57 protein-coding genes (2 of these 57 running past the window's edge) are annotated in these 55,692 nt (G+C 71.8%); 27 read left to right on the forward strand and 30 right to left on the reverse strand.

Annotated elements, in window-relative coordinates; genetic code table 11:
* The 3 genes in view from IE317_RS14795 to IE317_RS14805 are tightly spaced (at most 10 nt apart) and all read right to left on the reverse strand, a layout consistent with a single transcriptional unit that may run on beyond the window.
* Positions 1-25, reverse strand: the beginning of a protein-coding gene (locus IE317_RS14795; RefSeq protein WP_191310297.1) for a [protein-PII] uridylyltransferase. Its footprint begins 2,291 nt before the window's first position; 25 of the gene's 2,316 nt are visible here — the first part of the coding sequence; the start codon lies at positions 23-25; the stop codon falls past the left edge of the window.
* A gap of 10 nt (positions 26-35) precedes the next feature.
* On the reverse strand, positions 36-374 hold the full coding sequence (locus tag IE317_RS14800; protein ID WP_013223833.1) for a P-II family nitrogen regulator: 339 nt from the start codon (positions 372-374) through the stop codon (positions 36-38).
* On the reverse strand, positions 371-1,759 hold the full coding sequence (locus tag IE317_RS14805) for an ammonium transporter (protein WP_191310299.1): 1,389 nt from the start codon (positions 1,757-1,759) through the stop codon (positions 371-373). Before IE317_RS14805 ends, IE317_RS14800 begins: the two co-directional genes overlap by 4 nt.
* A 174-nt stretch (positions 1,760-1,933) precedes the next feature.
* Between IE317_RS14805 and IE317_RS14810 the strand changes: the two genes are divergently transcribed.
* Positions 1,934-2,785 carry a putative RNA methyltransferase gene (locus IE317_RS14810; protein ID WP_373309048.1) on the forward strand — a complete coding sequence of 284 codons (852 nt, stop codon included), beginning with the start codon at positions 1,934-1,936 and terminating at the stop codon, positions 2,783-2,785.
* Complete coding sequence (locus tag IE317_RS14815) at positions 2,782-3,408, forward strand: (2Fe-2S)-binding protein (protein ID WP_191310302.1); 627 nt, start codon at positions 2,782-2,784, stop codon at positions 3,406-3,408. Before IE317_RS14810 ends, IE317_RS14815 begins: the two co-directional genes overlap by 4 nt.
* Here IE317_RS14815 and IE317_RS14820 read toward each other — a convergent pair.
* Together IE317_RS14820 and IE317_RS14825 are read right to left on the reverse strand one after the other, a co-directional pair.
* Positions 3,405-4,259 (reverse strand): sigma-70 family RNA polymerase sigma factor, encoded by an 855-nt coding sequence (locus IE317_RS14820; RefSeq protein WP_191310304.1) that lies wholly within the window; start codon positions 4,257-4,259, stop codon positions 3,405-3,407. The two genes, IE317_RS14815 and IE317_RS14820, sit on opposite strands and share 4 nt — an antisense overlap.
* Before the next feature lie 82 nt (positions 4,260-4,341).
* Positions 4,342-5,250: a LysR family transcriptional regulator gene (locus tag IE317_RS14825; RefSeq protein ID WP_191310517.1), complete on the reverse strand. Its 909-nt coding sequence runs from the start codon at positions 5,248-5,250 to the stop codon at positions 4,342-4,344.
* A 71-nt stretch (positions 5,251-5,321) separates the two neighbouring features.
* Between IE317_RS14825 and IE317_RS14830 the strand changes: the two genes are divergently transcribed.
* Positions 5,322-6,140 (forward strand): SDR family NAD(P)-dependent oxidoreductase, encoded by an 819-nt coding sequence (locus IE317_RS14830; protein WP_191310306.1) that lies wholly within the window; start codon positions 5,322-5,324, stop codon positions 6,138-6,140.
* Between the two features lies 1 nt (position 6,141).
* Here the strand turns inward: IE317_RS14830 and IE317_RS14835 are convergent, their stop codons facing one another.
* A complete protein-coding gene (locus IE317_RS14835) occupies positions 6,142-6,579 on the reverse strand; it encodes a VOC family protein (protein ID WP_191310308.1) in 438 nt (145 codons plus the stop codon).
* A 75-nt stretch (positions 6,580-6,654) separates the two neighbouring features.
* Between IE317_RS14835 and IE317_RS14840 the strand changes: the two genes are divergently transcribed.
* From IE317_RS14840 to IE317_RS14860, 5 genes are all read left to right on the forward strand, one after another.
* Positions 6,655-7,941, forward strand: a complete 1,287-nt coding sequence (locus tag IE317_RS14840; protein WP_191310309.1) for an O-acetylhomoserine aminocarboxypropyltransferase/cysteine synthase family protein — start codon at positions 6,655-6,657, stop codon at positions 7,939-7,941.
* Positions 7,938-8,414 carry a CoA-binding protein gene (locus IE317_RS14845; protein WP_191310311.1) on the forward strand — a complete coding sequence of 159 codons (477 nt, stop codon included), beginning with the start codon at positions 7,938-7,940 and terminating at the stop codon, positions 8,412-8,414. The genes IE317_RS14840 and IE317_RS14845 overlap by 4 nt, the downstream gene beginning before the upstream one ends.
* Before the next feature lie 39 nt (positions 8,415-8,453).
* A complete protein-coding gene (locus IE317_RS14850; RefSeq protein WP_191310313.1) occupies positions 8,454-9,203 on the forward strand; it encodes an MBL fold metallo-hydrolase in 750 nt (249 codons plus the stop codon).
* Between the two features lie 112 nt (positions 9,204-9,315).
* On the forward strand, positions 9,316-9,489 hold the full coding sequence (locus IE317_RS14855) for a hypothetical protein (RefSeq protein ID WP_191310315.1): 174 nt from the start codon (positions 9,316-9,318) through the stop codon (positions 9,487-9,489).
* 9 nt (positions 9,490-9,498) lie between these two features.
* A complete protein-coding gene (locus IE317_RS14860; protein WP_191310317.1) occupies positions 9,499-10,515 on the forward strand; it encodes a restriction endonuclease in 1,017 nt (338 codons plus the stop codon).
* On the opposite strand, the gene alc is transcribed toward IE317_RS14860, so the two are convergent.
* Positions 10,512-11,513 carry an allantoicase gene (gene alc / locus IE317_RS14865; RefSeq protein ID WP_191310319.1) on the reverse strand — a complete coding sequence of 334 codons (1,002 nt, stop codon included), beginning with the start codon at positions 11,511-11,513 and terminating at the stop codon, positions 10,512-10,514. The two genes, IE317_RS14860 and alc, sit on opposite strands and share 4 nt — an antisense overlap.
* Positions 11,514-11,525: 12 nt before the next feature.
* Positions 11,526-12,854: an allantoinase AllB gene (allB, locus tag IE317_RS14870; protein ID WP_191310321.1), complete on the reverse strand. Its 1,329-nt coding sequence runs from the start codon at positions 12,852-12,854 to the stop codon at positions 11,526-11,528.
* 128 nt (positions 12,855-12,982) lie between these two features.
* Between allB and IE317_RS14875 the strand changes: the two genes are divergently transcribed.
* The 6 genes from IE317_RS14875 (at position 12,983) to IE317_RS14900 (ending at position 17,458) form a co-directional block, all read left to right on the forward strand.
* The gene (locus IE317_RS14875) at positions 12,983-13,459 is read left to right on the forward strand and encodes a helix-turn-helix domain-containing protein (protein ID WP_191310323.1); all 477 of its coding nucleotides are present in this window, start codon (positions 12,983-12,985) and stop codon (positions 13,457-13,459) included.
* Positions 13,460-13,514: 55 nt separating this feature from the next.
* Positions 13,515-13,964 carry a 2-oxo-4-hydroxy-4-carboxy-5-ureidoimidazoline decarboxylase gene (uraD, locus tag IE317_RS14880; protein WP_191310325.1) on the forward strand — a complete coding sequence of 150 codons (450 nt, stop codon included), beginning with the start codon at positions 13,515-13,517 and terminating at the stop codon, positions 13,962-13,964.
* A complete protein-coding gene (gene uraH, locus IE317_RS14885; protein ID WP_191310327.1) occupies positions 13,961-14,278 on the forward strand; it encodes a hydroxyisourate hydrolase in 318 nt (105 codons plus the stop codon). The genes uraD and uraH overlap by 4 nt, the downstream gene beginning before the upstream one ends.
* 2 nt (positions 14,279-14,280) lie before the next feature.
* On the forward strand, positions 14,281-15,162 hold the full coding sequence (gene pucL, locus IE317_RS14890; protein WP_191310329.1) for a factor-independent urate hydroxylase: 882 nt from the start codon (positions 14,281-14,283) through the stop codon (positions 15,160-15,162).
* A 27-nt stretch (positions 15,163-15,189) separates the two neighbouring features.
* The gene (locus IE317_RS14895) at positions 15,190-15,774 is read left to right on the forward strand and encodes a TetR/AcrR family transcriptional regulator (protein ID WP_444859541.1); all 585 of its coding nucleotides are present in this window, start codon (positions 15,190-15,192) and stop codon (positions 15,772-15,774) included.
* Positions 15,775-15,886: 112 nt separating this feature from the next.
* A complete protein-coding gene (locus IE317_RS14900; RefSeq protein WP_191310332.1) occupies positions 15,887-17,458 on the forward strand; it encodes a glycoside hydrolase family 27 protein in 1,572 nt (523 codons plus the stop codon).
* A gap of 1 nt (position 17,459) precedes the next feature.
* Here the strand turns inward: IE317_RS14900 and pucD are convergent, their stop codons facing one another.
* The 4 genes from pucD to IE317_RS14920 are packed head-to-tail and all read right to left on the reverse strand — an operon-like array spanning position 17,460 to position 22,379.
* Complete coding sequence (gene pucD / locus IE317_RS14905) at positions 17,460-19,721, reverse strand: xanthine dehydrogenase subunit D (protein ID WP_191310334.1); 2,262 nt, start codon at positions 19,719-19,721, stop codon at positions 17,460-17,462.
* The gene (locus IE317_RS14910; protein ID WP_191310335.1) at positions 19,718-21,058 is read right to left on the reverse strand and encodes an 8-oxoguanine deaminase; all 1,341 of its coding nucleotides are present in this window, start codon (positions 21,056-21,058) and stop codon (positions 19,718-19,720) included. The genes pucD and IE317_RS14910 overlap by 4 nt, the downstream gene beginning before the upstream one ends.
* A complete protein-coding gene (locus IE317_RS14915; protein ID WP_103350138.1) occupies positions 21,055-21,522 on the reverse strand; it encodes a (2Fe-2S)-binding protein in 468 nt (155 codons plus the stop codon). Before IE317_RS14915 ends, IE317_RS14910 begins: the two co-directional genes overlap by 4 nt.
* The gene (locus tag IE317_RS14920; protein WP_191310337.1) at positions 21,513-22,379 is read right to left on the reverse strand and encodes an FAD binding domain-containing protein; all 867 of its coding nucleotides are present in this window, start codon (positions 22,377-22,379) and stop codon (positions 21,513-21,515) included. Before IE317_RS14920 ends, IE317_RS14915 begins: the two co-directional genes overlap by 10 nt.
* Before the next feature lie 122 nt (positions 22,380-22,501).
* Between IE317_RS14920 and IE317_RS14925 the strand changes: the two genes are divergently transcribed.
* The 3 genes from IE317_RS14925 (at position 22,502) to IE317_RS14935 (ending at position 25,611) form a co-directional block, all read left to right on the forward strand.
* Positions 22,502-23,821 carry a helix-turn-helix domain-containing protein gene (locus tag IE317_RS14925; protein WP_191310339.1) on the forward strand — a complete coding sequence of 440 codons (1,320 nt, stop codon included), beginning with the start codon at positions 22,502-22,504 and terminating at the stop codon, positions 23,819-23,821.
* A gap of 88 nt (positions 23,822-23,909) precedes the next feature.
* Entirely contained in the window at positions 23,910-24,398 is a 489-nt protein-coding gene (locus IE317_RS14930) for a MarR family winged helix-turn-helix transcriptional regulator (protein ID WP_191310341.1), read from the forward strand.
* Positions 24,399-24,456: 58 nt separating this feature from the next.
* A complete protein-coding gene (locus IE317_RS14935; RefSeq protein WP_191310343.1) occupies positions 24,457-25,611 on the forward strand; it encodes a DUF2786 domain-containing protein in 1,155 nt (384 codons plus the stop codon).
* Between the two features lie 3 nt (positions 25,612-25,614).
* On the opposite strand, the gene IE317_RS14940 is transcribed toward IE317_RS14935, so the two are convergent.
* Both IE317_RS14940 and aceB read right to left on the reverse strand, forming a co-directional pair.
* Positions 25,615-26,802 carry a DUF6986 family protein gene (locus IE317_RS14940; RefSeq protein WP_191310345.1) on the reverse strand — a complete coding sequence of 396 codons (1,188 nt, stop codon included), beginning with the start codon at positions 26,800-26,802 and terminating at the stop codon, positions 25,615-25,617.
* On the reverse strand, positions 26,802-28,379 hold the full coding sequence (gene aceB, locus IE317_RS14945; protein ID WP_191310347.1) for a malate synthase A: 1,578 nt from the start codon (positions 28,377-28,379) through the stop codon (positions 26,802-26,804). Before aceB ends, IE317_RS14940 begins: the two co-directional genes overlap by 1 nt.
* A gap of 112 nt (positions 28,380-28,491) precedes the next feature.
* On the opposite strand from aceB, the gene IE317_RS14950 reads away from it, so the two are divergent.
* Positions 28,492-29,265, forward strand: a complete 774-nt coding sequence (locus IE317_RS14950; protein ID WP_191310349.1) for an IclR family transcriptional regulator — start codon at positions 28,492-28,494, stop codon at positions 29,263-29,265.
* Positions 29,266-29,269: 4 nt separating this feature from the next.
* Here IE317_RS14950 and IE317_RS14955 read toward each other — a convergent pair whose 3' ends face one another.
* Positions 29,270-29,770 carry a GNAT family N-acetyltransferase gene (locus IE317_RS14955; RefSeq protein WP_191310351.1) on the reverse strand — a complete coding sequence of 167 codons (501 nt, stop codon included), beginning with the start codon at positions 29,768-29,770 and terminating at the stop codon, positions 29,270-29,272.
* 135 nt (positions 29,771-29,905) lie between these two features.
* Here IE317_RS14955 and IE317_RS14960 point away from each other — a divergent pair, with 135 nt between their 5' ends.
* Positions 29,906-30,376 (forward strand): hypothetical protein, encoded by a 471-nt coding sequence (locus tag IE317_RS14960; RefSeq protein ID WP_191310353.1) that lies wholly within the window; start codon positions 29,906-29,908, stop codon positions 30,374-30,376.
* A gap of 400 nt (positions 30,377-30,776) precedes the next feature.
* On the opposite strand, the gene ftsY is transcribed toward IE317_RS14960, so the two are convergent.
* A complete protein-coding gene (gene ftsY, locus IE317_RS14965; protein ID WP_191310355.1) occupies positions 30,777-32,060 on the reverse strand; it encodes a signal recognition particle-docking protein FtsY in 1,284 nt (427 codons plus the stop codon).
* 139 nt (positions 32,061-32,199) lie between these two features.
* Between ftsY and IE317_RS14970 the strand changes: the two genes are divergently transcribed.
* From IE317_RS14970 to IE317_RS14985, 4 genes are all read left to right on the forward strand, one after another.
* A complete protein-coding gene (locus IE317_RS14970; RefSeq protein WP_191310357.1) occupies positions 32,200-33,405 on the forward strand; it encodes an anhydro-N-acetylmuramic acid kinase in 1,206 nt (401 codons plus the stop codon).
* A 15-nt stretch (positions 33,406-33,420) separates the two neighbouring features.
* A complete protein-coding gene (locus tag IE317_RS14975; RefSeq protein WP_191310359.1) occupies positions 33,421-34,986 on the forward strand; it encodes a sodium:solute symporter in 1,566 nt (521 codons plus the stop codon).
* 86 nt (positions 34,987-35,072) lie between these two features.
* Positions 35,073-35,573, forward strand: coding sequence for a DUF3455 domain-containing protein (locus IE317_RS14980; protein WP_191310361.1), 501 nt, complete (start codon positions 35,073-35,075; stop codon positions 35,571-35,573).
* 54 nt (positions 35,574-35,627) lie between these two features.
* A complete protein-coding gene (locus IE317_RS14985; RefSeq protein WP_191310363.1) occupies positions 35,628-35,855 on the forward strand; it encodes a hypothetical protein in 228 nt (75 codons plus the stop codon).
* On the opposite strand, the gene smc is transcribed toward IE317_RS14985, so the two are convergent.
* The 10 genes from smc to kdpF form a co-directional block, all read right to left on the reverse strand.
* The gene (gene smc, locus IE317_RS14990) at positions 35,848-39,450 is read right to left on the reverse strand and encodes a chromosome segregation protein SMC (protein WP_191310365.1); all 3,603 of its coding nucleotides are present in this window, start codon (positions 39,448-39,450) and stop codon (positions 35,848-35,850) included. The two genes, IE317_RS14985 and smc, sit on opposite strands and share 8 nt — an antisense overlap.
* A 156-nt stretch (positions 39,451-39,606) precedes the next feature.
* Positions 39,607-39,903: an acylphosphatase gene (locus tag IE317_RS14995; protein WP_191310521.1), complete on the reverse strand. Its 297-nt coding sequence runs from the start codon at positions 39,901-39,903 to the stop codon at positions 39,607-39,609.
* Between the two features lie 44 nt (positions 39,904-39,947).
* The gene (locus IE317_RS15000) at positions 39,948-40,682 is read right to left on the reverse strand and encodes a hypothetical protein (protein WP_191310367.1); all 735 of its coding nucleotides are present in this window, start codon (positions 40,680-40,682) and stop codon (positions 39,948-39,950) included.
* A gap of 155 nt (positions 40,683-40,837) precedes the next feature.
* Positions 40,838-40,996, reverse strand: coding sequence for a hypothetical protein (locus IE317_RS15005; RefSeq protein WP_191310369.1), 159 nt, complete (start codon positions 40,994-40,996; stop codon positions 40,838-40,840).
* Positions 40,997-41,021: 25 nt separating this feature from the next.
* The gene (locus IE317_RS15010; RefSeq protein ID WP_191310371.1) at positions 41,022-41,720 is read right to left on the reverse strand and encodes a response regulator; all 699 of its coding nucleotides are present in this window, start codon (positions 41,718-41,720) and stop codon (positions 41,022-41,024) included.
* A complete protein-coding gene (locus IE317_RS15015; protein WP_191310373.1) occupies positions 41,717-44,254 on the reverse strand; it encodes a sensor histidine kinase in 2,538 nt (845 codons plus the stop codon). Before IE317_RS15015 ends, IE317_RS15010 begins: the two co-directional genes overlap by 4 nt.
* A 4-nt stretch (positions 44,255-44,258) precedes the next feature.
* Positions 44,259-44,849: a potassium-transporting ATPase subunit C gene (locus tag IE317_RS15020; protein WP_191310375.1), complete on the reverse strand. Its 591-nt coding sequence runs from the start codon at positions 44,847-44,849 to the stop codon at positions 44,259-44,261.
* A 5-nt stretch (positions 44,850-44,854) separates the two neighbouring features.
* Complete coding sequence (gene kdpB, locus IE317_RS15025; RefSeq protein WP_191310377.1) at positions 44,855-46,855, reverse strand: potassium-transporting ATPase subunit KdpB; 2,001 nt, start codon at positions 46,853-46,855, stop codon at positions 44,855-44,857.
* The gene (gene kdpA / locus IE317_RS15030; RefSeq protein ID WP_191310379.1) at positions 46,852-48,513 is read right to left on the reverse strand and encodes a potassium-transporting ATPase subunit KdpA; all 1,662 of its coding nucleotides are present in this window, start codon (positions 48,511-48,513) and stop codon (positions 46,852-46,854) included. Before kdpA ends, kdpB begins: the two co-directional genes overlap by 4 nt.
* A gap of 36 nt (positions 48,514-48,549) precedes the next feature.
* Positions 48,550-48,651, reverse strand: a complete 102-nt coding sequence (gene kdpF / locus IE317_RS15035; protein ID WP_191310381.1) for a K(+)-transporting ATPase subunit F — start codon at positions 48,649-48,651, stop codon at positions 48,550-48,552.
* Positions 48,652-49,055: 404 nt separating this feature from the next.
* Here kdpF and asnB point away from each other — a divergent pair, with 404 nt between their 5' ends.
* Positions 49,056-50,897 (forward strand): asparagine synthase (glutamine-hydrolyzing), encoded by a 1,842-nt coding sequence (gene asnB / locus IE317_RS15040; protein ID WP_191310383.1) that lies wholly within the window; start codon positions 49,056-49,058, stop codon positions 50,895-50,897.
* 70 nt (positions 50,898-50,967) lie between these two features.
* Here asnB and IE317_RS15045 read toward each other — a convergent pair whose 3' ends face one another.
* The gene (locus tag IE317_RS15045) at positions 50,968-51,444 is read right to left on the reverse strand and encodes a GNAT family N-acetyltransferase (protein WP_229902711.1); all 477 of its coding nucleotides are present in this window, start codon (positions 51,442-51,444) and stop codon (positions 50,968-50,970) included.
* Positions 51,441-51,944 (reverse strand): SRPBCC family protein, encoded by a 504-nt coding sequence (locus tag IE317_RS15050; protein WP_191310385.1) that lies wholly within the window; start codon positions 51,942-51,944, stop codon positions 51,441-51,443. The genes IE317_RS15045 and IE317_RS15050 overlap by 4 nt, the downstream gene beginning before the upstream one ends.
* Positions 51,945-52,005: 61 nt before the next feature.
* Between IE317_RS15050 and IE317_RS15055 the strand changes: the two genes are divergently transcribed.
* Positions 52,006-52,587, forward strand: a complete 582-nt coding sequence (locus IE317_RS15055; RefSeq protein ID WP_191310388.1) for a TetR/AcrR family transcriptional regulator — start codon at positions 52,006-52,008, stop codon at positions 52,585-52,587.
* Positions 52,588-52,608: 21 nt separating this feature from the next.
* Here the strand turns inward: IE317_RS15055 and IE317_RS15060 are convergent, their stop codons facing one another.
* Both IE317_RS15060 and IE317_RS15065 read right to left on the reverse strand, forming a co-directional pair.
* Positions 52,609-53,607 (reverse strand): Gfo/Idh/MocA family protein, encoded by a 999-nt coding sequence (locus tag IE317_RS15060; protein ID WP_191310390.1) that lies wholly within the window; start codon positions 53,605-53,607, stop codon positions 52,609-52,611.
* Entirely contained in the window at positions 53,604-54,626 is a 1,023-nt protein-coding gene (locus IE317_RS15065; protein ID WP_229902712.1) for a LacI family DNA-binding transcriptional regulator, read from the reverse strand. The genes IE317_RS15060 and IE317_RS15065 overlap by 4 nt, the downstream gene beginning before the upstream one ends.
* Positions 54,627-54,738: 112 nt before the next feature.
* Between IE317_RS15065 and IE317_RS15070 the strand changes: the two genes are divergently transcribed.
* Both IE317_RS15070 and IE317_RS15075 read left to right on the forward strand, forming a co-directional pair.
* Complete coding sequence (locus tag IE317_RS15070) at positions 54,739-55,617, forward strand: TIM barrel protein (protein WP_191310392.1); 879 nt, start codon at positions 54,739-54,741, stop codon at positions 55,615-55,617.
* 22 nt (positions 55,618-55,639) lie between these two features.
* Positions 55,640-55,692 carry the start of a sugar ABC transporter substrate-binding protein gene (locus IE317_RS15075; RefSeq protein WP_191310394.1) on the forward strand. 946 nt of this gene lie beyond the right edge of the window, so only the first 53 of its 999 coding nucleotides appear in the window; the start codon lies at positions 55,640-55,642; its stop codon lies off the right edge, out of view.

Consider the following 55,692-nt stretch of genomic DNA (forward strand, 5'->3'; position numbering starts at 1 on the left):
TGACCAGTTCGCCCCCGTCGGCCATTCCCGTGGCCTTATAGGGCGTCCGTGCCGCGCTCGCCGGTCCGTACCCGGATCACGGTCTCCACCGGCGTCACCCACACCTTGCCGTCGCCGATCTTGCCGGTGTGCGCGGCCGTGGTGATGGCCTCGAGGACCTTCTCCACGTTCGTGTCGTCGGTGACGACCTCGACCTTCAGCTTGGCCACGAAGTCGACCGAGTACTCCGCGCCGCGGTAGACCTCGGTGTGGCCCTTCTGCCGGCCGTAGCCCTGGACCTCGCTGACCGTCATGCCCAGCACGCCCAGCTGCTCCAGCGCGGAGCGGACGTCGTCGAGCGTGAACGGCTTGACAATCGCCGTGATGAGCTTCATGCCTTGCTCTCCTCGAGTTTCGCGGCCGGGGTGGCGGACTTGACCGGGATGGTGTTCGGGTGGCCGAGGCCACCGCCCGTTCCGGTGAAGTCGTACGCGCTTTCCGCGTGCTGGGCTTCGTCGATGCCGCTGACCTCGTCCTCGGTGCTGACGCGGAAGCCGCCGGCCTTCTTGATCACGAAGCCGATGATGAAGGACAGCACGAAGGAGTACGCGAGCACCGCACCGGCGGCCGCGGCCTGACGGCCCAGCTGGGTGAACCCGCCGCCGTAAAACAGGCCGTCCGCGCCGAGCGCGTTGACGCTGGTGGTGCCGAAGAAGCCGATCAGCAGCGTGCCGACGATGCCGCCGACCAGGTGGACACCCACGACGTCCAGCGAGTCGTCGAAGCCGAACTTGAACTTGAGCGAGATGGCCAGCGCGCAGACCGCACCGGCGATGAGGCCGATCGCGATGGCCCCGATCGGGCTCACGAAACCACAGGCCGGGGTGATGGCGACCAGGCCGGCGACCGCGCCGGAGGCCGCGCCGAGGGTGGTCGGCTTGCCGAACTTGAGCTGCTCCACGACCAGCCAGCCGAGCACCGCGGCGGCGGTGGCGACGGTGGTGTTGGTGAACGCGACGGCGGCGAGGTCGTTGGCGGCCAGCGCCGAACCGGCGTTGAAGCCGTACCAGCCGAACCACAGCAGCGAAGCACCGAGCAGCACGAACGGCACGTTGTGCGGGCGGCCGGTGTCCTTCGGCCAGCCCTTGCGCTTGCCGAGCACGATCGCCAGCGCGAGACCCGCGGCACCGGCGTTGATGTGGACCGCGGTGCCACCGGCGAAGTCGAGTGCCTTGAGGTTGTTGGCGATCCAGCCGCCGACGGCGTTCTCGCCGATGAACCCGTTGAAGGAGAACACCCAGTGCGCGACCGGGAAGTACACGACCGTCACCCAGATGACGACGAACAGCGTCCAGCCCCAGAACTTCGCGCGGTCGGCGATGGCGCCGGAGATCAGCGCGGGCGTGATGATCGCGAACATCAGCTGGAACATCACGAACGCCAGGACGGGCAGCGCGTCCGAACCGGGCCAGGCGACCGCCGGCGAGGTGTCGGTGGCGGCGACCGCGAACCCGGCGAGCTTGCCGAAGGTGTTTTCGAGGCCGGCGAAGTGGAAGTTACCGAGGAGGCCGCCGAAGGCGTCGTCGCCGAACGACATCGAGAAGCCGTACAGGGCCCACAGCACCCCCACCACGGCCAGCGCGATGAAGTTCATCATCAGCATGTTCAGGACGCTCTTCGCGCGGACCATGCCGCCATAGAAGAACGCCAGTCCTGGGGTCATGAGCATGACCAGCGCGGCGCTGGCCAATACCCACGCGGTGTCTCCTGCGTTCAGCACAATCGTCCTCCCGTGCCCTGGGTTCGTGCGTTGGCAGTTTTGGCGCGCGGTGTTTCACCAGGCGGCTTGCGAGGTTTCGCCCGCGTGAACTGTCCGCGCCCGGTTGTTACGGCCAGGTTTCCCAGTACCCCTCCTGGAGTGTCCGGTTGCGAAACGTCGTGGTCGAATATCCCCATGACACCGGCCGACCACGGGAATGACCCACTGCCACCCCCGGTCGTCGCGGCCCTGCGGTGTTCGGTGTGCGGTGACCCGATCGGCGCAGCGGAACGCACCCTGCGTTGCGGGAACCGCCACTCTTTCGATCTAGCTCGCCAGGGTTACGTGAACCTGTTGCACGCGCGAATCCCGGCCGGGACGGCGGACACCGCGCCGATGGTCGCGGCCCGCGCGGACTTCCTCGCGTCGGGCGCCTACGAGCCACTGGCCGACGAGCTCGCCCGCGTCTGCGCGGGAGCCGGCGGCCTCGTCGTCGACGCCGGTGCGGGCACCGGGTACTACCTCGCCCGCGTGCTGGAGACGTCGGAGGCGTTCGGCCTCGCGCTGGACGTCTCGGCGGTCGCGCTGCGGCGGGCGGCGCGGGCCCACCCGCGGCTGGGCGCGGCGGTGTGGAACCTGTGGGAGCCGTGGCCGGTCGGCGACGGCGTCGCGTCGGTCGTGCTGAACGTCTTCGCGCCGCGCAACGGGCCGGAGTTCCACCGCGTGCTGCGGCCCGATGGCCTCCTGGTCGTCGCGGCGCCGGCCCCCGACCACCTCCGCGAGCTGGGCGACCTGGTGCTGGCCGTCGACGAGCGCAAGGACGAACGCCTGGACGCCACCCTCGGCGAGTACTTCACGCGCTCGGAGCGCACGGAGGTCCGCCGCGAGGTGGAGCTGACGCCGCGGCAGGTGCGCCAGGCCGTCGAGATGGGGCCGGCGGGGTTCCACCTGGACCGGGACGGCCGCCGGGAGCGCCTGGACGCGCTGAGCGAGTCCCAGGTCGTCACGGTGTCGTTCACGGTCTCCTCGTACCGGAGGAAGGAGTGAAGCCGGACTGGACCGTGTCCGCGTCCCGGCTCGCGGACGCCGACTGGGTGCGGGCCCGCATCGGCGGCGCCGCGAAGCTGTACGGCTGCGCGCGGCCGGAGGTGCTGGGCACGATCTGGTGGTACTCGCTGTCGTCGGTCCTCGTGGCCCCCGCGGTGGAGGGCCTGGTGGCCGGGACGCCGGTCGATCCGTCGCTGGAGGCGATGGAACTCGACCTCGTCGCCGACGGACGGTTCCTGGGCGCCCGGTCCACCCGGGCGCTCGAGGGCGGCCTCCCCGAACTGGGTGCCGCGCTCACCGGCGCCCTCGGCACCGCGATCAGCACCATCGCCGAGGTCAGCGGGGCCCGGGAGCGGGCACTCGGCGCGATCGCCACCGACTCCCTCGGCAACCGGCTGCTGTGGACGCCCGATCCGGAGCGCGCGATGACCCTCGCCGAGCCGCTGGTCGCCGCGATCGGCCTGGACCTGCCGAAGCCACGCTTCGTGCGCGTCGGCCGCACCCCCGCCGTACGGCGTGCTTCGTGCTGCCTGATCTACGAAGTCGGCAACCCGAAGTGCGTCAGCTGCCCGCGTCAGACGCCGTCAGAGCGCGAAGCCCGCCTTCGCGCGGCCCTGGGTTAGAGCACCGCCAGCTCCAGCTCGCGCAGCCGCTCCGGGTCGGCGATGACGTCGATGCCGGTGATGCGGTCGCCGTCGACCCGGAACGCCAGGACCACCGCCAACCGGCCCTCGCGCACCATGAGCAGGCCGGGGGCGCCGTCGACCAAAGCGAGTTCGCTCGCGCGGGCCCGCTCGGACGCCAGGATCGCGCCGCGGCGCACGCTCTCGACACCCCGCAGCTCGATCGGCGCCGGGCTCGGGCCGACGAACCGGTCGGCGTGCAGCACCACGTCCGGGTCGAGCAGCGCGAGCAACGCTTCGAAGTCGCCGCCGCGGGAGGCCGCCAGGAACGCTTCGACGACCTTGCGCCGCCGGGGCAGGTCCGCGTCCGCCGGGGTCCCGCCCCGCACCCGGCGGCGGGCCCGGCTCGCCAGCTGCCGGGTGGCGGCCGGGGTCTTGCCGATCACCGGCGCGATCTCGTCGAAGGGCACGGCGAACATGTCGTGCAGCACGAAAGCGACGCGCTCGGCCGGGCCCAGCGCGTCGAGGACCACCAGCAGCGCCAGCCCGACGGTGTCGGCCAGCTCCGCCTCCTGCCCGGGGTCGCGGCGGTCGTCGTCCGGCTCGGGCTGCCCGTCGAGGGGTTCTTCGCGGTGGTTGCGGCGCGTGCGCAGCAGGGACAGGCAGATCCGGGCGACCACGGTGGTCAGCCACGCGGGAATGTTGTCGATCTCGCCGGCGTCGGTCCGGTGGAACCGCAGCCAGGCCTCTTGGACGGCATCGTCGGCTTCGGCGGCCGAGCCCAGCATCCGGTAGGCGACCGCCCGCAGCCGCGGCCGCTCCTGCTCGAACCGCTCGGTCAGCGCGTCCACTGTGTCCTGATCCTTCCGCCGTGCCTCGTAGCAGTAGACCCCGCGGCGACGGCCGATGTGACCGGAATGGACGTGATCCGCGTCATCCGGCGGCGGTGCGGCGCAGGACCTCGGCCAGCAGGGCCGCCGGTTCGGCCGGCGGGCCCGGCAGGCGTGCCAGCACCACCCGCCGCCGCTCCGCCGGGCCGCCGCGCACCTCCAGCACCCGCACCCCCGGTGGCACGGCCCCGGCGAGCGAAGCGGGCACCGTCGTCAGGCCGCAGCCGGCGGCGACCAGGCTCAGCTTCGCCAGCCAGTCGCGGGCGGTGTGGGCGATCTCGGGCCGCTCGTCCAGCCCCGGCCACACGCCCATCAGCGTCTCCTCCCCCGCCGACGGCCCGGCGATCCAGCGCTGCCCGCGCAGGTCCGCGACGTCGACCGGGCCCGCGCCGGCCAGGGGGTGGCCCGCGGGCACCGCGAGGCGGAGGGTGCGCTCGGCGAGCGTCTCCAGGCGCAGCGCCGGCGTCTCGGCGTCCGGCGGCCGGAACGGCGGGACCGAGCCGAGGACGGCCAGGTCGAGCGTGCCCGCGCGCAGCGCCCGGACGAGCACCGGCGTGGTGCCCTCCCGCGTGATCACGGTGACGCCCGGGTGCGTCCGCCGCAGTTCGGCGACCGCGCGCGGGACCAGCACCGCGCCCGCGCTGGGGAACCACCCGAGGCGGACCGCGCCGGCCTCGGCGGGCAGCCCGGCCAGCTCGCGCCCGGCGGCGTCGATCTCGCCGAGCACCGCGATCGCCCGGCGCAGCACGATGGTCCCCGCGGCGGTGAGCCGGACGCCGTCGGGCCGACGCTCGAGCACCGGGGTCCCGGCCACCCGTTCGAGGGAGGCGATCTGCCGCGACACCGCCGACTGCGTGTAGCCGAGTGCCGCCGCGGCCGCGGTCAGGGTGCCGCGTTCGGCGACCTCGCGGAACACGCGCAAGGCCACCAGGGAGACGTCACCGAAGTCCATGACGTTCACGCATACCAGGGTTGCTCGATTCTCGCTTTTCGCATGGCCGTGACGGACCTAGCGTGGCCGGTATGACACGCATCGCCGTGGTGACCGGGGCCAACCAGGGCCTCGGCTTCGCCCTCGTCCGCGGCCTCGCCGCCCGCCTCGCTCCCGAAGACCTCGTCCTGCTCACCGGCCGCGACGCCGGCCGGGTGGCCTCGGCGGCCGCCGCCGTCGCCGCCGACCCGGCGACGCGCAGCCGGGTGGAAGGCCGCGTCCTCGACGTTTCCGACGCGGCCGCGGTGGCCCGCTTCGCCGAGCCGGCCGACATCGTGATCTCGAACGCCATCGGCCCGCTCGACCCCGGCCGCTCACAGGCCGAGCAGGCCGACGTGTTCCTGGACGTCGCGAACGGTGGCACCCACGCGGTGCTGCGCTCGTTCGGGCCGGTCCTGCGGCCGGGCGGGCGGCTGCTGGTCGTCGCCAGCTCGCTGGGCACCCTGGGCCACCTGCCCGAGCCGCTGCGGCCGCGGTTCGACGGCGTCTCGCTGGACGACGTCGAGAAGGCGGTCGAAGACTGGCGCACGGCGATCCACGACGGCACGGCCGGCGCGGCGGGCTGGCCGGAGTGGATCAACGTGCCGTCCAAGGTGGCGCAGGTCGCCGCGGTCCGCGCGGTGGCGGCCGAACGCCGAGAGGCCGACCTTGCCGCCGGCACGCTGGTGGCGGCGGTCTGCCCGGGCCTGGTCGACACCCGGGCGTCGCGGCCGTGGTTCAGCGACTTCAGCCAGGCCCAGACCCCGGACGAAGCCGCGCGGGCCGTGCTGGACCTGGTGTTCACCGAAGTCGACCCGGCGACCTACGGCGAACTGGTCCGGTTCGGCCGGGTGCTGCCCTGGCGGAGCTGATTCACAGCACGCAGAACTCGTTGCCCTCCGGATCCGCCATCACGAAGTGATCGGGGCGGCCGTCCAGCTCGTCCTCCCGCACGACGGTCGCCCCCGCGGCGGTCAGCCGGGCGACCGCCTCCACGACCCGCTCCCAGCGCGTCTCCCACGGCACCTCGCGCCCGCCGCCGGCCTGGACGTCCAGGTGGAGCCGGTTCTTCGCGACCTTCGCCTCGGGGACCTTGAGGAAGCTCAGACTCGGCAGGACGCCTTCCGGATCGGTCAGGTAGGCGCCGTCGTCCCACTCGTCCTCGGGAACGCCGTGCTGGATGAACCACGCTTCCCAGCTCGCGAACCCCGGCGGGGGCGGGCGCTCGATGTAGCCGAGGGCCACCGCCCAGAACCTGGCCAGCGCGCGGGGGTCCGCGCAGTCGATCGTCACGCTCCAGCGCACCGTCACGGGGTGGAGCGTAGCCGCGCCCACGCCCTGGGAGCGCGTGTCATCCGGGGGATGCTGCGGTTACCGTGGGCTCCGATGAGTGAACGCAGCTGGGGCTTCCGCACCCGCGCCCTGCACGCGGGCGGCACGCCCGACCCGGCGACCGGCGCGCGGGCCGTGCCCATCTACCAGACCACGAGCTTCGTCTTCGAAGACGCCGCCGACGCCGCGAACCTCTTCGCGCTGCAGAAGTACGGGAACATCTACAGCCGGATCGGGAACCCGACCGTGGCCGCCTTCGAGGAGCGGATCGCCAACCTCGAAGGCGCGATCGGCGGGGTCGCCACCGCGAGCGGGCAGGCCGCCCAGTTCCTCACCTTCAGCGCGCTCACCGAGGCCGGCGACCACATCGTGTCCGCGAGTGGCCTGTACGGCGGGACCGTCACCCAGCTCACCGGCACGCTCCGGCGCTTCGGCGTTGAGACGACCTTCGTCAGCGGCGGCATCGACGACTACGCCGCCGCCATCACCGACCGGACGCGGCTGCTCTACACCGAGGTCATCGGCAACCCCGGCGGCGGCATCGCCGACCTCGCCGCGCTGGCCGACCTCGCGCACGCCCACGACATCCCGCTCGTCGTCGACGCCACTCTCGCCACGCCGTACCTGTGCCGCCCGATCGAGCACGGCGCCGACATCGTGCTGCACTCGGCGACGAAGTTCCTCGGCGGGCACGGGACGACCCTCGGCGGCATCGTCGTCGAGTCCGGGAAGTTCGACTGGGGCAACGGGAAGTTCCCGCGGATGACCGAGACCGTCGACAGCTACGGCGGCCTGCGCTACTGGGAGAACTTCGGCGAGTACGCGTTCTGCACCCGGCTGCGCGCCGAGCAGCTGCGGGACATCGGCGCGGTCCTGTCGCCGCACTCGGCTTTCCTTCTGCTGCAAGGAGTCGAGACGCTCCCGCAGCGGATGGACGCGCACGTGGCGAACGCCCGTGTGGTCGCCGAGCACCTCGACGCCGACCCGCGCGTGGCCTGGGTGTCCTACGCCGGGCTGCCGTCGCACCCGCACCACGACCTGGCGCGCCGCTATCTGCCGGACGGGCCGGGGGCGGTGTTCTCGTTCGGCATCGACGGCGGCCGCGCGGCCGGCGAGAAGTTCGTCGAGTCGGTGGAGCTGCTGTCGCACCTGGCGAACGTCGGGGACGCGCGGACGCTCGTCATCCACCCGGCGTCGACCACGCACGCGCAGCTGTCCGAGGAGCAGCTCGCGGCGGCGGGTGTCGGGCCCGACCTGATCCGGCTGTCGGTCGGGCTGGAGGACGTCGAGGACATCCTCTGGGACCTCGACCAGGCACTCGGCAAGGCGGTGGCCGGATGAGCCATGACGTCGGCGCCGTCGAGCGCCGGGCGATCCTGCGGCGGACGAAGTCGGTGACGCTGGTCGGCGCGTCGGCCAACCCGGCGCGGCCCAGCTACTTCGTCGCGACCTACCTGCTGTCGTCGACGCGCTACGAGGTCAACTTCGTCAACCCGCGGCTGGACACGCTGTTCGGGAAGCCGGTGTACGCGTCTTTGAAGGACGTCCCGGGTGAACCGGACCTGGTCAGCGTGTTCCGCAAGCACGACGACCTGCCGCAGGTCGCCGAGGAGGTCATCGACGCCGGCGCGCGGACGCTGTGGCTGCAACTCGGGTTGTGGCACGAGCCGGTGGCCGAGCGGGCGCTGGCGGCCGGACTGGACGTCGTGATGAACCGGTGCGTGAAGATCGAGCACGCGCGCTTCGCGGGCGGGCTGCACCTGGCCGGGTTCAACACCGGCGTGATCAGCTCGCGGCGGCAGTCGGCGCCCTGATCCGGGAAGAGAACGGGCGTTCCCGCGGTTGGCCCGGGTATGACCTTGGGGATCACGTTGTCCGGCGGCCCGACCGCCCTGCTGGAACTGGGTGGCGTCCGGCTGCTCACCGACCCGACCTTCGACCCGCCCGGCGACCACCCGGTCGGCGAGCGCGTGCTGGTCAAGACCGAGGAATCGGCGCTGACCGAAGAGGCGGTCGGGGAGGTGGACGCCGTCCTGCTGTCGCACGACCAGCACCCCGACAACCTGGACGACCGCGGCCGCGCGTACCTCGCGACGGTGCCGCTGACGCTGATCACGCCCAGCGGCGCTGCGCGGCTCGGCGGGACGGCCCGCGGGCTGGAGCCGTGGGAATCGACGCGGGTCGGCCCCCTGACGGTGACGGCGGTTCCGGCGTTGCACGGGCCGGCCGGGGCGTCGCGGCTGACCGGGGACGTGACGGGGTTCGTGCTGACCGGTGACGGGCTGCCGACGGTGTACGTGAGCGGGGACAACGCCTCGGTCGGCCTGGTGCGCGAGATCGCCGGGCGGTTCCGGGTGGACATCGCGGTGCTGTTCGCCGGCGCGGCCCGGACGGTGTTTTTCGACGGCGCGCCCCTGACGCTGACCAGCGCCGACGCGGTCGAGGCGGCTCAGGTGCTCGGAGCGGGGAAGGTGGTTCCGCTGCACTTCCGGGGCTGGGGGCACTTCAGCGAGGGGCCGGACACGCTGCGGGAGGCGTTCGCGGCGGCGGGGCTGGCGGACCGGCTGGTCCTGCTCGAACCCGGGGAGCGCGCGGAGGTTTGACGTCGGTCGTGCGACCCTAGCGCTTAATGCCTCATCGATGTGGCAGTTACCCCTAGGGTGCGAGAACCGGGTACGACGCGGGGCCGGGTGGGGGCCGTGAGAGGCTGGCGGTATGGCCAAGCCGACCCCGCTGCAGTTCCGGAACATCCTCGTCGCCGCCCTCGCGGCGGCGGGCTTCGTCTGGAGCGTCGTCGTCGGCATGCAGTGGTGGGTCAGCGCGGTCATCGGCTGCGCGTGCGTCCTGTCGCTGGCCTCCGCGTACCTCAACCGGCCCGGCGCGAACTAACGTTGCGCCATGACGACGATCTGGGGCGTTCACAACGACCAGCCGCAACTCGACCTGGTCGGGAACGGATTCGTCTCGATCGGCTGGGACGACCTCGGTGACCTCTCGGATCTGAAGGACGACCGCGACGACGCCAAGGACCGGGTCGCCCGAGGGCTCCCGGACCTGAAACCGGGAGCCATCCCGGTCACCGCGGGAACGCTGCTTTCCTTCCGGCATCGGATGCAGCCCGGCGACATCGTGATCTACCCCTACAAGCCGGACAGCACCGTCAACTTCGGCCGCATCACGGGTGACTACTACTTCCAGACCGGCGTCTCGCTCCACGCCAACCGGCGACCGGTGGAGTGGCTGCGAACCGGCGTTCCCAGGACGACCTTCTCCCAGAGCGCTCGCTACGAGATCGGCTCGGCCGTCACGGTCTTCCAGGTCAAGCAGCACAGACAGGAATTCCTCGATTTCCTGAAGGGGCTGCCGACGTCGGCCGGTTCCGCCGAGGCCGAACCGGAGGCCGCCGCCGACGAAGCGGCGGATCAACCGGATGCCGAACGGATCGAGACCTACACCCACGACTTCGTCATCGACACCCTGATGAAAAAGCTGGAAGGAGTCGACTTCGAGCATTTCGTCGCGCATCTCCTCGGCGCCATGGGGTATCGGACCGAGGTGACCAGCCCGTCACGCGACGGCGGCTACGACATCATCGCCTCGCACGATCCTCTCCTGCTGAAGCCGCCGATCATCAAGGTCCAGTGCAAGCGCACGACTTCGTCGATCGGCCGCCCGGAGGTGCAGCAGCTGACCGGAGCGCTGGCCGCCGGCGGATCCGAACTCGGCCTGTTCGTGACGTTGGGCAGCTACTCCGCCGACGCGCAGCACGAAGAACGGCACCGCCAGAACCTCCGGCTCATCAACGGCCGTCAGCTGGTCAAGCTGATCTTCGAGCACTACGGCAAGTTCAGCCTCGAGTACAAGCGGCTCCTTCCGCTGCGGTCCGTCTACGTCGTCGACAGCACCGTGAACTAGCGTGTCTTGTCGAACCGCGCCTTCAGGTTCGTCCGGCCCGCTCCCGTGAGCCGTCCGAACAGGCGGAGCCGGGCCAGGCCGCCGTCCGGGTAGATGTCGAGGCGGGCCTCCGTCACCTCCGGGCCGTCCGGGAGCGCGAACCGGTGCCGCGTGTCCGGCTGCAAGCGGGTCTTCGGCAGCAACGGGACCCACTCTCCGTACGTCTCCCGGCCACTCACCGAGGCCCAGCCCGGCGCGTTGCCCTTCAGGTTGCTCGTGTCCAGTTCCACGAACCGGACGATCCCGGCCCCGGCCAGCCGCAGCGTCACCCAGTCGTTGCCGTCGTCGCGGCGGCGAGCCGTCTCCCAGCCCTCCGCCTGGTGGGCCGCCAGCCCCGGCGAGAGGATGTTGTTCGGCGACGAATAGAACCGGTTGCTGCAGCCCGTGACGATCGCGCCGTTCTCCAGCGCCGCCAGGTCGAGCGCGTCCAGGTCGAGCAGCGCCGGGTCCGGGATCGGGGCGCCGTGGACGCGCAGGCGCGCCACTCCCCCGTCCGGGTGCTGCGTCAGCCGGACGTGCGTGTACCGCCGCGAACCGTTGACCGCGTAGAAGTTCTCCGTGTGGCCGGCGGCCGGGGCGCGGTCGACCAGGACATCCCACTCGGCCGCGGCCACCTCCGCCGCCGAGGGGTAGCCCGGGAGCGACGTCGCTTCGACCGAGACGAACGGCGGGTAGTTGCCCTTGAAGAACGCCGTGTCGACGATGACGCCGGTGATCGTGCCGGCCAGGCCGAGGCGGACGATCGCCTGGTCGTCGCCCGGTTCGCGGTGGCGGCGGGTCTCCCAGCCGTCGTAGACCTGGCCCTTGGGCCCGAACGTCTCCGCGCGGTGCGCCGGCACCCACGGGTTGACGAGGTTCTCCTTCTCGGCGAACAGCTCGTCGGTCGCCCACATCACCGTCCCGCCGAAGCGGCGGGAGGCGAGGTCGGGCAGTTCTGTCCACTCCGGACGGTCGGTCACACGGCCTCCATTTCAGCAGTTCCCCCGGGTCAGCAGCGCGCCACGCGGCTCGTCACCGGTGATTTCGGTGCCCCGCAGCCAGGTCGAGCGCACGACTCCGGCGAGCGGGCGCCGGTCGTACGCGCTGACCGGGTTGCGGTGCTTCAGTTTCGCGACGTCGACCACGAACGCCTCGTCCGGCGCGAACACGCAGAAGTCCGCGTCGTACCCCACCGCCAGGTGCCCCTTGCGGCGCATCCCGGCCTGCGCGGCCGGGCGCTCGGCCATCCAGCGCACGACGTCGGTGAGCGCGAACCCGCGCTGGCGCGCCTGCGTCCAGATCGCCGGCAGGCCCAGCTGGAGGCTGGAAATCCCGCCCCACGCCTGGCCGAAGTCGCCGCTGTCGAAGCGTTTCAGCTCCGGCGTGCACGGCGAGTGGTCGCTGACGATCGTGTCGATGACGCCGTCGGCGAGCCCTTGCCAGAGCAGCTCGCGGTTGGCCGCCTCCCGGATCGGCGGGCAGCACTTGAACTGCGTTGCGCCGTCACGGATCTCCTCGGCGACGAAACTCAAGTAGTGCGGGCAGGTCTCCGCCGACAGCCGGACGCCGTCGCGGCGCGCGGAAGCGATCAGCGGCAGAGCGTCCGAAGAGGACAGATGCAGGATGTGCGCCCGCGCCGAATGGCGGCGGGCCGCCTCGATGACGTGCGAGATCGCGAGGTTCTCGGCCTCGCGCGGCCGGGACTGCAGAAAGTCGGCATAGCGACCGCCGTGCGGCTCCGGCGCGGCATCGATCTCGTGCGCGTCCTCGGCGTGCACGATCATCAGCGCATCGAAGGAACTCAGCTCCCGCAAGGCTTCGTCGAGCCCGGCCGGGTCGAGCGGCGGGAACTCGTCGACGCCCGAGTGCAGCAGGAAGCACTTGAAGCCGAACACCCCGGCGTCGTGCAGGCCGCGCAGCTCGCCCGCGTTGCCCGGGATCGCGCCGCCCCAGAAGCCGACGTCGACGTGCACCCGGCCGGCCGCCGCCGTGCGCTTGACCTCCAGCGCCGCGACATCGACCGTCGGCGGCAGGCTGTTGAGCGGCATGTCCACGATCGTGGTCACCCCGCCCGCCGCGGCCGCGCGGGTCGCGGTCTCGAAGCCCTCCCACTCGGCCCGGCCCGGGTCGTTGACGTGGACGTGCGTGTCGACCAGCCCCGGCAGCAGCACGACGTCGTCACCGAGGTCGAGGACGCGGTCGCCGGTCAGCGCGGCACCGCCGGGTTCGACCGCGACGATCCGGCCGCCGTCGACGCCGACGGTCACCGGGACTTCACCCTCGGCCGTCACGGCCCGGGCGGCGCGCACCACAAGATCCATCCGAAACCCTTCGTCGGGAGGAAGAACACCGCCGATTTCACAGACCGGAAAGACGGTTTCGCACAACGACAGTAACCACGGCGCGCGCCGCTCGTCAACGACAGACGTCGCGCGTTACGGTCATCCTCGTGCGGCTTGAAGCGGAGTTCACCAGCGAACCGTTCCACGGCGAAGGTTCGCCGCCCGAGCACGCCGTCGCCGCGCGCGACGCCGCGACGGAAGCCGGTCTGGACACCGATTTCGGGCCGCTCGGCACCCTTGCCCGCGGCGAAGCAAAGGAACTCCTCGAAGCCCTCCCGGCGATCGCGAAGGCCGCCCTCGACGGCGGCGCCACGCGGGTCACGCTGCAGCTGCGCCGAGCCGACGACCCGGGCAGCTCGCCCGTCGTCGAACTGAACGACGCACTGGTCCGGCTGATCGCCGACGTCGAGCGGGAACTGGGCGCCAAGCTGGGCGAACTCGACCGCGCGGGCAAGCAGCGCGCGGTGCGGCTGCTGCGCGAACGCGGCGCCTTCGGCCTGCGGAAATCCGTCTCGTCGGTCGCCGACGCGCTGGGGGTCACCCGGTTCACCGTCTACAACTACCTCAACCGGGAAGCCGACTGACCAGCGCTTTCAACAAAATGTTGACGGAACTCCGGTGCCGACGTACGGTCAGCCCGTGCTGCTCTCCGAGTTCAACACCACCGACGTCCGCCCGCTGCTGACGGACTGCCTCGCCGTGCCGCGATGGGTCGATGCCGTGCTCGCCGGGCGGCCGTACGCCGACGTCGATGCCCTGAAAGCCGCCGCGGACCTGCCGTTGACCAGCGACGAGATCCGCCAGGCCATGGCCGCGCACCCGCGGATCGGCGAAAAGCCGGCGGGCGGCTTCGCGCGGTCCGAACAGTCCGGTGTGGACAACCCCGACGCGTTCGCCGCGGCGAACGCCGAGTACGAAGCCAAGTTCGGGCACGTCTACCTGGTCTGCGCGAGCGGCCGCAGCGGCGACGAACTGCTGGAAATCCTGCGCGAGCGGCTGACCAACGACCCGGCGACCGAGCTGGCCGTCGCCGGGCGGGAACTGATCAAGATCGCCGAACTCCGACTCGCGAAAGCGGTGACCGCGTGAGCCTCGTGACCACCCACGTCCTCGACACGGCGGCCGGACGCCCGGCCAAGGGGATCGCCGTCCGCTTCGAGACCGCCGACGGGACGCCGATCGCCGAAGGCCGCACCGACGACGACGGCCGCATCCGCGACCTCGGCCCCGAAACCCTGGCACCGGGCGCGTACCACTTGATCTTCGACACCGGCGCCTACCTGGGCCCGGACGCGTTCTTCCCGGAGGTCACGCTGACCTTCCGGATCACGGACGGTACCGCGCACCACCACGTGCCGCTCCTGCTCAGCCCGTTCGCCTATTCGACCTACCGAGGGAGCTGACCGTGGCCATCACCCTGGGCCCCAACCAGTACGGCAAGGCGGAGGTCCGCCTGGTGACGGTGCGCCGCGACGGCCCGGTGCACCACCTGAAGGACCTGACGGTGTCGACGTCGCTGCGCGGCGAGCTGGCCGCGACGCACCTGACCGGCGACAACGCCGGGGTGCTGGCCACCGACACGCAGAAGAACACCGTGTACGCCTTCGCGAAGGAAGCGCCGGTCGGCGAGATCGAGGACTTCGGCCTGCGCCTGGCCCGCCACTTCACCGGCACGCAGGAGAACATCACGGGTGCGCGCATCAAGATCGACGAGCACGGCTGGGACCGCATCGCGGTCGGCGGCGCACCGCACGACCACGCGTTCAGCCGATCCGGCGACGAGCGGCGCACCACGGCGGTGACGGTCCAGGGCGACCGCGCGTGGGTCGTCTCGGGCATCGACGGCCTGACGCTGCTGAAGTCGACCGGCTCGGAGTTCCACGGCTTCCCGCGCGACCAGTACACGACCCTCGCCGAGACGAGCGACCGGATCCTGGCGACCGCCGTCACGGCGAAGTGGCGCTACCAGGGCGAGGACCTCGACTGGGCGGCTTCGCACACCGAGATCCGGCGGGTGATGCTGGAGACGTTCGCGACGAAGCACAGTCTTTCGCTGCAGCAGACGCTGTACGCCATGGGCGAAGCGGTGCTCGAGAAGCGCCCCGAGGTCGCCGAAGTACGCCTGTCGCTGCCGAACAAGCACCACTTCCTGGTGGACCTGAGCCCGTTCGGGCTGAAGAACGACAACGAGGTGTTCTACGCGGCGGACCGGCCGTACGGGCTGATCGAGGGCACGATCCTGCGCGACGACGCCGAGGACCCGGGGCCGGCCTGGGACATCCACTGAGTTGATAGAACGCTCTATCATCGAGGGGTGGCAGGGACCAAGGAACGCATCATGGCCGCCGGCGCCGAGCTCTTCCGGCGCAACGGCTACGCCGGTACCGGCCTGAAGCAGGTCGTCGCCGAGGCGAATGCGCCCTTCGGGTCCCTCTACCACTTCTTCCCCGGCGGCAAGGAACAACTCGGCGCCGAGGTCATCCGCACCTCCGGGCTCGCCTACATCGCCCTCTTCGACCTCTTCATCGCTCCGGCGGAAGATGTCGTCAGCGGCATCGAAGCCTTCTTCGCCGCCGGGATCGCGACCCTCGAAGCCACCGATTACGTCGAAGGCTGTCCGATCGCGACCGTCGCCCTCGAGGTCGCCTCCACCAACGAGCCGCTGCGGCAGGCCACCGCCGACGTCTTCACCGCCTGGATCGACGCCGGGACCGAGAAGTTCGCGAAGTTCGGGCTGCCGCGGGACGCCGCCCGGACCCTCACCATCACCGCGGTGAACAACCTCGAAGGCGCGTTCATCCTCTGCCGCTCGCTGCGGGACACCGAAGCCATGGCCGTCGCCGGGGCCGCGACCGTCGAGGTGGCCAGGCGGCTCCTCGGAGAGTACCCGCAACCTTAGCCGAGCCGGAACAAAAGTTACCAACATGGCGCTTGACCTCGTGGGGATCCGCCACTGATCCTGATTTTGGTCTAGTCCTCCTGCCTCACAACGCCGTCCGGTTGGAGTCGCCATGCGCCGCGCCCTCGCCGCTGCCGCCGCCGTCGCAGCCGCCGTCTCGATCCCCATTCCGGCCGAAGCCCTCGAGAACGGCCTGGCCCGCACTCCGCCGATGGGCTGGAACACCTGGAACACCTTCGAGTGCAACATCAACGAAACCCTGGTCAAGCAGACCACCGACCTGATGGTCAGCTCCGGGATGCGCGACCGCGGCTACACCTACGTCAACCTCGACGACTGCTGGATGACCCGCTCCCGCGACAGCGCGGGCAACCTCGTCGCCGATCCCGCGAAGTTCCCCGGTGGCCTCAAGGCGCTCGGCGACTACATCCACGCCCGCGGCCTGAAGTTCGGCATCTACGAAAGCGCCGGCACGATGACGTGCCAGCAGTACCCCGGCAGCCTCGGCCACGAACAGGCCGACGCGAACCTCTTCGCGAGCTGGGGCGTCGACTACCTCAAGTACGACAATTGCTTCAACAACGGCAGCAACAGCCAGGAGGACTACATCCGGCGCTACTCGGCGATGCGCGACGCGCTGCAGGCCACCGGCCGCCCGATCGTCTACAGCATCTGCGAATGGGGTGACTTCGCCCCCGCGACCTGGGCGGGGGACGTCGGTAACCTGTGGCGCACCACCGGCGACATCACCAACAACTGGGGCACCGTCGACGCGATCTACCGCCAGAACGTCGGGCTCGCCTCCGCCGCGAAGCCGGGCGCCTGGAACGACCCGGACATGCTCGAGGTCGGCAACGGCATGGGCTTCAAAGAGGACCGCGCGCACTTCACACTGTGGGCGGCGATGGCCGCGCCGCTGATCGCGGGCGCCGATCTGCGCTCCGCGAGCGTCGCCACCTTCTCTACTTACCTCAACGCGGACGTCATCGCGATCGACCAGGACACGCTCGGCAAACAGGCCCGGCGGATCGCCACCGGGAACGGGCTGGACGTCCTCGCGAAACCCCTCCGGGGTGGTGACGTCGCCGTGGTGCTGTTCAACGAGAACAACACCGCGAACACCATCTCGACGACCGCCGCCGCGGCCGGGCTGGCGGCCGCGTCGAGCTACCGGCTCACCAACCTGTGGTCGAAGGAGGTCTCCGCGACCACCGGCGCGATCAGCGCGAACGTCCCGCCGCACAGTACGGTCGCCTACCGCGTGAGAGCCGGCGCGCACGGCACCAGCACCGACGCCACGCAGCCAATCCAGGGCGTCTCCTCGGCGCGGTGCATCGACGTCAGCGGCGGCTCGACGACGCCGGGCACCCCGGTCGACATCTGGGACTGCGGCGGTGGTCCGGTCCAGGCCTGGACGTTCACCGGCGCCGGTGAGCTCAAGGCGGGCGGCCTCTGCCTCGACGCGAGCGGCGGCACCAGCGCGTCCGGGACGAAGCTCATCGTCTGGGGCTGCCACGGCGGCGCGAACCAGAAGTTCCGGCTCGAGGCCGGCGGCTCGATCACCCAGGCCGGGCTGTGCGTCGACGTCACCGGCGGCGACAAGCCCGCCGGCAACGTCAACGGCACCCCGCTCGAGCTCTGGGGCTGCAACGACGAGGCCAACCAGAACTGGACGCTCAGGTAGCTCAGGTCCCGGTGAGGTGCTCCGGCCGCACCGGGACGCGGGTGAGCGCGAGCCCGGTCGCGGCCCGGATCGCGGCCACGATCGCCGGGGTCGACGAGATCGTCGGCGGCTCGCCCACCCCGCGCAGGCCGTAGGGCGCGTGCGGGTCGGGGCGCTCGAGGACGTCGATGCGCATCGGCGGCATGTCCAGCACCGTCGGAATCAGGTAGTCGGTGAAGGAGGGGTTCCGGATCTTCCCGCCGGAGGTCTGGATCTCCTCCATCACCGCGAGCCCGAGCCCCTGCGCCGAGCCGCCCTGGATCTGGCCCAGCACCGCCTGGGGGTTCAGCGCCTTGCCGACGTCCTGGGCGCAGTCCAGCGCGACCACCTTGACCAGGCCCAGCTCGGTGTCGACGTCGACGACCGCCCGGTGCGCGGCGAACGCGTACTGCACGTGCGCGGTCCCCTGCCCGGTCTCCGGGTCCAGAGCCGACGTCGGCCGGTGGCGCCACTCCACCGTCTCGTCGTAGACGTCGTCGCCGAGGACGTCCACCAGATCCGCGACCACCTGGCCGTCGGCCGCGACGAGCTTGCCGCCGACGACCCGCACCCGCTGGTCGAACCGGGACAGCAGCCGCGCCCGCACCGCCGCGCAGGCGGCCTGCACCGCCCCGCCGGTGACGTAGGTCTGGCGCGACGCCGACGTCGAGCCGCCGTTGCCGATCGAGGTGTCCATCGGCAGGATCGTCACCTGGTCGACGCCCAGCTCGGTGCGGACGATCTGCTGCATGATCGTCACCAGGCCCTGGCCGACCTCGCAGGCCGCGGTGTGCACGGTCGCCGCCGGTTCGCCGCCGACCAGCTGCAGGCGCACGCGCGCGGTCGAGTAGTCGTCGAAGCCTTCGGAGAAGCAGACGTTCTTGATCCCGACGGCGTACCCGATCCCGCGGACGACCCCTTCACCGTGCGTCGTGTTGGACACGCCGCCCGGCATGTGCCGCAGGTCGAACGGCCGCTCCGGCGGCATCGGCATGTCCCGCACCCGGTTCAGCAGCTCGGCGACCGGCGCTTCCGCGTCGACGACCTGGCCGGTCGGCATCAGGTCGCCCTCGCTCATCGCGTTGCGGACGCGGATCTCCACCGGGTCGAGGCCACAGGCCGCGGCGAGCTTGTCCATCTGCGACTCGTACCCGAAGGCCGCCTGGACCGCGCCGAAGCCGCGCATGGCGCCGCACGGCGGGTTGTTCGTGTACGTGCCCCAGCAGTCCACCGCCACACTGTCCACTTTGTACGGCCCGACGCCGAGCGTGGCCGCGTTCGCGACCACCGCGCCCGTCGAGGACGCGTACGCGCCGCCGTCGAGATACAGGCGCGTCCTGACGTACACGAGGCGGCCGTCGCGGGTGGCGCCGTGCTCGTAGTACATCTTCGCCGGGTGGCGGTGCACGTGCCCGTAGAAGGACTCTTCACGGTTGTAGACCATCTTCACCGGCTTGCCGGTGTGCAGGGCCAGCAGGCAGGCGTGGACCTGCATCGACAGGTCTTCCCGGCCGCCGAACGCGCCGCCGACACCACCGAGGGTCAACCGCACCTTCTCCACGGGGAGCCCCAGCGCGGCGACGATCTGCTGCTGGTCGACGTGCAGCCACTGCGTCGCGACGTAGAGATCGACGCCGCCTTCGGTGTCCGGCACGGCGAGCCCGGACTCGGGGCCGAGGAAGGCCTGGTCCTGCATGCCGACCTCGTACACGCCGGAGACGACGACGTCGGCGTCGAGGTCCTGCGGGCCGCGGCGGATCTTGACGTGCCGGACGACGTTGCCGCCTTCGTGCAGCGAAGGCCCTTCGCCCGCGACAGCCGCTTCGGAGTCCGTCACGGGAGACAGCTCTTCGTAGGAGACGACGATCCGCTTCATCGCCCGGCGCGCGGTCTCCGGGTGGTCGGCGGCGACCAGCGCCACCGGCTCGCCCTGGTAGCGCACGACGTCGGAGGCGAGCACCGGCTGGTCCGCGTGCTCGAGGCCGTACCGGTTGACGCCCGGGACGTCCTCGTGGGTGAGGACCGCGTACACGCCCGGCACGGCCAGCGCTTCCGCGATGTCGATGGCGGTGATCCGGGCGTACGGGTGGGGGCTGCGCAGCGTCACGCCCCAGACCATGTCTTCGTGCCAGAGGTCCGAGGAGTAGGCGAACTCGCCGCGGACCTTCACCGTGCCGTCGGGCCGCCGCGGCGATGTGCCGACGCCGTTCGCGGTCGTCGTCGTGACGGAGGTGGTGCTCGTCATCTGGCCTCCTGCAACCGGATGCTCGCGGCGGCCAGCTCGCGGGCGATGGCGGATTCGTCGGCTTCGCGCAGGGTGCCGTCCTCGACGACGGCCTTGCCGCCGACGAACAGTCGGCGCAGCGGGGGCGTGGTGCCGAGCACCAGCGCGGCGACCGGGTCGGTGATGCCGGCGTGGTTCAGCCCGGTCAGGTCCCAGACGGCCAGGTCGGCGAGCTTCCCGGGCTCCAGGGACCCCAGGTCGTCCGCGCGGCCGAGGCAGCGGGCGCCGCCCATCGTGCCCATCCACAGCGCCTCCCGCGTGGTCAGGCCGCGGGGCCCGCCGCGCTGGCGGGCCTGCAGGAGCGCCTGGTGCAGCTCTTCGGCGAGGCCACCGGACTCGCTGGAGGCCGCCCCGTCGACCCCGAGGCCGACCGCCACGCCGGCGTCCAGCAGGTCCCGGACCGGGGCGATACCGGAGCCGAGCCGTCCGTTGGACGTCGGGCAGTGCGCCGAGCCGGTGCCGGTCGCGCCGAAGCGGCGGATGGCGTCGGGAGCGAGGTGGACGGTGTGGGCGAGCCAGACGTCGTCGGCGAGCCAGCCGAGCTTGTCGGCGTACTCGGCGGGCGTGCAGCCGGCTTCGGCGAGGCACTGCTGCTCCTCGTCGAGGGTCTCGGCGAGGTGGGTGTGCAGGCGGACACCCTTGCTCCGGGCCAGCTCGGCCGCGCCCGACATCAGGCGTTCGGTGACCGAGAACGGCGAGCACGGGCCGACGGCGATCTGCAGGTGGGCGCCGGACGAGTCGTCGTGGAAGCGGGCGATCGCCGCTTCGGTTCCGGTCAGCGCGTCCTCGGTCGACTCGACCAGGTTGTCCGGCGGCAGGCCGCCGTCGGACTCGCCGCGGTCCATCGAGCCGCGCACGACGTGCAGCCGGACGCCGATGCGCTGACGGGCCGCGGCCAGCGCCGCGACCTGGTCGCCGCCGTCGCGGGGGAAGACGTAGTGGTGGTCGGCGACGGTGGTGCAGCCGGTCAGCGCCAACCGGGCCATCCCGGCGGTGCCCGCGGCGTGCGTGATCTCGTCGTCGAGGCGGCTCCAGACCGGGTAGAGCTGCTTGAGCCACTCGAACAGCGTGTGGTCGGCGGCCAGCCCGCGCGTGGCCCACTGGTAGAGGTGGTGGTGGGTGTTGATCAGGCCGGGCGTGACCAGGCAGCCTTCGGCCTCGACGCGTTCGTCGAACTCGCCGGTGTACACACCTTCGCCGACTTCGGCGATTCGGTCGTTCTCGACGACGACATGCCCGCTCGCGTACTCCTCGCCGCTGACGGTGGCGATGGCCGCGTTCGCGATGAGCGTCCTCACGCCACGCCTCCCTTCGCGACGGCACGGACCGCGTCGAGGATCTTCTCGTAGCCGGTGCAGCGGCAGAGGTTGCCGGCCAGCGCCTCGCGGATCTCCTCGTCGCTGGGATCGGGGACGCGGTTCAGCAGGTCGTGCGCGGCGACGACCAGGCCCGGCGTGCAGAACCCGCACTGCACCGCGCCCGCGTCCACAAAGGACTGCTGGACGGGGTCGAGGGTGTCGCCGTCGGCCAGCCCCTCGACCGTGCGGACCCCGCGGCCTTCCGCCTGGCCGGCCGCGACCAGGCAGGCGCACACCGGGACGTCGTCGAGGTAGACCGTGCACGAGCCGCATTCGCCCTGCTCACAGGCGTTCTTCGAGCCCGGCAGCCCGAGCCGTTCCCGCAGCACGTACAGCAAGCTTTCGCCTTCCCAGACGTCGTCCGCCTGCCGCGGCTCGCCGTTGATCGTGACATTCAGGCGCATGCGCGCTCTCCCGTCCGGTGTTCATCCCAGGCCCAGGTCAACGTACGCCGCGCTAGTACCCCCAAAGCGTGCTTCCGATACGCGGCACTGCCGCGGACGTCGTCGATCGGCGACGTCGCTTCGGCCACCAGGTCGCCGAAGCGCCGCTTCAGCGAGTCGGGCAACGCTTCGGAGGAGCCCCACGGCAGCTCGGCGGCCAGGAACTCCTCGGCTGCACGGGCGCGGCGCGGAGTCGGGGCGGCGGACCCGATCGCGGCGCCGACCTGGCCGTTCCGCAGCGCCAGCGCGAAGGAGCAGACCGCGATGACCATCGCGTTGCGCGTGCCGACCTTGGCGAACTGCTGCGGCCCGGCGTGCGCGGGCAGGTGGACGGCGGTGATCAGCTCGTCCGGCTCGAGGGCGTGGCGTTTCACGCCGACGTAGAACTCCTCCGCCGCCAGGAGGCGGGTTCCCCGGACGGAGGCCACCTCGATCCGCGCGTCCAGCGCGAGCAGCACCGGGTGGGTGTCGCCGGCGGGCGAGGCGGCGCCGAGGTTGCCGCCGACCGTGCCGCGGTTGCGGATCTGCGGGGACCCGACCGTGCGCGACGCCATGGCCAGCGCGGGGACGGATTCACCCAGTTCGGTGATGACCCGGGAGTACGGGACGCCGGCGCCGAGCCGGACCGTGCCGTCCTCCACAGTGGACCACTCCGTCAGCTCTCCGACCCTGGTCAGGTCGAGCAGGGCCTCGGGACGCCGGTGGTCGAAGTTCAGCTCGACCATGACGTCGGTGCCGCCGGCGATCGGCACCGCGCCGGGCCGCTCGGCCTTGAGGGCCAGTGCCTCGGCGAGCGTCGCGGGACGCAGGAACTCCACTGGTTGCTCCTTCGTGGGGGCGATAGCCCAGTAGACGACGGATCACGGCCGGGCGGCAACGGCACCACGCATGAAACGCACAGGAGCGGAGCGGGGGCCGTTTGTGCTTTCCTACAAGCCTCATGACGACCGTGAAAACTCTGCTGGGCCTCCCCGGCCTGCGGCTGCGCCCGCGGGCCGGGACCGACCTGCTCGACCGGCCGGTGACGCGCATCTACGTCACGGAGCTGTCCGACCCCGGACGGTACCTGTCGGCCGGCGAGCTGGTGCTGTCCGGCCTGCTCTGGTGGCACGCTCCGGGCGACGCCGAGCCGTTCGTGGCCGCGCTGGCCCGCTCCGGCGCGGCGGCGCTGGCCGCGTCCGGCGCCGACTCGGGCGGGATTCCGGACGACGTCGTCGACGCCTGCGTCCGGCACCGGATCCCGCTGCTGGAGGTGCCGGCCGACCTGTCGTTCTCGGTGATCACCGAGCAGGTCGTGCTGGCGTTGGCGGCCGCGTCGGACAGCGCGCGCAAACGTTTGCAGGCCGCCGCGGAGGCACCGGTCGAGACGCTGGTGGAGCGCGCTTCGGCCGAACTCGGGCTGCCCTGCTGGGTGGTGTCGGGCCTGGGCCGGCTGGTCGCCGGGACGGCCCCGCTGCCGATGCCGCCCGAGGACGTCGTCCGCCGGTACGCGGCCCGCGAGCCGGGACCGCTGACGGTGCTCCCGGTCGAGGGGCGGCACGCGGTGCCGTGGCTGATCGCCGTGGGTGGCTCGCTGAGCACCGCCCAGGCCGAGCTGGCCGAGGAGGTCGCCGGGCTGGTCGGGGTCACGCGGGCGCGGGCCCCGCGGCCTGACGTGTCGTTGCCCGCGGAGGTGTGCGTCGTCGCGTTGCGGACCGAAGGCAGCGATGAGAGCCGGGACGTCCTGAGCGAGTTGCTGCCGGACGCGCTGCTGCTCGATTCCGCGGGAGACACCGCGTACGCGGCTGCGGCGCGGCCCTCGGTGACGGGTCTGTCCACTGTGGAGCCGTTGCTGCGGGCCACGCGAATCCTGTGCGGCGTCGGCGATCCGGGCCCGCGCGAGGAGAGCATCGAGAGCGCGCGGTACGCGGTGGAGGTGGCGGCGCGGCGGCCGGGCCGGGTGGCGGTGGTCCGGGCCGGCGAGGTCGACGTGCACGAGCTGCTGCTGGCCGGCGCGCCCGACGGACTGCGCGCGGCCCTGCGCCGCCGGGTGCTCGGGCCGCTGCTGGCCTACGACGCGGAGCAGCACACGGATCTCGTGCACACGGTCCGCGTGTTCCTGGAGTGCTCGGGTTCGCCGACCCGGGCGGCGAAGGCGCTGCACGTCCACGTCAACACGCTGCGGTACCGCATCGGGCGGGCGGGCGAGCTGCTCGGCGCAGATCTGACGGAGTTCACCGATCAGCTCGACGTCTACCTCGCGTTGCGCGCCGGCGACTAGGACACCGCTCGGCGCAGCGGGCGTGCCTCGCACCCCATCGGCCGCCGTCTCGCGTTGCGTGACCGGGTGCAGGGGGGAGGATGAGCCGGTGGACCCCGAAATCGCGTCGGCCCGGCAGGCGGCGGACGACGCCCGCGTGCTGGCCTTCGGGCGGCTGCAGGGCGCGGCGCACCGGCTCGGGTACCTGCTCGGGCGGGCCCTGGAGCGCGAATGCGGGATCACGCACCTGATGTACGAAGTGCTGCTGATCGTCGGCCGCACCGGCGAGGACGGGCTGACCATGCGCTCGATCGCCCAGGAGCAGGTGCTCACCACCGGCGGGGCGACCCGGCTGGTCGACCGGATGGTGGCGGTCGGGCTGGTGACCCGCACGGCCTCCCCGAGCGACCGGCGGGTCCAGCTCGTCCGGCTCACCGCGCTCGGCGAGGAGACGACCGTGCGGGCCAGCCGCCTGCACGTAGCGAACATCGAGCAGTTCTTCTTCGGGCCGCTGCCCGAGGACCACCGGGAGCGGTTCGCCGAAGACCTGCGGACGTTGAGCCACTTCGCGCGGGATGCACTCCCGCGGCTGCGGTAGACCCCCGGTGCCGTGACGCCCCGGCGTCCCCTCGAAGGCGCTACGGCAGACTGGCGGGGTGGGCAAGCGGAAGCGGGTTCCCGTCGGCCCGCCGCCGACGACGGCCGGGGAGTTCGGCAACGCGCTGATCGCCGCCGCACCGGGTGACGCCGACCGGCTCGCGCCGGGGTTCACCGTGCCGGCCGAACTCGCCGAAGCCGCGGACCGCGTCGGGCGGCAGCTGATCGGCCGGGCGTGCCGGGGCGGCTGGCTGCCCGAAGACCTCCACCAGGCCGCCCGGCGCCGCCTCGACGAGTTCGCCGGCTCGTACCTGCTCGACGCGCTCGCCGCCTACGCCGGGCAGTTCCCGGTCGTGCACACGGACTGGCAGGCCCAGCTCGACGCGGCGGGCGCCGTCCGCTGGTGGACGGAGACCGAGCCGCACCTGCCGCAGTGGGCGGCGAAGCACATCCTCACGCCGTCCGAAGCCGTGGCGGCGGTCATCGACGCGTTCGGCCTGCTGAAGACGCTGCCCGCGGTGACCGTCGTGCTGCCGGCGCCGGGGACGCCGCTGGAGCGCCCGGCGCGGCACCACGTCGACGAAAAGAAGCTGGGCCGCGTCCGCGCCCTGCTGGCCAAGGCCGAATCGAGCACGTTCCCGGAGGAAGCCGAGGCGCTTTCGGCGAAGGCGCAGGAGCTGATGACCCGCCACGCGCTCGACCGCGTGCTGGTCGAGGCCGCCGAAGCCGCGCCCGAGCGGCCCGCGGCCCGCCGGATCTGGCTCGACACGCCGTACACCGACGCCAAGTCGCTGCTGGTCCACGTGGTCGCGCAGGCCAACCGCTGCCGCGCGGTCTTCGACTCGCGCTGGGAGTTCGTCACGGTCATCGGCGACGAAGACGACCTGGACTCCGTCGAGCTGCTGACGACGTCGTTGCTCGTGCAGGCGACGCGGGCGATGATCGCCGACCCGGCGGGGCGGTCGCGGCCGTTCCGCAAGTCGTTCCTCGTCTCCTACGCCACCCGCATCGGCGAGCGGCTCGAGCGAGCGGCGGAAGCGACGATCGCGGAATCGCCGGAGCTGCTGCCGGTGCTGGCTTCCCACCAGAAGAACGTGGCCGCGGCGTTCACCGAGCTGTTCCCCGAAGTGGTGAACAAGTCGGTGACCGTGCGCAGCCACGAAGGCTGGGGCGCGGGCCGCGCGGCCGCCGACCGCGCCCGCCTCGGCGACTGACCCTCACACCTCGCGCCGGGCGTACTTCTCCAGCTCCGGCCGTCCGAACGGCAGCTCGCCTTCGTCGAGAGCCCCGCAATCCAGACCCCGCAGCAGGTACACCGCCAGCGCCTGAGCCGTCGCCGGCTCGTCCAGCACTCCCCCGGCCGTCTTCTCCGCGTACGCGCGCAGCCGCTCCACCGCCTCCGTGAACCCCGCGCGGTAGAACGCGTACGTCGCCGCGAAGCGGGTCGGCAGCTGGTGGGGGTGCAGGTCCCAGCCCTGGTAGAAGCCGCGCTCCAGGGACCGGCTGACCAGCCGGAGGTGTTCGGCCCACGCCGAGGGCAGGGCGTCGCCGATCGGGAGCCGGTTCGTCGAGCCGTCCGAGAGGCGGACGCCGGTGCCCGCCGCCGCCACCTGCATCAGGCCCTTGGCCAGGTCCGCCGCCGGGTGTTCCATGCTCTGGTACGCCGCCGCGATGCCGAGGCCTGCGCTGTAGTCGTACGTCCCGTAGTGCAGGCCCGAACAGCGGCCCGAAGCGGCCTGCACGATCCGCGCCACCGACAGCGTCCCGTCAGTATCCACAATGGACTGCGAAGTCTCGATCTGGACCTCGAAGCGCAAGACTCCCGAGGAAAGCCCGTACGCGGATTCCAGCCGCGAGAGGACCTCCGCGGCCACCGCGACCTGCTCGACCGCCGTCACCTTCGGCAGCGTGACGACGAATCCCGGCGGCAGCGGCCCGTTGTCGAGCAACGAACCCAGGAACAAATCCAGGGTGCGGATGCCACGCCGGCGCGTCGCCGCTTCGAAGCTCTTGAAGCGGATGCCGCAGAACGGTGTCCCGCCGGTCGTTGCCAGGGTCTGCCCGGCCGCCCGGGCGGCGGCGTCCTCGACGTCGTCCGGCACGCGGCCGTAGCCGTCCTCGAAGTCGATCCGCAGGTCCTCGATCGGCTCGGTCAGCAGCTTGGCGCGGACGCGCTCGTACACGTCCGCGCCGACGCCGAGGAGGTCGCCGTGCTCGATGAACACGCGCATCGCCTGCTTGCCCCAGTCGGCCACCAGGCGCGTCTTGTACTGCGACGCCGGGACGTAGACCGTGTGCACGGGCTGCCGTCCCGGCCGCTCCCCCGGGTACGACGCCGCGACACGCGCGTCGGCCGCAGCCAGGCGCGCGTCGGCGGCGTCGTAGACGTCCTCGGGCAGTCGCACTACTTGATCTTCTCGTACGCGGGCAGCGTCAGGAAGTCCGGGAACTCGTCGGCCAGCGCGACCTGCTCGAACAGCTCGACCGCGGGCTCCAGCAGTTCCGGCTTGAGCTCGCCGGCCAGCTCGCCGCGGACGTCGGCCAGCACGCCGCGCACCAGCTCCGCCGTGACCGTGTCGCCACTGTCCAAAGTGGTCCCGTTCTTGACCCACTGCCAGATCTGCGAGCGCGAGATCTCGGCGGTGGCGGCGTCCTCCATCAGGTTGTGGATGGCCGCCGCGCCGTTGCCGCCCAGCCAGGAGGCGATGTAGCGGACGCCGACGTCGACCGCGGCGCGCAGGCCGGCCGCCGTCGCGCTGCCCGGCGTCGAGGCGACGTCCAGCAGCTGGTCGGCGGTGACGCTCACCTCGTCGCGGGTCCGGTCGAGCTGGTTCGGCTTCTCGCCGAGGACCTTGTCGAACTCCTCCTTGCAGAGCTCGACCATGCCCGGGTGCGCGACCCACGAGCCGTCGAAGCCGTCGCCGGCCTCGCGGGACTTGTCCGCGTGGACCTTCTCGAAGGCGCCCTTGTTGGTCTCGGGGTCCTTGCTCGGGATGAACGCGGCCATGCCGCCGATCGCGAAGGCGCCGCGCTTGTGGCAGGTGCGCACCAGCAGCTCGGTGTAGGCGCGCATGAACGGCGCGGTCATGGTGACGGAGTTGCGGTCCGGCAGCACGAACTTCTCGCCCGCGTCGCGGAAGTACTTGATCACGCTGAACAGGTAGTCCCAGCGGCCTGCGTTGAGGCCGGAGGCGTGTTCGCGCAGCTCGTAGAGGATCTCCTCCATCTCGAACGCGGCCGGGATGGTCTCGATCAGCACGGTGGCGCGGACGGTGCCGTGCTCGATGCCGAGTGCCTTCTCGGCGTGGGTGAAGACGTCGTTCCAGAGCCGCGCTTCGAGGTGGCTCTCCATCTTCGGCAGGTAATAGTACGGGCCCTTGCCGCGCTTGAGCAGCTCGGCCGCGTTGTGGAAGAAGTGCAGGCCGAAGTCGACGAGCGCGCCGACACCCTCGCGGCCGCCGAACTTCAGGTGGCTCTCGGGCAGGTGCCAGCCGCGCGGGCGGACCACGATGGTGGCGTGCTCGACGTCGTCCTTCAGCGCGTAGCTCTTGCCGCCGCTCTCCAGGGTGATGGTTTCGCGGATGGCGTCGTAGAGGTTGACCTGGCCGGAGACGACGTTCTTCCAGTGCGGCGTGTTGGCGTCCTCGAGGTCGGCCAGCCACACCTTCGCGCCCGAGTTGAGCGCGTTGATGGTCATCTTGCGGTCGGTCGGCCCGGTGATCTCGACGCGGCGGTCGCGCAGCGCGGGCGGCGCGCCGGCGACCTGCCAGTCGCCTTCGCGGATCTCCTTGGTCTCCGGCAGGAAGTCGAGCCTGCCGGTGGTCCGGGCCTCCTCGCGGCGCTTGCTCCGCGCCTGGAGCAGCTCGTCGCGGCGGCCGGCGAAGGCGTCGTGGAGGCCGGCGAGGAAGGCGAGCGCCTCCGGCGTGAGGATCTCGTCGCCGCGCTCGACCGGGTCGCCCAGCACCTGGACTTCAGAAGACATGGGGAAACACCTCGAGGGTTCGGATCTTTGGATAACGGCCCTACGGTTTTCTACCAGCCGGACTATAGTTTCTGCATAGCGGAAGCTCAACGCCGACGTAAGGAGGGCCACCGTGCCGGCGGAGAAGAACGGTCGCGACGGCGGCGTCCAGTCCCTGCAGCGCGCCTTCGAGCTGCTGGAACACCTCGCGGACACCGGCGGCGAGGCCAGCCTGTCCGAGCTGGCCAGCCTGTCCGGGCTGCCGATGCCGACGATCCACCGGCTCATCCGCACCCTGGTCGACCTGGGGTACGTCCGCCAGAACACCAACCGCCGGTACGCGCTCGGCGCGCGCCTGATCCGGCTGGGCGAGAACGCGAGCATGCAGTTCGGCGCGTGGGCGCGGCCGCTGCTGGCGGAGCTGGTGGAGGAGGTCGGCGAGACGGCGAACCTGGCGGTCCTGGAGCGCGACGAGGTCGTGTACGTGGCGCAGGTGCCGTCGAAGCACTCGATGCGGATGTTCACCGAGGTCGGGCGGCGGTTGCTGCCGCACGGGACGGGCGTGGGCAAGGCGATGCTCGCCCACCTGCCCTCTTCCGACGTCCGTGAGCTCCTGTCGCGGACGGGCATGCCCGCGTACACGGACCACACGTTCACCGACCCGGACGCGCTGGCGGTGGAGCTGGAGCGGATCGCTTCGCAGGGCTACGCGCTGGACGAGGCGGAGCAGGAGCTGGGCGTGCGGTGCGTGGCGGTGGCCGTGCCGGGCGCGCCGGTGCCGGCGGCGGTGTCGGTGTCGGGGCCGTCCGGACGGCTGACCGCCGAGGCGGTGGCGCACATCGCCCCGGCGGTGCAGCGGGTGGCGGACGCGCTGGGGGCGAGCCTGTCGCAGGCCGTCACCGTCTGAGGGCCTACGTCAACTCGCCGTCCAGGAGGTCCATCAGCAGCCCGTCGTGCCAGGTGCCGTCCGGGGCGCGTTCGTAGTTCCGCAGCACCCCGACCGGCCGGAAGCCCACCTTCGTGTACACCCGGATCGCCGTCTCGTTGGCCGCCGCCGGGTCGATCGTCAGCCGGTGGTGGCCCTGGGCGAACAGGTGCGCGGCGAGTGCCCGGATCGCGTCCGTGCCGAGGCCGCGGCCGTGGAAGTCCGGGTGCACCGAGATGTCGATGCCCGCGTGGCGGTACTGCGGGTCCAGCTCCTCGCAGCTCTGGATCAGGCCGACGACTTCACCGCCGGACTCGATCACGTAGACGGTGTAACCCTCTTCGACCTCGTACAGGCCTTCAGTTTCCCGATCCGGGTCGCCCCACCAGCGGGCGACCTCCGGGGTGGCGAGGATTTCGCGCACCCGGACGCGGTCGGCTGGGCCGATCGGGCGCAGGCGCACCCGATCGCCGGAAATGGCGGTCATGCTGGTCCTCTCTCGTAGCGAACGACGGCTTCGGGGCGTCTTCCACGAGGAGGGGCACGCGGGCGTCAACCGGGCATGCCCGGATTCTGCGCTCGCGTCGCCGCCGCCGTCACCCGAATATCGCGGGAGGACCGCATGGACCCGCACACCGGAGCCCTGGCCTGGCTCGCCCAGTGCGCCGCTTCGAACCTCCTGGACCGGCTCGTCGACCGCGCGCTCGACGGACCCGCCGCACCGCCGGCCTGGCCACGCCCGGCCAAGACCCCGGCCGGGACGGTCGAGATTAGCGTCCGCCACCACCTCGCCGCGAAGGCCCGGACGCCGGTGATCATCACGCTCCAGGAGGACGGCAGCCGGACGGGCACGGCGTTCCCGGCGGTCCTCGGCCACACCGCCCGCATCGCCCTCCCGGGCGGCCGCTACTTCGGCGCGGCGATGGTGGTCGACCCGGCCCGCCGGACCCTGCAGGGCATCGGCTGGTCCCATCTCACGATCGCGGCCCGGCGGACGTCCCCGTGCCTGATCCCGGTCAACCGCCCGTCGGCGCCGGTGATCCTCCAGCTGGGGCTGCGGAAGGCGGACGGAACCCCGCTCTTCCGCATTTAGCCGGCCCACCCGGTGTCGAGGGGAGAGCAGTGGTTGAACCGATCACCGGATCGCTCATCCGGCTCGGCCAGACCGGGCAGCCGATCACCCAGTCCAGGAGTGCGTCCACGAAGGCGCCCGGCTCGAACGGCGCCAGGTCGTTCGGCCACCGGCGGCCCCGCCGCGGCGGCACCGGCTCGGCGACGTCACCAGCGACCTCGACATCACCGTGCGCGCCCCGCTCGCCGGACGGCGGGCGGTGCTGGTGGCGTTTCAGCCTGTGCCGCGCCAAGGCGAGCGGACCGCGGGCGTGCCCGTGCCGATGAAGCTCGGCGAGCTGGAAAGGGCTCTGCATGGCCCACCAGAACTCTCTGCATCTCGGCGCGACGGTCTACGACTGGAGCACCGGGCAGCCGATCACCTAGCCCAGCAGCGCGTCCACGAAGGCGCCCGGCTCGAACGGCGCCAGGTCGTCCGGTCCCTCGCCGAGGCCGACCAGCTTCACCGGGACCCCCAGCTCCTTCTGGACCTGGAACACGATGCCGCCCTTGGCTGTCCCGTCCAGCTTCGTCAGGACGATCCCCGTCACGTCGATGACCTCGGCGAACACCCGGGCCTGCATGAGCCCGTTCTGGCCCGTGGTCGCGTCCAGGACCAGCAGGACCTCGTCGACCTTCGCCTGCTTCTCCACGACGCGCTTGACCTTGCCCAGCTCGTCCATCAGGCCGGTCTTCGTGTGCAGCCGGCCCGCCGTGTCGACCAGGACCGCGTCGACGCCGGTGTCCACGCCGCGCTTGACCGCGTCGAACGCCACCGCCGCCGGGTCCGCGCCTTCCTTGCCGCGGACGACCTCCGCGCCCACGCGTTCGGCCCACGTCTGCAGCTGGTCGGCCGCCGCCGCGCGGAACGTGTCCGCCGCGCCCAGCAACACCGTGCCGCCCTGGGCGACCAGGACGCGGGCGAGCTTGCCCGTGGTCGTCGTCTTGCCCGTGCCGTTGACCCCCGCCACCAGCACCACCGCGGGCTGCTTCTTGCCGTCGACGGTGTGCGGCAGCGCCCGCACCGCCCGGTGGCCGTCGGTGGACAGCTGGGCGGTCAGCACCTCGTGCAGCACTTCGCGCGCCTCGGCCGACGAGCGCACCGCGCGCCGGGAGAGCTCGTCGCGCAGGCGCTCGACGATCTGGTTCGTCGTGGCCGCGCCCAGGTCGGCCATCAGGAGCGTGTCCTCGACGTCCTGCCAGGAGTCCTCGTCGAGGTCACCCGCGCCGAGCAGGCCCAGCAGGCTCGTGCCGAACATCGAGCGCGACTTCGTCAGGCGGCCGCGCAGCCGCTCCAGGCGGCCCGCCGCCGGGTCGATCGCCTCGGCGACCGGGGTCGGTTCGACGACCTCGGCCTCCGGCAGCTTGACGTCGCGGACCGTGCGCTGCGCCGAGTCGCGCGGGACCGCCGCGTCGTCGCCGACCGCGGGCTGGCCGTCGGTCTCCGGCCGTTCCTCGACCGGATGCTCGACTTCCGGAGCCGTGCCGCCGGGCGCGAGGGCGATGCCCCCGCTGGCCGCGTACGAGCCGCCCTTCGGTTTCTCCTCGACCTCACGCCGGCTGTCGAGGGTGATCCGCCGCCTGCGTGCGATCAGCAGGCCGGTCACCAGCAGGGCGACCAGGACGACGACGGCGACGACTACGAACAGGAACCAGGTGCTCGACACGCGCCCATCCTTTCATCCGCCCTCCCCCGCGCCGGACACCCCGTCCGCACAGGCAATTCGTCACCACCTTGGTCGCAATTGGGCCAAGACTTCACCAAGTGGGTTGCGTCACACCGGAGGCTCCACTAAACCCCTCCGGATGGGGAAAAAAGGCAGCCACGGCTTCCGGGTGATCGGCCTGCTCTCGGGCACGTCGCTCGACGGGATCGACGTGGCCGCCGCCGACCTGCACGCCGAGGACGGCACCGTCGTGCTGACGCCGCTGGGCGAGCTCGAGGTCCCCTACCCCGACCCGCTGCGGGAAGCCCTGCTCGCCGCGTTGCCGCCCAACCCGTGCACCGCCGGTGAGCTGACGCGGCTCGACACCGGCGTCGGGCAGGCGTTCGCCGACGCGGCTCAGCGCGGCGTCGACGAGCTGGCCGGCCACGCGGACCTGGTCGCTTCGCTGGGCCAGACGGTGTTCCACTGGGTCGAGGACGGGCACGTCCGCGGCACCCTCCAGCTCGGCCAGCCCGCCTGGATCGCCGAACGCACCGGGCTGCCGGTCTGCGCCGACCTGCGGGCCCGCGACGTCGCCGCGGGCGGCCACGGCGCGCCCCTGGCGAGCACGCTCGACCGGCTGTGGCTGCGCGGGCTCGCGGAGGACACCGAACGGCCGGTCGCCGCGCTGAACCTCGGCGGCATCGCGAACATCACCGTCGTCGCCGAAGGCGAGCCGGTGATCGCCTACGACACCGGGCCCGCCAACGCCCTGCTCGACCTCGCGGCCCACCGCGTTTCGGGGCAGCGCAGCGACGTCGACGGCCGGCTCGCCCTCGGCGGGTCGGTGCGCGCCGACCTGCTCGGCCGGCTGCTGGCCGACCCGTACTTCGCCGCCGCGCCGCCGAAGTCCACCGGCAAGGAGCACTTCAACGGGGACTACCTCGACCGCGCGCTGACCGGCCTCGACACGGTCGAACCCGCGGACCTGCTCGCGACGCTGACCGAACTCACCGCCGTCACCGTCGCTGAGCAGTGCCGCCGCCACGGCGTCACCACGGTCATCGCCTCGGGTGGCGGCGTGGCGAACCCGGCGCTGATGGCCGCGCTGGTCCGCGCCCTGCCCTCGGCGGTGGTCAAGACCAGTGACGACCTCGGCCTGCCCGGCGCCGGCAAGGAGGCGTACCTCACCGCGCTGCTCGGCTGGCTCACCTGGTGCGGCGTGCCCGGTACCGTGCCGTCGGCGACCGGCGCCCGCGGGCCGCGCGTGCTCGGCGCGCTGATCCCGGGCGACGGGCCCTTGATCCTTCCCGCCCCGCTGGGGGGCACCGTGACGCGGTTGCGAGTCGCGGAGAAGCTCGGATGACGGTAGGAGTGATCCATGCGCGGTGTTGACCTCGCCATCATCGTGGTCTACCTGGCGGCGATGCCGCTGATCGGCGTGCTCGTCGGCCGGAGGCAACGGTCGGCGGCCGACTACTTCGTCGGCGAGCGCAGCCTCCCGTGGGGGGCGGTGATGCTGTCCGTGGTGGCCACGGAAACCTCGACGCTCACCGTGATCAGCACGCCCGGGCTGGTCTTCGGCAACGCGTTCCTGTTCCTGCAGCTGGCCGTCGGCTACATCATCGGCCGGACGATCGCCGCGTTCGTCCTGCTGCCGCGGTACTTCCGGGGCAATCTCGTGAGCGCGTACGCGTTCCTCGGGAAGCGGTTCGGCTCCGGGCTGCAGGGCACCGCGTCGGTGACGTTCGTGATCACGCGGCTGCTCGCCGAGGGCGTGCGCCTGTTCGCCGGCGCGATCCCGATCAAGGTGATCCTCGGCCACTACGGCATCCACCTGGACTACTGGGTGATCGTCGTCATCCTCACCGCGCTGACGCTGGTCTACGCCTACATCGGCGGGATCAAGGCGGTCGTCTGGGTCGACGTCATCCAGCTGTCGCTGTACCTCGGCGGGGCCGCGGTGGCCGCGATCGTGCTGCTGAACAAGCTGCCCGCCGACTGGGCGTCGCAGGCGTCCGCGGACGGCAAGTTCATGCTCGTCGACTTCACGAAGAACCTGCTGACCAGCCCGTACGCCTTCGTCACGGCGGTGCTCGGCGGCGCGGCGCTGTCGATGGCCTCGCACGGCGCCGACCAGCTGATCGCGCAGCGGCTGCTGGCCACGCGCAGCCTGCGCGACGGCCAGAAGGCGCTCATCGGCAGCGGCATCATCGTCACCATCCAGTTCGCGTTGTTCCTGCTGGTGGGCGCGATGCTGTGGGTGTTCAACGGGCGCAAGTCCGTGGCGCAGCTGGGGCTGCAGAGCCCGGACGACGTGTTCTCGCGGTTCATCATCGACGACCTGCCGGTCGGCGTGTCCGGCCTGCTCATCGCCGGGGTGCTCGCCTCTACCATGGGCGCGCTGGCTTCGGCGCTCAACGCGCTGTCGACGTCCACCGTGGCCGACCTCTACCAGCGGTTCACCCACCGCTCCCCGGAGGACTCGAAGCTGCTGCGGCACGGTCGCATGTGGACACTGATCTGGGCCGTCGTGTTCGCCGTGTTCGCCTCGCTGTTCTCCACCACGAAGAACTCGGTGATCGAGCTCGGCCTGGCCATCACCGGCTACACCTACGGCGCGCTGCTCGGGTCGTTCCTGCTCGGCCTGCTGATCAAGAAGGCGCGGCAGGTGGACGCGATCATCGCGTTCGTCGTCACCGTCGTGGTGATGGCGTTCGTCATCCTCGGGGTCAAGTTCAACGCGAAGACCGGCGGCCTGATCGGCGTCGACTTCAGCAAGGCGGCCGGGGACAAGGTGGCGCTCGCCTACCCGTGGTACACGCTGATGGGCGTGGTCATCACGCTGGTGGTGGGCGGCTTGCTGGCGCTGCGGCACCGCACGCCGGACCCGAAGGCGGCCGAGGCCGAAGCCGTCGGCGAAACCGCGGAGGTCCCCGCCGCCTGATCCTTCTGAACCGTTTCCGGCGGGCTCCCGTGTCGATGGTCGGGAGCCCGCCGAGAAGCGGCGGGAGGACTTCGAAGGTGGATTCCATGAAGCGGATGACGGTGGCGCTCGCGATCGGCGCCCTCCTGGTCGGCGGCGCGGCGACGGCTTCGGCCACCCCGGCGGCTTCGCAGGTGCCGGACGCGATCAAGGTCCCGGCGGGCAACCGGCCGGTGGCCACCTACCCGGCCGAGGGTGTGCAGATCTACGGCTGCACGAACGGCGCGTGGGCGCTGATCCAGCCCGCCGCGGTCCTGTCGAAGCACGGAAAACCGGTGGCGCTGCACAGCAAGGGCCCGGTCTGGACGTCCACCGTGGACGGCAGCACGGTCGGCGCGGCCGCGGCGGCCAACTCGCCGCGGCCGGACGCGATCCCGGAGCTGCTGCTCAAGGCGAACCTCAACACCGGCGACGGGATCTTCGCCCACGTGACCTACATCCAGCGCCTGAACACCCGCGGCGGCGTGGCCCCGGCCGGGACGTGCACGGACGGCGCCCAGACCGCGGTGCGCTACTCGGCCGACTACGCCTTCTGGGTCGCCGGATAAGCGGATGTGCCGCTCTCCCCGCTCCCGTACGCTGGGCGCGGGGAGAGGGGTCACATGGGGTTCTTCATCGGGCTCGGCGCGGTGCTCGCCGTCGTCCTCGTCATCGCGCTGATCATGGACCGGTCCGACCGCAAGCGCGGCGTCAAGCGGGGCATGCTCACGCCGCGCGGGCGCCGTCCGCGGATCGGCGACGCCACCCACATCGGCAACGACCTCCGGCACTACGAACCGCGGGTGCGCGGCGAAGACCGCCCCGCACCGCGCGAAGACGAAGTCAGCTGACCGGGACCGGGTCTTCCTCGGTCGTGCGCAGGCGCTGCGAGATCACCTTGGTGATGCCGTCGCCCTGCATGCTCACGCCGTAAAGGGCGTCGGCGATCTCCATGGTCGGCTTCTGGTGGGTGATGATGATCAGCTGCGACGAGTCGCGCAGCTGCTCCAGCAGCCCGATCAGCCGGCGCATGTTGGTGTCGTCGAGCGCCGCCTCGACCTCGTCCATGACGTAGAAGGGTGAGGGCCGGGCGCGGAAGATCGCGACCAGCATGCCCACCGCGACCAGCGACTTCTCGCCACCGGACAGCAGCGACAGCCGCTTGACCTTCTTGCCCGGCGGGCGCGCTTCGACGTCGACGCCGGTGCTGAGCAGGTCGTCCGGCTCGGTGAGGACCATCCGGCCCTCGCCGCCCGGGAAGAGGACGCCGAACACCGTCTCGAACTCGCGGGCGACGTCCTCGTACGCCGAGGCGAAGACCTCGAGGATCTTCTCGTCGACCTGCTTGATGACGGCCTCGAGGTCCTTGCGGGTGTCCTTGAGGTCCTCCAGCTGCGTGGAGAGGAACTTGTACCGCTCCTCCAGCGCCGCGAACTCCTCCAGGGCCAGCGGGTTCACCTTGCCCAGCAACGACAGGTCCTTCTCGGCGCGCTTGGCGCGGCGGGCCTGGGTGTCGCGGTCGTAGGGCATCGGCGGCGGCGGGGTGACGTCCTCGCCGCGCTCCTTGGCCGCCTCGTACTCGGCCATCTCGCCCGCGCTCGGCGGGACCGGGACGTCCGGGCCGTACTCGCGGACGAGGTCCTCCAGCCCCATGCCGAAGTCTTCGGCGATCTTGGCTTCCAGGGTCTCCAGCCGCAGCCGCTGCTCGGCGCGCAGCACCTCGTCGCGGTGGACGGCGTCGGTCAGCTTCTCCAGCTCGCCGGTGAGCTCGCGGACCTTGGCGCGGACACCGGTCAGCGCCTGCTCGCGGCTTTGACGGCGGGCCTGGACCTCGTCGCGCTCGGCGGCGGCGCGCTGCACCGAGTGCTCGATGCGCTCCAGCGCGATCTCGCCGGCGTTGACGACGGCGTTGGCGATTTCGGCGCCGCGCTTGCGGGCCGCGGCGGCGCGCTCGGCACGCTCGCGGGCCTGCTGCTCGGCGTGCGCGGCGCGGCGGAGGCCTTCGGCCTTGCCCGCGATGCTGCGGGCGCGTTCTTCGGAGGTGCGCTGCGCGAGCCGCGCCTCCATTTCCTCCTGCCGCACGACGGCCAGTTCTTCGACGGCCTGGTCGCGCTCGGCGGTGTCCGGGTCGTCCTCGACCGGCTGCTCGGCGACGGCGGCGAGCCGTTCCTCCAGCTCGGCGAGCTGGGCGAGCGCCTGGACGCGGCTCTGCTCGACCTTCGCGCGCTGCCCGGACAGCCGTTCGACCTCGGCCTGCGCCTGGCGGGCGGCCTGCTGCAGCCGGTTGAGCCGTTCCGAGGACCGGGCTTTGCGGACCTTCGCCTCGCCGAGGGCGTCCTTGGCCTGCGAGACCTCTTCGCGGCGCGCCTGCTGCTCGGCGCGGGCGCCTTCCAGCTCGGCCGCGTACCGCTCCAGCGAGCGTTCGGCCAGGCGGAGCCGCTCGCCCGCCTCGTCGACGGCGGCCTGGACCTCGATCACGCTCTCGCGCTTGCCGGAGCCGCCGATCACCCAGCGGGCGCCGAAGACGTCGCCCTCGGCGGTGACCGCGCGGACTTCGGGGTGCACCGCGACCAGGTGCCGCGCCGCATCGAGGTCGCGGACGATGGCCAGCTTGTCGAGCGCCTGCTCGACGGCGGGCCGCAGCTGCGCCGGTGCGGTGACGACCTCGCGGGCCCAGCGCGCGCCCTCCGGCAGCGACGGCCACGAATACGTGTCCACAGTGGACTCGGGACCGCCGAGCAGGATGCCCGCACGGCCGGAATCCGTCTCCTTCAGGTACTTCAGCGCGCGCAGGGCGTCTTCGCCGCCGGTGACGGCGACGGCGTCGGCCACCGGGCCGAGCGCCGCGGCCAGCGCGACCTCGTACCCGGGCTCGACGGTCAGCAGCGCGGCGACCGAACCCAGCAGGCCGGGCAGCTCGTGGGACGCGCCGAGCAGCGCGCCCGCGCCGTCCTTGCGCTTGAGGCCCATGGACAACGCCTCGACGCGCGCCTTTTCCGACGCGATCTCGCGCTCGGCCGCGCGTTCGGCCTTGACCAGCTCTTCGACGCGGGCCTTGGCGGCGTTGTTGGCCTCGACCGCGCGGTCGTGCCGGTCCATCAGGCCGGCGTCGTCGGACTCCTCCGCGCCGCCTTCGGCCTGGGCCATCTCGAGTTCCTCGACGGCGATCTCGGCGCGCTCGGCGGCTTCCTCGATCGAGACGCTGAGCCGGTCGATTTCGTCGGTGGTGGCGCCGTTCTTGCTGCGCAGCGCCTCGACCTGGCCGGTCAGTTTGGCCATGCCCTCGCGGCGGTCGGCGATGGCGCGGACGGCGGCCCAGTGCGCGCGCTCGGCGGCCTGGACGCGCTGTTCGAGGTCTTCCCGCCGCAGCACGGTCTGGGCCAGCAGCTCCCGGGCCTCCATGACGGCCTCGTTGAGCTCTTCTTCCTGCTCGGCGACGCGCTCGGCCTCTTCGAGGAGCTCTTCGGGGTCGCGGCCGCCGGTGTTCGTCGAGACGTCGGCGGAGAGGTGCCGCTGGCGCTCGACGGCCAGGCGGACGGTGCCGCGCAGGCGCTCGGCCAGTGCGGACAGCTTGTACCAGGTCTCCTGGGCGGTCTGCAGCAGCGGCGCGTCCTCGGCGAGCGAGGCCTCCAGCTCGGCTTCTTCGGCGGAGACGAGCTCCAGGTGCTGCTCGACCTCGGCGCGGCGCTGGCGGGCGGTGCGCTCGTCGGCCTCCTCGCGCGCGATCGCGTCGCGCTGGGTGACCAGGTCGTCGGCGAGCAGGCGCAGGCGGGAGTCGCGCAGCTCGGACTGCACCGACTGGGCCTTGCGGGCGATCTCGGCCTGCTTGCCCAGGGGCTTGAGCTGGCGGCGCAGCTCGGTCGTCAGGTCGCCGAGGCGGTCGAGGTTGCCCTGCATGTTGGCCAGCTTGCGCAGGGTCTGTTCCTTGCGCTTGCGGTGCTTGAGGACGCCGGCGGCCTCTTCGATGAAGGCGCGGCGCTCTTCGGGCTTGGACTCGAGGATCGCCGAGAGCTGGCCCTGGCCGACGATGACGTGCATTTCGCGGCCGATGCCGGAGTCCGACAGCAGTTCCTGGACGTCCATCAGGCGGCAGCGGTCGCCGTTGATCTCGTACTCGCTCGCGCCGTCGCGGAACATCCGGCGGGTGATCGAGACCTCGGAGTACTCGATGGGGAGCGCGCCGTCGGCGTTGTCGATGGTGAGGGTGACCTCGGCGCGGCCGAGCGGGGCGCGGCCCGCGGTGCCGGCGAAGATGACGTCCTCCATCTTGCCGCCGCGCAGGTCCTTGGCGCCCTGGGTGCCCATGACCCAGCGCAGCGCGTCGAGCACGTTGGACTTGCCCGAGCCGTTCGGCCCGACCACGCAGGTGATCCCCGGCTCGAAGCGCAGCGTGGTGGCCGAGGCGAAGGACTTGAAGCCCTTGAGCGTCAGGCTTTTCAGGTGCACGTGCTGCTGACCCCTCTTGCCGCGGGTACGGGCGGTTCAATCGTCCCAGGCTACCCGGCGGCGTCCGGCACCCGCCGGACGCGCCCCCTCCTCGGCGCGCCTAGCACACCGGAGGCGGCCCCAGCAACATCAGGAGCCACACCGGCCCCGGACGGCCTACCGCTCGACGAAGCCCCGGAGTCCCCCTTTCGGGTCGGACCAGCGCTCGGCGACGTGCTCCACACTTCCGGGTGATTCTCCCGACCGTAACGCGGCCAACAACCGCTCACAGTGGTCACGACTACCTTCCGCTATCACCTCGACACGGCCGTCGGCCAGGTTGCTCGCGCTCCCGACCAGCCCGAGTTCCAGCGCACGGCTGCGCGTCCACCAGCGGAAACCGACGCCCTGGACGCGGCCGCGCACCCACGCCGTCAGCCGGGTGTGGGTTTCTTCCTCACTCACGCACTTCATCCCTTCCGGGTCCACCGACCGCGCACAGTAACGGATCAAGGCCACTACCTGGGCGAATACCCGCACGCCGGTGATAACCTCGCCGCCGAGGTCGCTCCCCCGCCGTGGCCGTGCTCGTTCTGCTTGGCGAGACACGCCCGATTGCCGGCCTCAGCACCGCGCCTCCCCGAATTCCCCAAGGAGCCCCGTATGCCCCGCCCCGCCGGGTCGGATTCGAGCTCTCGGATCACCAGGATCGACACCGCGCCGCCCAAGAGCAGCAAACCGAACCGCACCGGGTACGTCGTGCTCGGGGTGGCCGGGCTGGTCGTCGCGACCGCGTTCGCCGCCGTGGCCGAGCTCGCCGGGCCGGTCCCCGCCTCCACCGCGGGCGGCACGGGCGGCCCCGGCGGCCAGGGCACCGTCCCGGCCGGGGTCCAGACGCTGCCGGCCACGCCGTCGTCGACCGACCCGGCGACCTCCAGCGGTGCCCCGGCCCCGTCGAACCCGACGTCGCCGAGCGTGCCGACGACGGTCGTGTCGGTGAGCCCGGACGGCAAGACGACCACCACGGTCGTCACCCAGCCCGCGCCGCCCCCGCCGCCCCGCATCGACACCGGCGGCAACCCGCCGCCGGTCACGACGACGCCGGTCACGACGCCGACCTCGACTTCTTCGAGCCCGGAGAAGCCGACGAGCACGACGCCGACCACCTCGGTCACCTCGAGCACGCCGCCGCCCGCCGGTGGCTCCAGCTCGGCCGGTGCCCCGTCGTCGAGCCCGACCGGCCCCAGCACCATGGCGTAAGCAGGACCCCTCCCGAAGGCCACCGCCCCGGCGGTGGCCTTCGGCGTTCCTACGCCAGGACGGCGGCCCAGCACATCTCCTTCTCGGCCGCGGCGTCGAAGCGGCACGCGAAGCTGCGGTTCGGGATCGAGCAGCCGACCTTCTGGTTCTAGCCACCGCGGACGCGGCGGCGCAGGTCGTCGGCGAAGTACCCGGCGACGGCCGGGCCGACCCCGATCAGTCCGAAGCTCCAGGGCTCGGCGCTGCCCAGCCCCGCCGTCAGACGGTCCGCCGCAGCCGTCGTGAGTGAGAAGGCGGGTTGGAACACTGTTTTTCACTCACGACCCTGGGGGTCAGACCTCGAAGCGGTAGCCCATTCCCGGTTCGGTGAGCAGGTGCCGCGGCCGCGAAGGCTCCCGCTCCAGTTTGCGCCGCAGCTGGGCCAGGTACACCCGCAGGTAGTGGGACTCCGTCTCGTACGACGGGCCCCACACCTCGTGCAGGAGCTGCTTCTGCGCCACCAGCCGGCCGCGGTTGCGGACCAGCAGCTCCAGCACGCCCCACTCCGTCTTCGTCAGGTGGACTTCCTCGCCGTCGTGGCGGCGGACCTTCTTCGCCGCCAGGTCGACGCTGAACGACGCCGTGTCGACCACCGCGTCCGCGCCGTCCGCGCCCGCCACCGCCGAACGGCGGACCGCCGCGCGCAGCCGGGCCAGCAGTTCGTCCATGCCGAACGGCTTGGTCACGTAGTCGTCGGCGCCCGCGTCGAGGGCCTCGACCTTGTCCGCCGAGTCGCCGCGGGCCGAGAGCACGATGATCGGGACCGTCGTCCAGCCGCGCAGGCCCGCGATCACCTCCGTGCCGTCGAGGTCCGGCAGGCCGAGGTCCAGGACCACCACGTCCGGCTTGGTCTCGGCCACGGCTTTCAGCGCGGCCGTGCCGTCGTGCGCGGTGATCACCTTGTAGCCGCGGGCGGTCAGGTTGATCCGCAGTGCTCGCACGATCTGCGGCTCGTCGTCCACCACCAGCACGGTGGCACCCGGGTCGCTCATCGCACCCCCTCTTCTTCGTACTCCACACTGAACGCGGGCAGGGACAACACGATCGTGAGCCCGCCACCCGGGGTGTCCTCGGCGCGGATCGTCCCGCCCATCGCCTCGGTGAACCCCTTCGCCACCGACAGGCCGAGCCCGACGCCCGGTGTCGTGTCCCGGTCGCCGCCGAGCCGCTGGAACGGCGCGAACGCCGAGTCCGCGGCCCCCTTGCGCAGCCCCTTGCCGTGGTCGACGATCCGCAGCTCGACCTGCCCGGAGTGCGCGCTGGCCCGGGCCGACACCGGCGCGGCGCCGTGGCGCAGCGCGTTGTCCAGCACGTTCGCCACCACCCGTTCCAGCAGGCCGGGGTCGGCGAGCACCGACGGGAGCCGGTCGTCGACCGCGACCACCACGTCGTCCGAATTGTCCACATTGGATAATGCGTGCGCGACGACCTCGTCGTAGCCCACCGGGCGCAGGTGTGGCCGGACCGCGCCGGTGGCCAGCCGCGACGAGTCGAGGAGGTTGTCGATCAGCCCGGCGAGCCGGTCGGCGGACAGCTCGATGGCCTCCATCAGCTCCGCGGTGTCCTCTTCGGACAAATCGAGATCGGCCGCACGCAGGCTGCCGATCGACGCCTTGATCGACGTCAGCGGCGTCCGCAGGTCGTGCCCCACCGCCGAGAGCAGCGTCGTGCGCAGCTCGGTCGCCTCGGCCTTGCGCTCGGCGCGCGCCGCCGCGGCCGCGGCCCGCTGCTGCCGCAGGGCCAGGAACGCCTGCCCCGCCACGGCTTCCAACACCCGCCGGTCGGCGGCAGGCAGCGCCCGGCCGCGCAGGGTCAGGTGGACGTCGGCGGTGACGGCGATGTCGGCGTCGGCCTCGTCCGGGTCGGCGCACGGGTGCTCCCCCGCGGTCGCGACGCATTGCCACACGCCGTCCTGCTTCTCCAGCAGCGTCACCGACGTCAGCGCGAAGTTCTCGCGCACCTTCGCCAGCAGCCGCTCGATGGGGTTCGCGTGGGTGAGCACGGTCCGGGCGTAGGAGGCCAGCAGTGCCGCCTCGGTCCGCGCCCGCGCCGCCTGCGCCGCCCGGCGCGCGGCCTGGTCGACGACCAGCGCGACCAGCACCGCGACCACGACCATCGCGATGAGCGTCACGAGGTTCTGCGGCGTGTGCACGTTGAGCGTGTACAGCGGGGGCGTGAAGAAGAAGTTGAGCAGCCCGGCGCCGAGCACGGCCGCGACCAGCGCCGGGCCGAGCCCGCCGACCAGGGCGACGACGACCGTGACCAGGACGTAGGCGATGACGTCGGTGGCGAAGTCGAGCCCGCTCGGCAGGGAGACGCCGACGAGGGTGACCAGCACCGGCAAGACGATGCCCAGCACCCAGCCGGTCACGAGCCGCGAGACCCCCAGCGGGCTCGCGGTCAGCCCCGTCCGCAGCCGCCCGCCGGCCTCGGAGTGGGTGACCATGTGCACGTCGATCGGCCCCGACCGGCGGACCACCGCGGCGCCGATGCCCTCGTCGAACAGCCGCGCCACCCGGGACCGCCGCGAGGTGCCGAGCACCAGCTGGGTCGCGTTGACGCCGCGGGCGAAGTCGAGGAGGGCGCTGGGAACGTCGTCGCCGACGACCGTGTGGAACGTCGCTCCCACCTCCTCGGCGAGCTTGCGGTAGCGGGCCATCGCGGCCGGGCTGATCCCCGCCAGTCCGTCGCCACGCAGGATGTGGACCACCTGCAGCTCGGCGCCGGCGCGGGTGGCGATCCGGCTGGCCCGGCGGATGAGCGTCTCGCTCTCCGGCCCGCCGGTGATCGAGGCGACGACGCGTTCGCGCGCCTCCCACGTGTCGGTGATCCGCTGCTCGGCGCGGTAGCGCTGCAGGGCGACGTCGACCTGGTCGGCCACCCAGAGCAGCGCCAGTTCCCGCAGCGCGGTGAGGTTGCCGGGGCGGAAGTAGTTGCCGAGCGCGGCGTCGATCCGCTCGGCCGGGTAGACGTTGCCGTGCGCGAGCCGCCGCCGCAGTGCCTCGGGCGTGATGTCGACCAGCTCCAGCTGTTCGGCGCGGCGGACGACCTCGTCCGGCACGGTCTCCTGCTGGGTGACCCCGGTGATCCGCTCGACGACGTCGTTGAGGCTCTGCAGGTGCTGCACGTTGACCGTGGAGAGCACGTCGATCCCGGCTTCCAGGAGTTCTTCGACGTCCTGCCAGCGCTTGGCGTTGCGCGAGCCCGGCACGTTGGTGTGCGCCAGTTCGTCGACGACGGCGACCTCGGGCGCGCGGGCCAGCACGGCGTCGACGTCCATCTCCTCGAACGCGCGGCCGCGGTGCTCGGCGCGCCGCCGCGGGACGACCTCCAGGCCGTCGAGCAGCGCCGCGGTCTTCTCGCGGCCGTGCGTCTCCACCAGGCCGACGACGACGTCGGTGCCGCGGTCCAGGCGGCGCCGCGCCTCGCCGAGCACGGCGAAGGTCTTGCCGACGCCCGGAGCCGCGCCGAGGTAGATCCTCAGCTCCCCTCGGCGCGGCTTCGCGGGTGCGTTCTCCGTGGTCACGCTGTCAGTGTGCCCCTCCGGCCGCGGCGCGCACGGCCAAGTTGAGCGGGAGCACATCCACGCCGGGGACGCCGATCCCCGCCCCGCTCGTGTTCTGCTCGATCAGCTGCTTCACCCGGTCGAGGAGCAGGCCGGTGTTCCGCGCCACGCGCGCGGCCTGCAGCTCGGCGTAGGCCACGCTGATGTCCGGGTCGAGGCCCGACCCCGACGCCGTCACGGCGTCCGGCGGTACCTGATCGGGCGTCACGCCTTCGCGTTTCGCAACGGCCTCCTTGCGCTCCCCGATGGTCTTCACGAGGTCTTCGTCGTACGGGCCCTTGTTCGACGCCCCGGACGGCATGCCGGGGCCGGCCACCGTGGGCCGGGTGTGGAACCACGGGTCGTGCGCGGGGTCGGCGGGCACCGGGTCGACGCCGATGAGCGACGAGCCGACGGCCCGGCCGTTCTGCGTGACGATCGAGCCTTCGGCGTGGCCCGCCAGCCCGGGGATGCGGGCGACGGCCCAGACGGCCAGCGGGTAGAGGAGGCCGAGCAGGACGGTCATGACGAGCAGGACGCGCAGCCCGGCCCAGGTCTGCTTGACGAGCGTGTTCACTTGGTTCACCCGATTCCGGGGATGAGGCGGACGAGCAGGTCGATCAGCCAGATCCCGAGGAAGGGGCTGACGATCCCGCCGAGGCCGTAGACGAGCAGGTTGCGGCGCAGCAGGGCCGAGGCCGACGACGGCTTGTACCGCACGCCCCGCAGGGCCAGCGGGATGAGCACGACGATGATCAGCGCGTTGAAGACGACCGCCGACAGGATCGCCGACTTCGGCGTGGCCAGGTGCATGATGTTCAGCCCGCCGAGCTGGGCGTAGATGCCGGTGAACATGGCGGGCAGGATGGCGAAGTACTTGGCCAGGTCGTTGGCGACGCTGAACGTGGTCAGCGCGCCGCGGGTGATCAGCAGCTGCTTGCCGATCTCGACGATCTCGATCAGTTTCGTGGGGTCGCTGTCGAGGTCGACCATGTTCCCGGCTTCCTTGGCCGCCGAAGTGCCGGTGTTCATCGCGACGCCGACGTCGGCCTGGGCCAGCGCGGGAGCGTCGTTGGTGCCGTCGCCGGTCATCGCGACCAGCCGCCCGCCTTCCTGCTCCTGCTTGATGAGCGCCATCTTGTCCTCGGGCTTGGCCTCGGCGAGGAAGTCGTCGACGCCGGCGTCCGCGGCGATGGCCTTGGCGGTGAGCGGGTTGTCGCCGGTGATCATCACCGTCTTGATGCCCATCGAGCGCAGTTCTTCGAAGCGCTCCTTCATGCCCGGCTTGACCACGTCGGACAGCCGGATCACGCCGCGCACCACCGTGTCTTCGGCGACGACCAGCGGGGTTCCGCCCTGAGCGCTGATGTCGTCGACCACCCGCTCGGTCTCGTCCGGGAACTCGCCGCCGTTGTCGCGCACCCAGGCCCGCACGGCGCTTGCCGCCCCTTTGCGGATGCGCCGGGTCCCGATGTCCAGGCCGCTCATCCGGGTCTGCGCGGTGAAGGGGACGAACTCGCCACGCTCGTCCTCGGCCGCGTACTCCGCGGTCAGCTCGACGACGCTGCGTCCCTCGGGGGTTTCGTCGGCCAGGCTCGCCAGCCGGGCGGCGCGGGCGAGTTCGTCCGGAGTGGACGATCCGACCGGGATCAGCTCGGTGGCGCGGCGGTTGCCGAAGGTGATCGTGCCGGTCTTGTCGAGCAGCAGCGTCGAGACGTCGCCGGCGGCCTCCACCGCGCGGCCGCTGGTCGCCAGGACATTGCGCTGCACCAGGCGGTCCATCCCGGCGATGCCGATGGCGGACAGTAGCGCGCCGATCGTGGTCGGGATCAGGCAGACCAGGAGCGCGGTCAGCACGATCACGGACTGCTCGGAGCCGGAGTAGCGGGCCATCGGCTGGAGCGCGACGACGGCGAGCAGGAAGATGATCGTCAACGTCGAGAGCAGGATGGTCAGCGCGATCTCGTTCGGCGTCTTCTGCCGGGAAGCGCCTTCCACCAACGCGATCATGCGGTCCACGAAGGACTCGCCGGGCTTGGTGGTGATCCGCACGACGATCCGGTCGCTCAGCACGGTCGTGCCGCCGGTGACGGCACTGCGGTCGCCGCCGGACTCGCGGATGACCGGGGCGGACTCGCCGGTGATGGCGGATTCGTCGACGGTCGCGATGCCTTCGACGACGTCGCCGTCACCCGGGATCACCTGGCCCGCCTCGACGACGACCAGGTCGCCGATCCGCAGCTCGACGCCGGGCACCTGCTCCTCGGAGCCGGTTTCGGTGAGCCGGCGGGCGACGGTCTCCTTCTTCGACCGCCGCAGGCTCTCGGCCTGGGCCTTGCCGCGGCCCTCGGCGACGGCCTCGGCGAGGTTCGCGAACAGGACCGTGAACCACAGCCAGACGGCGATCAGGACGGTGAACACGCTCGGGTCGGTGACGGCGAAGACGGTCGTGAGCGCCGAGCCGACCCACACCACGAACATCACCGGGTTGCCGAGCTGGTGCTTCGGATTGAGCTTCCGGAACGCCTCCGGTAGCGACGTCCAGAGCTGGCGGGGGCTGAACACCCCGGCGCCGACGGTCATGCGAGTGCCTCCGCGATGGGCCCGAGCGCGAGCGCCGGGATGAACGTGAGGGCCGCGACGAGCACCACCGTGCCGGTGAGCAGGGTGGCGAACAGCGGCCCCGTGGTGGGCAGGGTGCCCGCGGTCTCGGGCACCTTGCGCTGGGCGGCCAGGGACCCGGCCAGGCAGAGCACGGCGAGGATCGGCACGAACCGGCCGAACGCCATGGCGACGCCGAACGAAGACTGGAACCAGTCGTTCGTGGCGGTCAGCCCACCGAACGCGCTGCCGTTGTTGTTGCCGGTCGACGCGTAGCCGTAGAGGATCTCGGACAGCCCGTGCGCGCCGGAGTTGCCCAGCGCGCCCGCCGTGCCCGGCAGCAGCAGGGCGATCCCGGAGCCCAGCAGCACCACGGTCGGCATCGCCAGCATCGCGATCGCCGCGCAGGTGACCTCGCGCTTGCCGAGCTTCTTGCCCAGGTACTCCGGGGTGCGCCCGACCATCAGCCCGGCCAGGAACATCGCGATGATCGCCAGCACGAGGATGCCGTACAGGCCGGTGCCGACGCCGCCGGGCGAGATCTCGCCGTAGAGCATGTTCAGCAGCGGTCCCCCGCCGCCGAGTCCGGAGAGACTGTCGTGGGCGCCGTTGACCGCGCCGGTGGACGTCCCGGTGGTGGTGTCGGCGAAGAGCGACGTCAGCCCGATGCCGAACCGCTGTTCCTTGCCCTCCATGCTCGCGCCCGCGGCCAGCGCGGCCGGGTTGTCCGCGTTGGCCTCGGAGAACCAGATGAGCGCCAGCGACGCCGCCCACAGCAGGCCCATCACGCTCAGCAGGACGTACCCCTGGCGGCGGTTGCCGACCAGCGTGCCGAACGCGCGGGTCAGGCTGACCGGGATCACCAGGATGAGGAACAGCTCGACCAGGTTCGTCCAGGCGTTGGGGTTTTCCAGGGGGTGCGCGGAGTTGGCGTTGAAGATGCCACCGCCGTTCGTGCCCAGTTCCTTGATCGCCTCCTGGCTCGCCGCCGGGGCGAGGGCGACGGTGCCGGGACTGCCGTCGAGGCTGGTGACGGCGACACCGGCCTTGAGGCTCTGCACGACGCCGAGCGCGACCAGCACGACGGCGAACACGAACGCCACCGGGAGCAGCACGCGGACCGTGCCGCGCGTGAGGTCGACCCAGAAGTTGCCGAGCCGGTCGGTCTTCGCCCGGACGAACCCGCGCGTCACCGCGACGGCCACGGCCAGGCCGACGGCCGCCGACAGGAAGTTCTGGACGGTCAGGCCGGCCATCTGCACGAAGTGGCCCATCGTCGTCTCGGGGACGTAGGACTGCCAGTTCGTGTTGGTGACGAAGGAGATCGCCGTGTTGAAGGCGACGGCCGGGCTCACCGAGCCGCGGCCCAGGCTCCACGGCAGCAGCGGCTGCAGGCGCTGCAGCAGGAAGAGCAGGACGACCGAGACGAACGAGAAGCCGAGCACGCCCGCGGCGTAGGTCGGCCACCGCTGCTCGGCGTCCGGGTTGACGCGGAAGAGCCGGTAGAGGCCCTTCTCGAGCTTGAGGTGCTTCTCGGTGGAGAAGACGCGCGCCAGGTAGTCGCCGAGCGGTTTGTAGACCGCGGCGAGGGCAGCGAGGAGCAGGCCGAGCTGGATGAGCCCGGCCGTCGTGTCAGTCATTTCAGCCCCTCCGCGGGGAAAGTACGTCGGGGCGCATCAGAATTTCTCCGGCCTGATCAGCGCGACGAAGAGGTAGACGAGGAGGCCGAGTGCCAGCAAGCCGCCGACGACGTTGGCCAGGGTTCCGGCGCCGCTCACAGCTTCTCCAAGCCGCGCAACACCAGCGCCAGCACCACGAAAACGCCGATCAGCAGCACGGCGTAGAGCAAGTCGGCCACAGGCACCTCTCAAGACGGGTCACCGGGTTCGGGGACCGGACGACGTTCACTGTGCGGTTCCGGGACCTCCTCCCGGCTCCCGGCTGACGGCCTCTTGATGCGTTCCTGACACGCCTTTACGGCGCCTTGATGGCTGGTGGCGACGATCACGCAAACGTTTGCCGCAGTGTCACCGCATGCAGTTGGTGAGTGACCCGCGACACAACGCGTGACCGAACAAGTGCGGAACGTGCAATTCGGGCAGACAAGATCTTCGGTGCGTGTTACACCTGTGTTACCGATAGTTGTATCGGCTAAGCAAATCCTTGGGAGAGGGGATCACCTATGTGCGGTATCGCCGGCTGGGTTTCCTACGACGCCGACCTCACCCGCCGCCAGGACGTGGTCGACGCCATGACCGGGACCATGGCCTGCCGCGGGCCGGACGACTCCGGGACGTGGGTCCGCACGCACGTCGCGCTGGGGCACCGGCGCCTGGCCATCATCGACCTGCCCGGCGGCCGTCAGCCGATGACGGTGTCCACGCCGAACGGCGCCATCGCGATGGTCTACAGCGGTGAGGCCTACAACTTCACCGAACTGAAGGAAGAGCTGACGAAGCTCGGCCACACCTGGGAAACCGACAGCGACACCGAAGTGGTCCTGCACGGCTACCTGCAGTGGGGCGACGCGGTCGTCGACCACCTCAACGGCATGTACGCCTTCGCGATCTGGGACGAGCGCGACGACCGCCTGGTCATGATCCGCGACCGGATGGGCATCAAGCCGTTCTACTACTACCCGACGCGCGACGGCGTGCTGTTCGGCTCGGAGCCGAAGGCGATCCTGGCGAACCCGCTGGCCAAGAAGGTCGTCGACCTCGACGGCTTGCGCGAGCTCGCCGGTTTCACCAAGCGGCCGGGCTGGTCGCTGTGGAAGGACATGGAAGAGGTCCAGCCGGGCACGATCGTCACGGTGTCCCGCGAGGGCATCAAGACCCGGACCTACTGGAAGCTGGACGCGAAGCAGCACACGGACGACCAGGAGACCACGGTCGCCCGCGTCCGCGAGCTGATGACCGACATCGTCCACCGGCAGCTCGTCGCCGACGTCCCGCGGTGCGTCCTGCTCTCCGGCGGCCTCGACTCGAGCGCCGTCACCGGGCTGGCGGCCGCGCACCTGGCGGAGCAGGGCGAGCAGCTGCGGACGTTCTCCGTGGACTTCTTCGGCCAGGAGGAGAACTTCAAACCGGACGAGATGCGCGACACGGCGGACTCGCCGTTCGTCCGCGACGTCGCCGCGATGGTGAAGTCCGCGCACCAGGACGTCGTGCTCAACCCGGCCGAGCTGACCGACCCCGAGGTGCGGCGCGCGGTGCTGCGGGCGCGGGACATCCCGGCCGGCCTCGGCGACATGGACACGTCGCTGTACCTGCTGTTCAAGGCGATCCGCGGCGAGTCGACGGTGGCGCTGTCGGGCGAGTCGGCCGACGAGGTGTTCGGCGGCTACCGCTGGTTCCACGACGAGAAGGCGGTCAACGCGGACACGTTCCCGTGGCTGGCGTTCCGCACGTCGATGATGGACGAGCGCTCGTCGCTGTACACGCCGGAGCTGGTCAAGAAGCTCGACGTCGAGTCCTACATCGCCGACCAGTACGCCACCGCGGTCGCCGGGGTGGAGCACCTGGACGGCGAGTCGGCGCAGGAGGCGCGGATGCGGACGATCTGCCACCTGCACCTGACCCGGTTCGTGCGGATGCTGCTGGACCGCAAGGACCGCGCGTCGATGGCGGTGGGCCTGGAGGTGCGCGTCCCGTTCTGCGACCACCGGCTGGTGGAGTACGTGTACAACACGCCCTGGTCGCTGAAGACGTTCGACGGCCGCGAGAAGAGCCTCCTGCGGCACGCGACCAAGCACGTCCTGCCGGACTCGGTGCGCGACCGCGTGAAGAGCCCGTACCCGTCGACGCAGGACCCGGGCTACGCAGCGGCTCTGCAGCAGCAGGCCAAGGAGGTCCTGGCCGAGCCGCGCCACCAGGTGTTCGACCTGGTCGACCGTACATGGGCGCACCGAGCGTCCGAAGTGGACTCGGCCACCATGGACCCGGCCATGCGCATCGGCCTGGACCGGCTGCTCGACCTGTACCACTGGATCGAGATGTACTCCCCGGAGCTGCAGCTCGCCTGAGATCCCCCTGCCGCGGGTCGTGAGTGGGAAACGGGGTTGGAACACTGTTTCTCACTCACGACCTGGCGCGTCACGGCTCGAGCGGCACGACGGCGCTCACCTCGTCGCCATCGGCGGTGAGCGCCGCGCCGATCCCGGCCAGCAGCGACCGGGCGCCGGCGTTGCCCGCCGTGGTGGTGGCGATGAACCTCGCCGCGCCCCCGGCCCGGGCTTCGGCCAGCAGCAACGCCGTCACCTGCCTGCCGATGCCGCGGCCGCGCGCGGCGCGGGTCAGCCAGATGCCGGCCTCGACCGCGTCGCCGTGCGGCTCGAGGCGGGCCGCCCCGACCGCCGTGCCGTCGGTGTCGATCACCCAGGTGCGTTCCACCGCCGTCGCCGGGTCGAGTGACCGGGCGCGGTGGAACGCCAGGAACGCTGCACGGCGCGCCGGTGTCCAGCCGGGCGGACCGTCGACCGGGGGCATGACCTCCAGGGGGTCGGCGCCCGCTTCGGCGGCTTCGAGCAGCCGCGCCAAGGCGGCCTCGTCCAACGGCGTCAGGCTGGTCACGCTCGCAGTCTCACGTCTGGACGCTTCTTGCGCGAGCCGATTTTGCCCAGCCGGCGCAGGAAGCGGACGTACGGCGACCAGCGGACCGGCCGCTCGACCCGCCCGGTCACGGCCAGCTCCGCCCGGTCGAGCAGCTGCTCCAGCAGCGCGTCGTGCAGCGGGCGGAAGAACAACGGCCAGGTCAGCCGGGCCCAGCCGTGCAGGGAGGCGACGAGAACGTGCGTCAGGGCGTCGCCGTCCAGGGTGAACTCGTGGTGGCCGTGGACGCCCGCGGGCGCGGTGAACCGGAACCGCAGTCGGTCGGGGGCGGCGTCCTCGAGCACGTACCGGACCGGGCCGTGGCCGGCCGGCGTGCCTGGGACACGGGGGCCGTCGAGGCGGGTCGGCGGCCAGTCCGCCACCGGCCACAGGCGGTCGCCCGGCGTTCCGAGCGTGTCCAGCAGTACGGCGAGTTCGGCCCGGGATCCCGGGAACCGGCGGGTGTGCACGTTGCGGACCATGGTGCGCCCTCCCCTTCTGGAGAGTGTCCTCCAGAACGTATTAGAGCATAATCTCTACAACATGGGCCGGCCCGCGACGCACACCACAGCGCAGTTCCTCGACGCCGCGGCGGCGTTGTTCGCCGCCGGGGGTGCCCGCGCGGTCACGATGGCCGCGACGGCGAAGGCCACCGGCGCCCCGAACGGCTCGATCTACCACCGCTTCCCGGACCGTCCGGCGCTGCTGGCGCGGCTCTGGCTCCGCACCCTGCGCGACTTCCAGGACACGTTCACGGCGGCGCTCGGCGACGCGACCGACGTCGAAGCGGCGGTCGCGGCCGCGGCGAGCGTGGTCCACTGGTGCCGCAAGCACCCCGACGGCGCCCGGGTCCTCGACGCGGGCAAGCAGGCCTTCGGCCCGGCCGACTGGTCGGCCGAAGCGGTCACGGCCCTCGCCGAAGCGGAACAGGAACTGCGCGACGTGCTGAAGCGCGCCACGCTGAACCTGCCGCCGCTCACCGGCGCCACGGACGAGGAGGTCGTGCTCGCCCTGGTCGAGATCCCGCGCGCGGTCGTCCACCGCTACCTCTCGACCGGCCGCACTCCCCCGCCGAAGGCCGCCACCCTGGTCGAACGCACGGTGCGCAAGCTCCTCCGCCCGTGACTCGCGCGACCAGGGTCGCGACTAGCGGCGGACCTCCTCGAGCTTCACCGGGCGCCGCTCCCGGCGGGAGACCTCGCACGCCTCGGCGATGTAGAACGCCGCCAAGGCGTCCGCCGCCCCACACGGCGAAGGGGCCCGGCCCGCGACGACGTCCAGGAACGCCTTCAGCTCCGTCGTGTACGCCGGGCGGAAGCGCTCCATGAAGCCCGGGTACGCCGGGCCCGGCAGTGGAGCCACTCCCGGCTCCACCGACCGCAGCGGCGCGCGGTCGTCCAGGCCGACCATCACGCCTGACACCGAGCCCAGCACGTCGAGGCGCACGTCGTAACCCGCGCCGTTGTAGCGGGTCAGCGAGACCGTGGCCAGGGTGCCGTCGTCCAGGGTCAGCGTGGCCGCCGCCGTGTCGACGTCGCCCGCGTCGGCGAAGAACTGCTCGCCGCGGTTCGCGCCGATCGCGTACACCTCTTCGACCTCGCGGCCGCTCACCCAGCGGATGATGTCGAAGTCGTGCACGCCGCAGTCGCGGAACAACCCACCCGAGTGGGCGACGTACTCCGCCGGCGGGGGCGCCGGGTCGAACGTCGTCGCGCGCAGCGTGTGCAGCCAGCCCAGCTCGCCGGACGCAACCGCTGCCCGGGCCGCCGCGTAACCGGCGTCGAACCGGCGCTGGAAGCCGATCTGCACCGGGACGTCCGAAGCGCCGATCCGGTCGATGACCGCCAGGGTGCCCGGGATGTCCGCGGCCACCGGCTTCTCGCAGAACACCGGGATGCCCGCGTCCACCGCCGCGATGATCAGGCCGGGGTGCGCGTCCGTGGCCGCCGTGACGACCAGGCCGTCGAGCCCCGCGGCGAACAGGTCCTCGAGGGGAACCGACTCGACGCCGAGCTTCGCGGCGGCGGACGCGGCTCGCGCGGTGTCGACGTCGGCCACCACGACCGACTCCACCTCTTCGAAGCCCTTCAGCGTTTCCGCGTGCGCGGTGCCGATCCGGCCGGTGCCCGCAAGTCCCAACCTCATCGTGAAGCTCCTCCTGTCGCAGAAAACTCGGCGGTGGTCGCGCGGACCACCAGGGACGGGTGCAGCAGGTGCCGGACCGGCTCCGTGCGCTCCCCGCGGACGCGCTCGACGAGCGCTTCGAAGGCCAGCCGCCCCATCTCGGTGCGCGGCTGGTCCACCGTGGTCAGGGAAAGGTGCCGCAGCGCCGCCAGCGACGTGTTGTCGTACCCCACGACCGACACGTCTTCCGGCACGCGCAACCCGGCTTCCTCCAGGGCCGAGATCGCCCCGACGGCGTTGAAGTCGTTGCCCGCCACCAAACCCGTGGGCAGCTCGGCGCGCGAGTACGTCGCCAGCAGCTCCCGCACCGACTTCTCCCCGCCGGTGTCGGTGTGCTCGCTGCGCACGACGATCGGCTCCAGGCCGTGCCGCCGCATCGCCGCCTGGAAGCCGCGGCGGCGCTGGGCCGCACCGGCCGCGCCGCCGCCGTCGAGGTGGGCGATGCGCCGGTGCCCGAGGCCGACGAGGTGGTCGACGGCCAGCGCGGACCCCGCCTCGCCGTCGTCGTTGACCGTGTCCACTGTGGACGCACGGATCGTCCGCGAGACGAGCACGACCGGGCACTGCTTGGCCGCGACCTGGATCGACGCCGCCGGAACGACCGGCGAAAGCAGGATGATCCCCGCCGGGCGGAAGGAAAGCAGGTTGTGCAGGGCGTTCCACTCGCGGGTGGGACTGCGGCCGCCGGTGTTGAGGATCAGGTCGAAGCCCGCGGCCTGCGCGGCCGCGTCGAGCCCCTCGACGACGTCGGCGAAGAAGGCGTTGCGCAGGTCGTTGACCATCACGCCGAGCACGGTCGAGGTCCGGCTGGCCAACGACCGCGCCATCACGTGCGGCTGGTAGCCGAGTTCTTCGGCCGCGCGCAGCACCGCCGCCCGCCGGGCTTCGGAGACCTTCGGTGAATTGTTCATCACCAGAGAGACCAGCGCGCGGGAAACTCCCGCCCGTTCGGCGACGTCCTCCATGGTCGGACGCACCACGCGCACCTCCCCTGATCTCGGAAAACTCGGCCTTGACTTTGCTGTGACGGACGCTACAAGATTAGAGCGCTCTAATCAATAGAGCGCTCCAACGGACCAACGGAGGCCCCTTGTGACAGCGACGATCCGAGTAGCCGCCGCGCCGATCTCCTGGGGTGTCTGCGAAGTCCCGGGCTGGGGCCGGGTGCTGGACGCGGCCACCGTGCTCGGCGAGATGGCGGCGCTCGGCGTCCAAGCCACCGAGCTGGGCCCGCCCGGGTACCTCCCGCGCGAGCCCGCCGCCCTGCGCGAGCTGCTCGCGGGGTACGACTTGACGCTCGTCGGCGGCTTTCTCGCCGTCGTCCTCCACGAGAACCAGCAGAACGTCCTCAAGGAAGCCGAAGAGTCCGCCGCGCTCTTCGCGGCCTGTGGGGGTGACGTCCTGGTCCTCGCCGCCGCGACCGGCCTCGACGGCTACGACGACCGCCCGCGGCTCAGCGACGCCGAATGGGCGACGCTGGTCGAGACTGCCGGCAAGATTCGCGACATCGCCACCGCCCACGGCCTGCGCACGGTGCTGCACCCGCACGTCGGGACGCACGTGGAGCAGCAGGCCGAGGTCGAGCGCTTCCTCGCCGATTCCGATCTCGGGTTGTGCCTCGACACCGGGCACCTGATGATCGGCGGGACGGATCCGGTGGAGATGGCGAAGCGGTACCCCGAACGGGTGGGACACGTGCATCTCAAGGACGTCCGGGAAGACCTGGCGGCCGAGGTCCGCGCGGGCCGGCTGGCCTACACCGACGCGGTCGGGCGGGGCATGTACACCCCGCTCGGCGAGGGCGACGTGGACGTGGCGGCGATGGTGCGCTCCGTCCAGGCCGCCGGCTACGACGGCTGGTACGTCCTCGAACAGGACACCGCCCTCGGCGAGGAGAGCCCCGACGACGTACCCCGGCGGGACACCGAGCGCAGCCTGGCCCACCTCGCGAAGATCACCGACTCCCTCTGAACCTGGTCCCAAAGGAGTGACTGTGTTTTCTCTCAAGAAGCTGGCCGGCGTGGCGGCGATCGCCACAGCCGGGCT

It is taken from the genome of Amycolatopsis bullii (genome assembly GCF_014654205.1).
GTDB lineage: Bacteria > Actinomycetota > Actinomycetes > Mycobacteriales > Pseudonocardiaceae > Amycolatopsis > Amycolatopsis plumensis.

What these genes read in the sequence shown, in the direction of transcription:
- IE317_RS15000 (WP_191310367.1), bottom strand. Translation starts at nt 40,682, where the DNA reads ATGGTGCTGGGGCCGGTCGGGCTCGACGACGGGGCACCGGCCGAGCTG.
- IE317_RS15010 (WP_191310371.1), bottom strand. Translation starts at nt 41,720, where the DNA reads ATGAGCGACCCGGGTGCCACCGTGCTGGTGGTGGACGACGAGCCGCAG.
- IE317_RS14980 (WP_191310361.1), top strand. Translation starts at nt 35,073, where the DNA reads ATGAAGCGGATGACGGTGGCGCTCGCGATCGGCGCCCTCCTGGTCGGC.
- asnB (WP_191310383.1), top strand. Translation starts at nt 49,056, where the DNA reads ATGTGCGGTATCGCCGGCTGGGTTTCCTACGACGCCGACCTCACCCGC.
- pucD (WP_191310334.1), bottom strand. Translation starts at nt 19,721, where the DNA reads ATGACGAGCACCACCTCCGTCACGACGACGACCGCGAACGGCGTCGGC.
- IE317_RS14825 (WP_191310517.1), bottom strand. Translation starts at nt 5,250, where the DNA reads ATGGACTTCGGTGACGTCTCCCTGGTGGCCTTGCGCGTGTTCCGCGAG.
- aceB (WP_191310347.1), bottom strand. Translation starts at nt 28,379, where the DNA reads ATGTCTTCTGAAGTCCAGGTGCTGGGCGACCCGGTCGAGCGCGGCGAC.
- IE317_RS14985 (WP_191310363.1), top strand. Translation starts at nt 35,628, where the DNA reads ATGGGGTTCTTCATCGGGCTCGGCGCGGTGCTCGCCGTCGTCCTCGTC.
- IE317_RS14975 (WP_191310359.1), top strand. Translation starts at nt 33,421, where the DNA reads ATGCGCGGTGTTGACCTCGCCATCATCGTGGTCTACCTGGCGGCGATG.
- IE317_RS14915 (WP_103350138.1), bottom strand. Translation starts at nt 21,522, where the DNA reads ATGCGCCTGAATGTCACGATCAACGGCGAGCCGCGGCAGGCGGACGAC.
- IE317_RS14845 (WP_191310311.1), top strand. Translation starts at nt 7,938, where the DNA reads ATGAGCCATGACGTCGGCGCCGTCGAGCGCCGGGCGATCCTGCGGCGG.
- kdpA (WP_191310379.1), bottom strand. Translation starts at nt 48,513, where the DNA reads ATGACTGACACGACGGCCGGGCTCATCCAGCTCGGCCTGCTCCTCGCT.
- IE317_RS14840 (WP_191310309.1), top strand. Translation starts at nt 6,655, where the DNA reads ATGAGTGAACGCAGCTGGGGCTTCCGCACCCGCGCCCTGCACGCGGGC.
- IE317_RS14850 (WP_191310313.1), top strand. Translation starts at nt 8,454, where the DNA reads ATGACCTTGGGGATCACGTTGTCCGGCGGCCCGACCGCCCTGCTGGAA.
- IE317_RS15055 (WP_191310388.1), top strand. Translation starts at nt 52,006, where the DNA reads ATGGGCCGGCCCGCGACGCACACCACAGCGCAGTTCCTCGACGCCGCG.
- IE317_RS14800 (WP_013223833.1), bottom strand. Translation starts at nt 374, where the DNA reads ATGAAGCTCATCACGGCGATTGTCAAGCCGTTCACGCTCGACGACGTC.
- IE317_RS14995 (WP_191310521.1), bottom strand. Translation starts at nt 39,903, where the DNA reads ATGAAGTGCGTGAGTGAGGAAGAAACCCACACCCGGCTGACGGCGTGG.
- IE317_RS14900 (WP_191310332.1), top strand. Translation starts at nt 15,887, where the DNA reads ATGCGCCGCGCCCTCGCCGCTGCCGCCGCCGTCGCAGCCGCCGTCTCG.
- IE317_RS15060 (WP_191310390.1), bottom strand. Translation starts at nt 53,607, where the DNA reads ATGAGGTTGGGACTTGCGGGCACCGGCCGGATCGGCACCGCGCACGCG.
- IE317_RS14955 (WP_191310351.1), bottom strand. Translation starts at nt 29,770, where the DNA reads ATGACCGCCATTTCCGGCGATCGGGTGCGCCTGCGCCCGATCGGCCCA.
- IE317_RS14925 (WP_191310339.1), top strand. Translation starts at nt 22,502, where the DNA reads ATGACGACCGTGAAAACTCTGCTGGGCCTCCCCGGCCTGCGGCTGCGC.
- IE317_RS14970 (WP_191310357.1), top strand. Translation starts at nt 32,200, where the DNA reads ATGGGGAAAAAAGGCAGCCACGGCTTCCGGGTGATCGGCCTGCTCTCG.
- IE317_RS14855 (WP_191310315.1), top strand. Translation starts at nt 9,316, where the DNA reads ATGGCCAAGCCGACCCCGCTGCAGTTCCGGAACATCCTCGTCGCCGCC.
- IE317_RS14860 (WP_191310317.1), top strand. Translation starts at nt 9,499, where the DNA reads ATGACGACGATCTGGGGCGTTCACAACGACCAGCCGCAACTCGACCTG.
- IE317_RS15050 (WP_191310385.1), bottom strand. Translation starts at nt 51,944, where the DNA reads ATGGTCCGCAACGTGCACACCCGCCGGTTCCCGGGATCCCGGGCCGAA.
- IE317_RS14960 (WP_191310353.1), top strand. Translation starts at nt 29,906, where the DNA reads ATGGACCCGCACACCGGAGCCCTGGCCTGGCTCGCCCAGTGCGCCGCT.
- kdpB (WP_191310377.1), bottom strand. Translation starts at nt 46,855, where the DNA reads ATGACCGTCGGCGCCGGGGTGTTCAGCCCCCGCCAGCTCTGGACGTCG.
- allB (WP_191310321.1), bottom strand. Translation starts at nt 12,854, where the DNA reads ATGGATCTTGTGGTGCGCGCCGCCCGGGCCGTGACGGCCGAGGGTGAA.
- IE317_RS14830 (WP_191310306.1), top strand. Translation starts at nt 5,322, where the DNA reads ATGACACGCATCGCCGTGGTGACCGGGGCCAACCAGGGCCTCGGCTTC.
- IE317_RS14810 (WP_373309048.1), top strand. Translation starts at nt 1,934, where the DNA reads ATGACACCGGCCGACCACGGGAATGACCCACTGCCACCCCCGGTCGTC.